The 44,464-nt window shown below is 70.7% G+C and carries 40 protein-coding genes, 1 tRNA gene and 4 pseudogenes; 20 read left to right on the forward strand and 25 right to left on the reverse strand.

Features of this window, described 5'->3' with window-relative positions:
• From CWC38_RS02270 to CWC38_RS02315, 10 genes and pseudogenes are all read right to left on the reverse strand, one after another.
• A pseudogene (locus CWC38_RS02270) lies at positions 1-126 on the reverse strand (IS5/IS1182 family transposase); the annotation flags it as partial.
• A 295-nt stretch (positions 127-421) separates the two neighbouring features.
• Complete coding sequence (locus CWC38_RS02275; protein ID WP_124106134.1) at positions 422-1,297, reverse strand: hypothetical protein; 876 nt, start codon at positions 1,295-1,297, stop codon at positions 422-424.
• Positions 1,294-2,031, reverse strand: coding sequence for a C1 family peptidase (locus tag CWC38_RS02280; protein ID WP_121845217.1), 738 nt, complete (start codon positions 2,029-2,031; stop codon positions 1,294-1,296). The genes CWC38_RS02275 and CWC38_RS02280 overlap by 4 nt, the downstream gene beginning before the upstream one ends.
• A gap of 262 nt (positions 2,032-2,293) precedes the next feature.
• Positions 2,294-2,953 carry a TfuA-like protein gene (locus tag CWC38_RS02285; protein ID WP_165860321.1) on the reverse strand — a complete coding sequence of 220 codons (660 nt, stop codon included), beginning with the start codon at positions 2,951-2,953 and terminating at the stop codon, positions 2,294-2,296.
• Between the two features lie 5 nt (positions 2,954-2,958).
• Positions 2,959-3,291 (reverse strand): annotated as a pseudogene (locus CWC38_RS12655) (YcaO-like family protein); the annotation flags it as partial.
• A pseudogene (locus tag CWC38_RS12725) lies at positions 3,225-3,578 on the reverse strand (DDE-type integrase/transposase/recombinase); the annotation flags it as partial. The pseudogenes CWC38_RS12655 and CWC38_RS12725, both read right to left, overlap by 67 nt.
• 212 nt (positions 3,579-3,790) lie before the next feature.
• Positions 3,791-4,099, reverse strand: coding sequence for a transposase (locus CWC38_RS12225; protein ID WP_206059841.1), 309 nt, complete (start codon positions 4,097-4,099; stop codon positions 3,791-3,793).
• A 762-nt stretch (positions 4,100-4,861) separates the two neighbouring features.
• Positions 4,862-4,945 (reverse strand) — tRNA-Leu (locus tag CWC38_RS02305).
• 173 nt (positions 4,946-5,118) lie between these two features.
• Entirely contained in the window at positions 5,119-6,033 is a 915-nt protein-coding gene (locus tag CWC38_RS02310; protein WP_121845252.1) for a metal-dependent hydrolase, read from the reverse strand.
• A 279-nt stretch (positions 6,034-6,312) separates the two neighbouring features.
• Complete coding sequence (locus CWC38_RS02315; RefSeq protein ID WP_121845221.1) at positions 6,313-6,897, reverse strand: YdcF family protein; 585 nt, start codon at positions 6,895-6,897, stop codon at positions 6,313-6,315.
• 171 nt (positions 6,898-7,068) lie between these two features.
• On the opposite strand from CWC38_RS02315, the gene CWC38_RS02320 reads away from it, so the two are divergent.
• On the forward strand, positions 7,069-7,545 hold the full coding sequence (locus CWC38_RS02320; protein WP_019311075.1) for an acyl-CoA thioesterase: 477 nt from the start codon (positions 7,069-7,071) through the stop codon (positions 7,543-7,545).
• A 21-nt stretch (positions 7,546-7,566) separates the two neighbouring features.
• Here the strand turns inward: CWC38_RS02320 and CWC38_RS02325 are convergent, their stop codons facing one another.
• From CWC38_RS02325 to CWC38_RS02335, 3 genes are all read right to left on the reverse strand, one after another.
• Complete coding sequence (locus CWC38_RS02325) at positions 7,567-8,118, reverse strand: DUF2617 family protein (RefSeq protein ID WP_121845222.1); 552 nt, start codon at positions 8,116-8,118, stop codon at positions 7,567-7,569.
• 136 nt (positions 8,119-8,254) lie between these two features.
• Positions 8,255-9,331, reverse strand: coding sequence for an aldo/keto reductase (locus CWC38_RS02330; RefSeq protein ID WP_240625001.1), 1,077 nt, complete (start codon positions 9,329-9,331; stop codon positions 8,255-8,257).
• Entirely contained in the window at positions 9,328-9,963 is a 636-nt protein-coding gene (locus CWC38_RS02335; RefSeq protein WP_121845224.1) for a tetratricopeptide repeat protein, read from the reverse strand. Before CWC38_RS02335 ends, CWC38_RS02330 begins: the two co-directional genes overlap by 4 nt.
• A 106-nt stretch (positions 9,964-10,069) precedes the next feature.
• Between CWC38_RS02335 and CWC38_RS02340 the strand changes: the two genes are divergently transcribed.
• Together CWC38_RS02340 and CWC38_RS02345 are read left to right on the forward strand one after the other, a co-directional pair.
• Positions 10,070-10,519 (forward strand): YsnF/AvaK domain-containing protein, encoded by a 450-nt coding sequence (locus CWC38_RS02340; RefSeq protein WP_121845225.1) that lies wholly within the window; start codon positions 10,070-10,072, stop codon positions 10,517-10,519.
• A 241-nt stretch (positions 10,520-10,760) separates the two neighbouring features.
• Entirely contained in the window at positions 10,761-11,306 is a 546-nt protein-coding gene (locus CWC38_RS02345; RefSeq protein ID WP_121845226.1) for a histidine phosphatase family protein, read from the forward strand.
• 58 nt (positions 11,307-11,364) lie between these two features.
• Here the strand turns inward: CWC38_RS02345 and CWC38_RS02350 are convergent, their stop codons facing one another.
• The gene (locus CWC38_RS02350; protein ID WP_121845227.1) at positions 11,365-12,219 is read right to left on the reverse strand and encodes a formate/nitrite transporter family protein; all 855 of its coding nucleotides are present in this window, start codon (positions 12,217-12,219) and stop codon (positions 11,365-11,367) included.
• Between the two features lie 344 nt (positions 12,220-12,563).
• On the opposite strand from CWC38_RS02350, the gene CWC38_RS02355 reads away from it, so the two are divergent.
• A complete protein-coding gene (locus CWC38_RS02355) occupies positions 12,564-17,690 on the forward strand; it encodes an NAD-glutamate dehydrogenase (RefSeq protein WP_121845228.1) in 5,127 nt (1,708 codons plus the stop codon).
• Positions 17,691-17,784: 94 nt separating this feature from the next.
• The gene (locus CWC38_RS02360) at positions 17,785-18,285 is read left to right on the forward strand and encodes a DUF456 domain-containing protein (RefSeq protein ID WP_121845229.1); all 501 of its coding nucleotides are present in this window, start codon (positions 17,785-17,787) and stop codon (positions 18,283-18,285) included.
• Between the two features lie 163 nt (positions 18,286-18,448).
• Here CWC38_RS02360 and CWC38_RS02365 read toward each other — a convergent pair whose 3' ends face one another.
• From CWC38_RS02365 to CWC38_RS02380, 4 genes are all read right to left on the reverse strand, one after another.
• Positions 18,449-19,843: a molybdopterin molybdotransferase MoeA gene (locus CWC38_RS02365; protein ID WP_240625002.1), complete on the reverse strand. Its 1,395-nt coding sequence runs from the start codon at positions 19,841-19,843 to the stop codon at positions 18,449-18,451.
• Positions 19,844-19,862: 19 nt separating this feature from the next.
• Positions 19,863-20,483 (reverse strand): molybdenum cofactor guanylyltransferase, encoded by a 621-nt coding sequence (mobA, locus tag CWC38_RS02370; RefSeq protein ID WP_121845231.1) that lies wholly within the window; start codon positions 20,481-20,483, stop codon positions 19,863-19,865.
• A gap of 4 nt (positions 20,484-20,487) precedes the next feature.
• Positions 20,488-20,874: a hypothetical protein gene (locus CWC38_RS02375; RefSeq protein WP_121845232.1), complete on the reverse strand. Its 387-nt coding sequence runs from the start codon at positions 20,872-20,874 to the stop codon at positions 20,488-20,490.
• Between the two features lie 147 nt (positions 20,875-21,021).
• Entirely contained in the window at positions 21,022-21,390 is a 369-nt protein-coding gene (locus CWC38_RS02380) for a GntR family transcriptional regulator (RefSeq protein WP_121845233.1), read from the reverse strand.
• Positions 21,391-21,481: 91 nt separating this feature from the next.
• Here CWC38_RS02380 and CWC38_RS02385 point away from each other — a divergent pair, with 91 nt between their 5' ends.
• The 7 genes from CWC38_RS02385 to CWC38_RS02415 all read left to right on the forward strand — a co-directional run bounded on the left by CWC38_RS02385 (position 21,482) and on the right by CWC38_RS02415 (position 28,579).
• Entirely contained in the window at positions 21,482-22,774 is a 1,293-nt protein-coding gene (locus CWC38_RS02385; protein ID WP_240625003.1) for an acyl-CoA dehydrogenase family protein, read from the forward strand.
• Complete coding sequence (locus tag CWC38_RS02390) at positions 22,768-24,105, forward strand: bifunctional PIG-L family deacetylase/class I SAM-dependent methyltransferase (protein ID WP_121845234.1); 1,338 nt, start codon at positions 22,768-22,770, stop codon at positions 24,103-24,105. Before CWC38_RS02385 ends, CWC38_RS02390 begins: the two co-directional genes overlap by 7 nt.
• Entirely contained in the window at positions 24,102-24,917 is an 816-nt protein-coding gene (locus tag CWC38_RS02395) for a glycosyltransferase family 2 protein (protein WP_121845235.1), read from the forward strand. The genes CWC38_RS02390 and CWC38_RS02395 overlap by 4 nt, the downstream gene beginning before the upstream one ends.
• Positions 24,918-24,980: 63 nt before the next feature.
• Positions 24,981-25,445, forward strand: coding sequence for an SRPBCC family protein (locus tag CWC38_RS02400; protein WP_121845236.1), 465 nt, complete (start codon positions 24,981-24,983; stop codon positions 25,443-25,445).
• Positions 25,446-25,731: 286 nt separating this feature from the next.
• Positions 25,732-26,967 carry an MFS transporter gene (locus tag CWC38_RS02405; protein WP_121845237.1) on the forward strand — a complete coding sequence of 412 codons (1,236 nt, stop codon included), beginning with the start codon at positions 25,732-25,734 and terminating at the stop codon, positions 26,965-26,967.
• A 149-nt stretch (positions 26,968-27,116) separates the two neighbouring features.
• On the forward strand, positions 27,117-27,314 hold the full coding sequence (locus CWC38_RS02410; RefSeq protein ID WP_121845238.1) for a helix-turn-helix transcriptional regulator: 198 nt from the start codon (positions 27,117-27,119) through the stop codon (positions 27,312-27,314).
• A 170-nt stretch (positions 27,315-27,484) separates the two neighbouring features.
• Positions 27,485-28,579: a pyridoxal-phosphate-dependent aminotransferase family protein gene (locus CWC38_RS02415; protein ID WP_121845239.1), complete on the forward strand. Its 1,095-nt coding sequence runs from the start codon at positions 27,485-27,487 to the stop codon at positions 28,577-28,579.
• A gap of 85 nt (positions 28,580-28,664) precedes the next feature.
• Here the strand turns inward: CWC38_RS02415 and CWC38_RS02420 are convergent, their stop codons facing one another.
• Positions 28,665-29,219: a type 1 glutamine amidotransferase domain-containing protein gene (locus tag CWC38_RS02420; protein ID WP_121845240.1), complete on the reverse strand. Its 555-nt coding sequence runs from the start codon at positions 29,217-29,219 to the stop codon at positions 28,665-28,667.
• A gap of 371 nt (positions 29,220-29,590) precedes the next feature.
• On the opposite strand from CWC38_RS02420, the gene CWC38_RS02425 reads away from it, so the two are divergent.
• From CWC38_RS02425 to CWC38_RS02435, 3 genes are read left to right on the forward strand one after another with little or no spacing between them, the layout of a single operon-like run.
• Entirely contained in the window at positions 29,591-30,232 is a 642-nt protein-coding gene (locus CWC38_RS02425; protein ID WP_121845241.1) for an ABC transporter permease, read from the forward strand.
• On the forward strand, positions 30,225-31,106 hold the full coding sequence (locus CWC38_RS02430) for an ATP-binding cassette domain-containing protein (protein ID WP_121845242.1): 882 nt from the start codon (positions 30,225-30,227) through the stop codon (positions 31,104-31,106). The genes CWC38_RS02425 and CWC38_RS02430 overlap by 8 nt, the downstream gene beginning before the upstream one ends.
• The gene (locus CWC38_RS02435; RefSeq protein ID WP_240625004.1) at positions 31,103-31,906 is read left to right on the forward strand and encodes an ABC transporter permease family protein; all 804 of its coding nucleotides are present in this window, start codon (positions 31,103-31,105) and stop codon (positions 31,904-31,906) included. The genes CWC38_RS02430 and CWC38_RS02435 overlap by 4 nt, the downstream gene beginning before the upstream one ends.
• Before the next feature lie 79 nt (positions 31,907-31,985).
• Here the strand turns inward: CWC38_RS02435 and CWC38_RS02440 are convergent, their stop codons facing one another.
• The 3 genes from CWC38_RS02440 to CWC38_RS02450 form a co-directional block, all read right to left on the reverse strand.
• Positions 31,986-32,459 carry a peroxiredoxin gene (locus tag CWC38_RS02440; RefSeq protein WP_121845243.1) on the reverse strand — a complete coding sequence of 158 codons (474 nt, stop codon included), beginning with the start codon at positions 32,457-32,459 and terminating at the stop codon, positions 31,986-31,988.
• A gap of 82 nt (positions 32,460-32,541) precedes the next feature.
• Positions 32,542-33,441 (reverse strand): hypothetical protein, encoded by a 900-nt coding sequence (locus CWC38_RS02445; protein ID WP_121845244.1) that lies wholly within the window; start codon positions 33,439-33,441, stop codon positions 32,542-32,544.
• Positions 33,442-33,490: 49 nt separating this feature from the next.
• Entirely contained in the window at positions 33,491-34,081 is a 591-nt protein-coding gene (locus CWC38_RS02450) for a TetR/AcrR family transcriptional regulator (protein ID WP_121845245.1), read from the reverse strand.
• Positions 34,082-34,094: 13 nt separating this feature from the next.
• On the opposite strand from CWC38_RS02450, the pseudogene CWC38_RS02455 reads away from it, so the two are divergent.
• The 4 genes and pseudogenes from CWC38_RS02455 to CWC38_RS02470 all read left to right on the forward strand — a co-directional run bounded on the left by CWC38_RS02455 (position 34,095) and on the right by CWC38_RS02470 (position 38,571).
• Positions 34,095-36,062 (forward strand): annotated as a pseudogene (locus CWC38_RS02455) (primary-amine oxidase).
• A 259-nt stretch (positions 36,063-36,321) separates the two neighbouring features.
• A complete protein-coding gene (locus CWC38_RS02460; RefSeq protein WP_121845246.1) occupies positions 36,322-37,056 on the forward strand; it encodes a type IV toxin-antitoxin system AbiEi family antitoxin domain-containing protein in 735 nt (244 codons plus the stop codon).
• On the forward strand, positions 37,053-37,967 hold the full coding sequence (locus CWC38_RS02465; protein WP_121845247.1) for a nucleotidyl transferase AbiEii/AbiGii toxin family protein: 915 nt from the start codon (positions 37,053-37,055) through the stop codon (positions 37,965-37,967). Before CWC38_RS02460 ends, CWC38_RS02465 begins: the two co-directional genes overlap by 4 nt.
• A gap of 160 nt (positions 37,968-38,127) precedes the next feature.
• Positions 38,128-38,571 (forward strand): hypothetical protein, encoded by a 444-nt coding sequence (locus tag CWC38_RS02470; RefSeq protein WP_124106135.1) that lies wholly within the window; start codon positions 38,128-38,130, stop codon positions 38,569-38,571.
• Between the two features lie 116 nt (positions 38,572-38,687).
• Here the strand turns inward: CWC38_RS02470 and allB are convergent, their stop codons facing one another.
• The 3 genes from allB to CWC38_RS02485 form a co-directional block, all read right to left on the reverse strand.
• Positions 38,688-40,040, reverse strand: coding sequence for an allantoinase AllB (allB, locus tag CWC38_RS02475; protein ID WP_276309550.1), 1,353 nt, complete (start codon positions 40,038-40,040; stop codon positions 38,688-38,690).
• 556 nt (positions 40,041-40,596) lie between these two features.
• Entirely contained in the window at positions 40,597-41,727 is a 1,131-nt protein-coding gene (locus tag CWC38_RS02480; protein ID WP_121845249.1) for a glycerate kinase, read from the reverse strand.
• Between the two features lie 134 nt (positions 41,728-41,861).
• Positions 41,862-42,647 carry a hydroxypyruvate isomerase family protein gene (locus CWC38_RS02485; RefSeq protein WP_121845250.1) on the reverse strand — a complete coding sequence of 262 codons (786 nt, stop codon included), beginning with the start codon at positions 42,645-42,647 and terminating at the stop codon, positions 41,862-41,864.
• Positions 42,648-43,013: 366 nt separating this feature from the next.
• On the opposite strand from CWC38_RS02485, the gene CWC38_RS02490 reads away from it, so the two are divergent.
• Positions 43,014-44,441, forward strand: a complete 1,428-nt coding sequence (locus tag CWC38_RS02490) for an NCS1 family nucleobase:cation symporter-1 (protein WP_240625006.1) — start codon at positions 43,014-43,016, stop codon at positions 44,439-44,441.
• The last annotated feature ends 23 nt before the right edge of the window (positions 44,442-44,464 follow it).

Consider the following 44,464-nt stretch of genomic DNA (forward strand, 5'->3'; position numbering starts at 1 on the left):
GTACACGATGCCCTCAACCATCGTGCGCGCGTCGGAGAACTTGCGGCCCGGCTTGCCCGTCGGGCGGGGCAGCAACTGCGCGATCAGTGACCACTGGGCATCCGAGAGAACCTGAAAACGTGACACGTCCTGATCGTTTCAGACCCCGCGACTAACCTTTGTCAGACACGCCCTAGACGGGCCTGATGGTCAGCCGGTCGCCGCTCACACCGATGTCGGGGCCCTGTGGCAAACGTCGCGACTGCCCGGGCAGTGACTGCAAACACCACGGTGGCCCGCACGGAACCCGCATGCAGCAACTTTCTCCGAGCAGGCCATTGAGTGGTGCGGATCCTCGTTGCGACGCAGGCAGAGGAATAGCCATCGCGCGCCTGACAACGCCATGGCAATGAATTGGGCACTGCCAACCGCTCGGCTTCGGCTAGGAAGTTATGGGGCGCTCCGTCGCCGACTCCGCCTTGTGGGTTCGCAGGTACTGGACCAAATCGGCGGGGTGATCGCAGCCGACATGGATCGTGGGCGCGATCAGCATCCGGTGTTTGGCGTGCACGACCGAACCCTCGGTCAGCTGCAGGGTGACATCGGTCATGCCTGAAGGGGTCAGGGACACCGCAGGAGCACGATCGGCTTCCTGATGGATGGCGAACGACCGGGTTCTCCAGCTGAGAAATTTCTCGTGGGCGTCTACGACATCCTTGGTCGCTATCGTGATTTCGCCGAGGAGCCCGCAGCGCAGCACGAGTCGTCCCTCATGGACGTAATGAGGGCGGCGTCTGAACGTCTGGTAAAAGCCAATCAGCCATACTGCTCCATACAATCCCAAGAATCCCAGCAGGAGGCGGGCCCAAGCCCACGGCACGAGCCAGTGAACCACGCCGATCTCCACCAGGGAAACGGCAGTCAGAGTGTAGAAAATGGGTCCCTGGCTGGCGCCATACGAGAACGTCGCAGCTCCGGTCGGTGTGTCATCCCGATGTCGCAGCGCCAACCACAGGGCGCGAAGGACGTGGAACTCGTGCCGCATTATCGCCACGACAGGCCCTGGAAGGGCCTCCCGGGCAGCGGCTGCCAGCGCTGCGCCTTTGGTTGCACCCTCACGGCGCTGCTGCCGGTACGTCCCGGCAGCAGCCATCGCGAGCACGATCGTTGCCAGGAGTAGGACGACCTCGATCGTCAGGGCTATGCGAACAGCGGATCCCAGGTCCAGAACGCCCGTCGCAACCAGCACCGCGTGCACCACGACGACGACCGGAGTCACCCATTTCAGCACCCGCATCACAGGCTGAGGGGACTTCATGCCACACCGCCCTCTCCGACTCGTCGCACCGTGACGCCTACGTTTCCATCCTCACGCTGCGGGCCCCGCCGGTCCTGTGTCACACACCGAAGGAAAGCCCCGGTCTCCGACAACTTCAAATATCGAGAATCCACCACGCCATACCCCTGGGCTCCCCACTTAGGGCCCCAGCTGTTCTTGATGATCAATCCTGCCCCGCCGCAGTTCTCCTCGGCTTGCGGCAGCAGGGGCAGATAACCGACGCACAGCACGGCGTGCAGGCCGATACGAACTTCCCCTGGCGCAGGTGCCCGTAGCCAGCCGGACCTGCTGGCGAGCATCGCCGAAGGGTAGAGGCCGATCTGGAAAGCAAAGGGGGAGCCGGTCGACAACCACGCCAAAGCCAGGTCCAGCTTCTCCTGGTTGTCGGCGTCGTGCAGATACTGTGTGGACCAGTCCAACGCTGCTGCGTCGCGTTGCGGTGGCCTTGCCTGACAGGGGCCGTTGTGGGAGACAGGGATTCCTTCCTTGCGGACTACTGCCAGACATGATGCAACTGTCAATACATGTCCGGCCGCCGTGGTTTGCGACGCCAAGCACGAGACGCACACATCCACCCGATCCTTATGGTCGCTGAGGTGCCACAGCAGCCCTGCGGCCACTGCGGCCGCGCAAAGCGGCTCCGCGCCCTGGGTGACAACCGGTCCAAAATCTCGTCCGAGATCAATGGTTCCAACGGGAGGGACCTCGCTCATCAGTTCGTGCCGTTCGCCAGGAGGCCTGACGTCTGCACCATGCTTTCGGTGCGTGTACTTGACATCTTCACGAACCGCGCATAGCGCTGATCCGGTGGCAGTGTTGAGCCTCGGGTCTCGGCCTGCAGCACTCTTCTCTGCTTTTTAGTACGGGAGTGAATCACGCGAACGGCTCGCTCCGCCGGCGCAATCAAGTCCCCTTCATTTGGCATCTGGTGATTTCGGCTCCCGGACTCCGCGAACGGCTCCGTCTGCGCCGCCGTCATGCCACAACCTCACGCTCAGCCGTCAACTCACTAACCCTTCTCGCCAGAAGCAACGCGTCAGTTGCCTTTCGATCAATCGACCCCTCGAGCAGGCGGAATAGCTCCTCCGCCCGTTGGCTTTCCACTCCGTCGAAGACGAGCTGCTCGCACACGGATGCGTGCGTCCGATCAGGGAAATACATCGCCTTGGCCGTCTCAACGATTCGTCCGCCTTCCTCTTCGGTCACCGAGCCCTGCCCGACGAGTTCGTTCACCGAGGCCCTGAAGTTGACCATCGGGGTGCAGAGCGCTCTGAGCGACTTCGGGTCGAAAGTGATGGCCACTTCGTCATCCGCATCGATGGTGCCATCGGCGTACCACTGGTAGATGGTGCCGATGCCAGTCATGCCCAGCGTGTCCAGCTCAGCTGCACGCAGTGCACCCATGCTCGATGAGCCCAGGATGGTGACGCCCCTGTTGAGCGCTGTGAGGATCTCTTTTGGGGAGATCGACATGGCGTGGAGGAATTTGCCGTCTATGATGCCGATGATGTCAGGCGAGGTGTCCTCGCGTAGTAAGACATCGATGTCTCCTCGTTCGACAGGGCCGCGGAACTCGGCCTCAGGCAGCACTTTTGTCAGCGCCTCACGGGAAATGCTGGGTCCGACGAAAATCACGGTCCTCATCGTGCGTTCTCCCTGCTCTCTTGAACGGTGACGATTGCCTTGCCCAGGAGGGAAATGTTTTCTCTCCACACGCGCGCGGCGCGCTGTCCCAAGCGGCCACGATCGATCGCCCAAGACTCGATGCCGGGGACGATAACCCGTACGACCGACACGGGGAGCCAGCCCGGGCTGAGGTCGACGACTACCACGGAGTCGATCCCGTTACTCTGCAGACGTTCGAGCATCCAATGGAGGTCCAGCATGACGTCGGCGACCTGAACTGGGACCCTCTGTCCGAGTGGACGATGCAGCCAGCGGCGTCGCGACGCCGGGATATCGCGTTGTCCAGGGCGTTCACCGCGAGGTGGGCCTTCATCCTGTCGCTGATCGAGTAGCCGACGATCCGGCCGGAGAACACGTCCTTGATGGCGCAGAGGTAGAGCTTGCCCTCTTCTGTCCAGTGCTCGGTGATATCGGTCAGCCAGAGTTCGTTGGTGTCCTCAGCGGAGAAGTCACGCTTCACGAGATCATCGTGGACCGGCGGCCCGGGGCGCTTCCCGTTCTTGCCGCACTTCTTGCCGAACACGGACCACCACTGATTGTCCCGGCAGATCCGCCACGCGGTCCGCTCGCACATGCGCTGGACAGCGGCCTCCGCTTCGCCGACCAGGAACCGATACCCGAACTCGGGATCATCGCGGTGGGCGTCGAACAACGCGTTCGCCCGGTAGGCCTCGACCAGCTCAGACTCGGTGACCTGTTGTTTCCGCCATCGGTAGTAGGGCTGGCGGGAGAGCTTCAGGACCCGCAGGGACACCGCGACGGGGATACCGTCGGCAGCGAGCTCATTCACGAGCGGGTAGAGGATTTTCCCGGCAGGTTCGCCTGCGAGAGATACGCCGCGGCGCGGCGCAAGACCTCGTTCTCCTGCTCCAGCAGCCGGATCCGCTTACGCGCATCACGCAGCTCGGAGGACTCCTCGCGCGACTTGCCGGGACGGTTGCCGTCGTCGATGTCGGCTTGGCGGATCCATTTATGCAGCGTCATCTCGTGAACGCCGAAGTCCTTCGCGATCTGCGCGATCGTGACGGCATCCTCACGGGACCGGGCCACACGCACGACATCGTCGCGGAACTCCTGAGGGTAGGGAGCAGGCATAGTGCACATCCTTCCAGGCCGCCCTACGGGCAAGCCAGATCAGATGTCACCTATCCGTGCAGCAGCCCCCCTTGCGCCTGCGGCAGGACCGTGACGCTGGGGCCGTCCGCATCTGATCGGCTTCAGATCCGGCAGCGGGAGCTATACGGAACGACACGGTGGAAGCTGTCCTACAGTCGGCGCAACGCTGTCGAGTCAGCCAACTCGTTGCTGAAGAATCATTACGCGCGCCTGACACGAGGCAGCACCCAAGTTCGCGGCACCCACCGCACAGCGATACGGCTGGCGCTGATCATCGCAACCGTCAACATGCACCTGCTGCGGCGACGCTACGGCTACGACCTTGCATGCCCGCCGCCGGGCACGGACACCGTGTCCCCACAGCCGATAGATCAGTCGGGGGCGCGACGCAGACGAGTCTTCAAGCGGCCCAAGAGACCATCGGGGGCTGCACCGCCAGAGTCCCCGCCGCCCTTAGGCGACGAGGAATGGGCCGTAGGCATCCCTGGCGCCTGAATGATGAAGAAGTAGCCGTTGCGCCCAAGGTGGCTGGCCCCTGCTCGGAGAGCCCCCGGGCAGGGGCCTATCGCTGCCATCACTGACTACGTGGGCATCGAAACGCGCCCCTGGAAGCGTGGCGGAGTGCTCGGCAGCCGGTCCTAGCCTCAGTGCCGGGGCCTGAAACAAGAAACTCCCACCCGACACGAGGTCGGATGGGAGTTTCGTGAAATCAAGTGTCCCACTTTCGTGAAACACCCACGGTGCGCGAGGGGGGAGTTGAACCCCCACGCCCTCTCGGGCACACGGACCTGAACCGTGCGCGTCTGCCTATTCCGCCACTCGCGCTCGTTGTCCCACTCGGCGTACGCCCGTGAGCAACGTCGAAAAGCCTACCCCACCCTGCCCGGGTTGGCGAATCGTGGCCTCGGAAGGCGGGGTGCGGCGCGGGACAGCGCGTCGCGGCGTGCTCGGAGCCGGGGGCGACGCCGCCCGCGACCCGGGCCGCGGCGTCGTCGCCATCACATGCTGACCGTGAGCCCCGTCCACGCGATCGAGGCGCAGAGAAGCCCCGCCACCGCGTACAGTGTGAGGGGCACGAGCAGCAGGATCTCCCGTCCGGATCCGGCGTTGCCCAGCAGGGGGAGGCGCACGAACGAGCGCCGCCGGTAGAGGGAGGCGGGGAGCGGGAGGGGGAGGCGCAGCGGCCACAGCAGGTGGATGCCCTGGGTGGTCAGCAGGTCGCCGGCCATGTGCACGGCGCACCCGAGTCCCACGGCCACCACGAACCAGTGCGGATGCTCCGGGGGGTGCGCGGCCACGAACGCCCCGAGCAGGATGCCCACCACCCAGTTGGCGTGGGAGAGCCGGTCCGGGACGAAGGCCAGCACCTTGACCGCGCACGCGATCAGCAGCACGGACAGCACCGCGGCCAGCGGCCACACCTGCCCGGGCAACGACGCCGCCGCGTCACCGACCGCCCCCGATCCCACGGACCCTGCGCCCAGCCCGCCGGACACCGCGGCACCGGTGGCCGCACCGCCTGCCGTGTCCGCCGCGGACTCCGTGCCGCTCCACCGCAGGGCGTCGCCCACCGGAACAGAGGCGCGCTGGGAGAGCTCGGCGAGCACCATGATCGCGAGCAGCCCCAGGAGGGAGTGCGTGCCCCGGCGGTGGCCGCCGGCGAGTCGGCTCAGGCCCTTGGCGAGCCAGCGCGAGACCGGGGGCAGGGACCGTGCCACGGTTCCGCCCGGGTGGTCGAGGTCCGGCAGCAGGGCGGCCCCGGCGCAGATCAGCGCGCCGGTGACCACTCCGGGATCGCCCACGGGCATGAGGCCGAGGCCCACGGGGAAGGAGGCGTCCGCGAGATCCACGGTGTAGGTGCCGGTCAGTGCCACCCACGCGGCGGCACCGCATGCGGCGTGGCTGGGGCCCATCACGGGGCGGTCCTGAGCATGGGGACGGTCCTTTCCAGACCTCGGGGAAGAAGAGAATCCCCAGGTTAGGAACGGGTTCCGACCCGCATAAGCGCCGTCGGGACCGCACCCTGGGCCTGTCTGTGTGAGGGGCGACGCCGCTCGGGGACGGGGCCCGCCCGGTCTCCCCGCGGGGCGGGCCGGTGCCCCCGTGGGCGGGGCACGCGTTGCGCGGCCTGCACAGTCTCCGGTGGCGACGACCCGGGGCGGGACCGCGAGGTCGAAGGGGTGCGCTTCGGTTCAGTCCTCGGACTTGGGGGTCCAGGGCAGCTGCTGGTCGCACCCCGGGGTGACCCAGGCCTTCACGTACCCGGCGCTCTGGTGGAGGTACTGGTTGAAGAGACTCTTGCCCGTGAGCTGGAAGTCCACCGCGGACATCCGCAGCTCCCCGGAGTAGCAGCGCTCCAGGATCAGCCGGGAACGGGAGACGTGCTGGGTGAACGTCACGGCGGTGACGGTGTCCCAGCCGTGCTGCGCCGAGAGCTCCTGCAGCTTGATGGCCTCTCCCTGCGTGGTGGAGGGATTGGGCTTGAAGCACAGCACCTCCACACCGTCGCGGGGTTCGCAGAACGACTTGGCGGTGTAGTACTCCACCATCTCGGGCGGGTCGAAGGGCTGGGCGTCCGGTGTGGAGACCACCAGGGTGTCCGCGATGTGCTGGTTGTAGACGAGGTCCTCCGCGTAGGCCATGCGGGCGGGGTCCGGAGGGCCCAGCACGAACACGGCGTCGGAGGTGCGGGGCGGGTCCACGTCCGGGCTGTCGAGGACGGCGTGGCACACGGCGAGCCACAGGGTCACGAGGAGCGTCAGGGCGATCAGCGCCACGAGGGGCCACTTCCGCCTGAGCGCAGGGGGGTGCCCGGAGGGAGTCGGGGCCACGGGGTTCCTCTCACTGGGGCTGTTCGGCGGGCGCGCCGCGGATATCATCTCACCCAGCACGGCAGGGACCCACGGCTGCGTGCGTCCGCCGGTAAACGCCCAGCAAGGAGTCAGCACATGCGATCGGATGAACACCTCGAACGCGCCGTGACCTGCCCGGTTCCCCTGCGGTGGGGAGACATGGATCCGTACGGCCACGTGAACAACGTGGAGGTCATCCGTGTTCTGGAGGAAGCTCGGATCGCGGCCTTCGGCGTTCCCGTGGGCACGGGGGAGCAGGTGGTCCCGCCCAGGATTCCGCTGTTCTCCGTGCTGCCGGAAGGAACCCAGGCACTGATCGCAGAGCACCGCGTGAAGTACCTGCGGCCCCTGGAGTACCGCAACGAACCGGTGGACGTGCGCGTGTGGGTGGTCTCGGCGAGGGCCGCCACCCTGGTGCTGGGGTTCGAGATCCTGGACTCCGCGGACGGCTCCCCGTGCGTGCGCGCGCAGACCCAGCTGGCGTTCTACCTGCCGGAGACCCGCACGGTGCTGCGCCTCACGCGTGAGCAGCGGGACGTGCTCGCGCCGCACACCGCGCCGTCGCCGTTCTGAGACCGGACGGGCGCGCAGGGCTCAGGCCGCGACGCCCGGGGCCGTGGCGAACTGCAGCTCGGCGCGCGTGCGCAGGACCGCGCCGTGCTCGGGCAGCACGCGCCAGGTCCACCACAGCAGGGCGTGGGACTCCCGGTCCACGTGGCACGTGGCGGCCGTGATGGCGGCCGGCTCCTCCGGGTCCTGGACGCAGACCGCCAGGGGCGCGCTCTCCAGCGTGGTCCGGATCCGCGCGAGCTCCTTGCGCAGTCCGCGGGCGGAGTGCTCGGTGACGGTGCAGCCCACCTCCACGCGGGAAGCGAAGGGGGAGGGGTGCGAGATGTCGCGCAGGATGGGCAACTCGGCGGCGCCGTCCTCGAAGACCCCCACCGTCTCCACCCAGCTCTGCCCCGCGTGGGTGATAACGAACTGGTGGTGCCCGGATCCTACGCGCAGCTCCACGTCCGTGAGCCCGTCCACCCGGAGGCGGCGGCCCGCGGGGGCGTCGAGCACCGGGAGGTCCGTGCGGTAGCCGAACTGGTCCGGGCGGCACACGACGTGCCCGGGCACTCGGGTGAGCCAGTCATGCTCCATGCTTGCCATCTTCCTGTCGGCCGCGCGGCAGCCCGCCGCGTCTTCTTAACGATCGAAAATATCCCCGGCTCGGGGGACAGGCAAGCACCGAATGGTCACTGTTCGGTGACGGGAGGCGCGCATCAGGACTGCGGGGCTACGGCAGTGCGCGTCCGCGTGCCGCGGTCCACAGGGCGTACCAGTCCTCGTGCGTCATGAGCTGCGCCGCCCGGGGAGCCTGCGCACAGGCCGCGATCCGCCGGGGATTCAGCGTACCCACCACGGGGCGGATGCCGTGGGGCAGTCGCAGCAGCCAGCCGACCACCACGGCCTCCGCCGGGACCTCCATGCGCTCCGCGAGTCGGGCGACCAGCGCGCTCGTGCGCTCCTCGGGCGTGTCGGGGAGGCCCCCGGCCCCGGCGGACGACGCCGCACGGTCCGGTTCCCCCGCGGCGTCGACGGCCGTGCGGTCCCGTCCGCCCTCGTCACCCTGGTCCGAGGGACCGTGGGCCGCTGCGGGCGCCCGGGGAGGGGTGGCGCCGGAGTAGACGCCGCCGGCCAGCGCACCCCACGCCTGGATCTCGATGCCCTCCGCGGCGCACAGCTGCGGCAGGCCGCGGGGGAAGGACACGGCGGCCCCGTCCGGGTGGTTGGCCAGCACCTGGGCCTCCACGAGGTCCCGGTGGGCCAGGCTCAGCTGCATCTGCACGGCCGTGACGGGAGCGCGCAGATGGCGGCGCAGCTCCACCACGTGCTCCGTGGTCATGTTGGACAGCCCCACGGAGCCGATGAGCCCCTCCTGGTGCAGTTCGTCCAGGGCGGCGGCGGTCTCCTCCGCAGGGGTCAGGGGATCCGGGCGGTGCAGGAAGAGCCGCTCCACGCGGTCCACGCCGAGCCGTTGCAGGGAACCCTCGAGTGAGGAGCGGACGGCGTCCCGGTCCAGCCGGTAGTGGGCGGGTGCTCCCGCGGGGGCGGTGTTCCCGGGGAGCCGGATGCCGCACTTGGTCTGGACCTGCACGGCCTGGCGCAGCACGGCGTCCTCGCCGATGATCCGCCCGAACACGGTCTCGGAGTCCCCGCCGACGTAGATGTCCGCGTGGTCGAAGAGCGAGTACCCGGAACGGTGGGCGGCGTACACGGCCTCGCGGGCGGCGTCGTGCTGGGTGGCCGGGATGCGCTCCTGGCCCCAGGCGCCGCCCAGGTTCATGCATCCGAAGACCAAGGAGTGGCTCACGTGCGTCCGCCGTGCTGCTCGGCGGCGCGCCGCAGCCGGGCCGCCTCCGCGAAGGCCGCGGCGGACTCGTCCAGCTGCCCCGCAGACTCGTGGAGAGCGCCCAGCTCGGTGAAGCAGTCGGAACGGTCCCGGAACGAGTCCGGGTCCTGCTCGTAGAAGTCCACGGCGCGGTTGTACGCGGTCACGGCCTGGGCGTGGCGGCGGGTCTCCCGGTAGACGCGCGCGAGGTTGACGTAGCAGTCCGCCTGGTCCCGCGGCTCGTGCGGGGCGTCCAGGTACTGCCCGAGGGCGTCGAGGAGATGCGTCTCCGCGCCGTGCAGGTCACCGGTCTCCACGAGGAGCGACCCCAGGATCAGGTGCGCACGGGCTTTGTGCTTGCCGCTGCCCTCCAGCCGGGAGAAGTGCTCCAAGGCGCTCTGGTACTCCGCCACCGCCTTGCTGGTGCGGTCCATGACCAGGTGGATGTGCCCCAGGTTGTAGTGGCACGCGGCGAGTTCCCTGTGCGCGGGGCCGGACTCCTGGAAGAGCTCGATGGCCTGCCGGTAGGAGGTCTCCGCCAGGGTGTGGTCACCTCGGTCCTCCGCGTCCAGGGCGCGTGTGAAGAAGCCGTTTCCGTCATCCGAGTAGCTCATCGGCCCGTCCTCCCGGGATCGCAGCGAAGTCCCCCCATGCTACTCGGGGAGCGGGGGTGGCAACCCTGCTGATAATCTCGGACCCACACTCTCCCAGGAGGTCAGGATGCCAGCACAGCACACCGCGCCGGGGCAGGACCCGCGCGATCCCCGCCACGCAGCAGCAGCCCACCACGAGGACCACGCCTCCGTGATCCGTCACGAGGAGCGGCTGGTCATCGAGCGGGAACAGGCCGAGACGGGCCGCGCCCGGCTGCGCAAGTACGTGGTCACCGAGCCCGTGCGCCAGGAGGTCACCCTGGGCTCCGAGGAGCCGGACCTGGTGCGCACGCCCATCACGGCCGAGGAGCGCCAGGCGTTCCTGGACGGCCGCGAGCTGCCGCTCGGGGAGGACGAGGTCATCCTCTACCGCTCCGAGCCCGTGGTGCAGACCGTGCGTGTGCCCTACCAGCGTGTGCGTCTCGTGGCCCGTCGGGTGGAGCGCACCGAGGTCGTCGAGGACACCCTGCGCAAGGAGCGCGTGGACATCGAGACCCAGGAAGAGCCCCGCGTCTGAGTTCTTGTGTCCCGGCCCTCCCGGTAGCACGACGCCGCGCCCCGCCGATCGGGGGCGCGGCGTCGTGCTCTGCCGGGCCCCCGAATGGCGGGGTGCCGCGCTCCGCGAGGGGGCGGCTCACGGGGCGTTGAGCTCTCAGGGGCCACCCTGCGGAACCGGCACGGTGTCCTCCGCCGGACGTGCCGTGGGGCGCGGGCGGCGTCGTCCGTCCGTGGCCGTGGCCCGGGGGTAGGTTGGGCGGGTGAGTGAAACGACCCTGACCCTGATCCGCCACGGCCAGACCGACTGGAACCTGCAGCGCCGGCTGCAGGGACGTTCGGACATCCCCCTCAACGACACCGGCCGGGAGCAGGCACGAGCGGTGGGCCGCGAGCTGGCGGCCTCGGGCGGGCACTGGGACGTGCTGGTCTCCTCACCGCTGCAGCGCGCCAGGGAGACCGCGCAGGTCATCGGGCGGGAGATCGGGCTGGAGCTCTCCCGCACCTACGAGGACCTCGTGGAGCGCGCCTTCGGTGACGTGGAGGGCCGCGACTGCACGGGAATGGGCGACGACGAGCGCCACGCCATGATGGAGAAGCACGGCGAGGCCACCGAGGACGTGGTGCAGCGGGGGCTCTCGGTGCTGCGCACGATTCTCGCGGACTTCCCCGGCAAGGACGTGATGGTGGTGGCCCACGGCACCCTCATCCGGCTCACCCTGGACCGTGTGCTGGACACCGAGCTGCCCAGCCTGGAGAACGGTCAGGTGCTCACGGTCACCGCGGAGCAGGTGCTGTTCGCGGACTGAACGGGTCTCGCCAGACGTTTCCCGCGCCCGTCTGCGGCGCCCGTCCGCCGGGCCCCGCTCAGGACGCGGTGCCCGGGGAGCTGCCGGCCGAGGTGGGAGACGGGCCCGCGGCGTCGTCCTGGTGAGAGCGAGCTGGGCGGTGGGCGTGCAGCAGTGCCAGCCCCGTGAACACGAACCCGCCCACGAAGTTGCCCACGAGCACGGGGATCTGGTTCCACAGCCACCAGTCGCCGAACGAGACGTCCGCGCCCAGGAGCATGCCCATGGGGATCATGAAGAAGTTGACCACCGCGTGCTCGAAGCCCAGGCCGTAGAACGCCATGATGGGCAGCCAGATGGCCGCAATCTTCCCGATCGTGTCCTTGGAGATCATGCCCATGAACACTCCCAGGCACACGAGCCAGTTGCACAGCACGGCCTTGACCAGGACCGTGGCCATGCCGGCGCCTCCCATGGCGGCGTACGCGGTGGTCTTGGCCTGGGCGGTGTCCACGAACTTCTGCCCGAGCGCACCGGCGTCGTGCGAGCCGAAGCCCGTGAGCGCGCCCGCGTAGAGCAGGGCGAACGCGGCGGCGCCCATGATGTGGCCGACGACCACCATGAGGCTGTAACGACCCACGGCGGACCACGGCACGAGCCCGCGCACCGCCGCCATGGGGGTCAGGGCGAAACCGCCCGTGACGAGCTCCATCCCCATGAGGATCACGATCGTGATCCCGGCGGGGAACAGCACGGCCCCCACCACGGGGGATCCCGAGCTCACGGTCGCGGACACGGCGAACGAGGTGGTGGCCGCCAGGACGGCGCCGCCCAGCACGCCGCGCAGCACCAGGGCACCGGACGAGGCGGTCGCCTTCGCCTGTCCGGCGGCGACGGCGTCCGTCACCACGTCTGCGGGTTTCACGGTGGTCATGGCTGCCCTGCTCTCTGTCTTGGGGGGGGGCGGGCCGGGTGCCCGTCGGTGGCGCCACGGGCGCCCGCACCGGCTCGTGCAGGGGGACGCGAGCGGGAAAACCGTGACCGCACGAGTGTAGGACCGTGCAACCCTGCGGTGAACACGCGCCGTGTCTGGTCCCCGTGCGTTTCGGGTCCTATGGTGGTGGAACATGCGGCAGTGTGGCCGTGGGTGGTGCAGAGGTCGTGGACTCCGGGAGAGCGTTCCGGTGGACCCTGCCCGGAGGTGCCCCACAGGGCGTCACGTGCCACGCCGTGGAGTTACGATCCCCGACTCAACGACAGCTAAGGCGTGATGCAGTAGTGACCTCTCCTCAAGCCACCACCCAGGCCATCCCCACGGTGTGGCAGCGACCGCGATGGAGCGGAGCGCAGGCATGGATCAACGAGTACTACCGCTCCGCGCCGGACGCGGACCTTGTGGGCACCCAGGAACCGGTGCTCACCGAGCGGGCCGAGACCCACCGGGAGGTGGGCCGCACCCGCGGCGCCGGCGAGCTGTGCATCGACGTCCGCGAGGACCACGGGGTCACCGTGCTCTACATGGTCACCACCGACATGCCGTTCCTGGTGTCCACTCTGACCACGGAGATCGCCGCCAACTGGGGTGGCGCCAAGCTGGTGCTGCACCCGCTGCTGCTGGCCGTGCGCGACGCCGGCTCCCACGAGCTCACGTCCCTGGACGAGGTCCCCAACATCTCCGCGGTGTCCTCCGGTGACACCACGGCCATCCCCATCACGGACGAGCTGGCCGGGGCGGCAGCCGGGGGCCGTGACTCGTCCACCGCGGTGGAGTCGTGGATCCGCATGGAGCTGCACCGCTCCCTGGACCAGGCGGAACGCGGTGAGCTGGCCCGCCACATCGAGTCGCTGGTGGCGGACGTGAGCCGGGTGGCCGAGGACCAGGAGGCCATGCACGAGCAGGCCCGGGTGATCGCGGACTCCCTCGCGCCCCTCGAGAACCTCTCGTTCCAGGACGGCTCCCGGTTGCCGGACGTCCGCGCCTCCCAGGACTTCCTGCAGTGGCTGCGGGACGGCAACTTCGTGTTCATGGGCATCAAGCGCTACGACCTCGAGGCGGACGGCGAGGACGCCGTGCTGCACTCCCGCCCGGACACGGGCCTGGGGCTGCTGCGGGAGCAGGGCACGCAGGGCCACGCCCAGAAGCTCACCGGCCTGGGCAGCGAGCACGCCCGGGACCACCAGGTGGTGTTCGTGACCAAGGCGAACCGCCGCTCCTCGATCCACCGCCGCGAGTACCTGGACTACATCGGTGTGCGCACGTTCGCCGAGAACGGGGGCGTGGACGGGGAGTACCTGATCCTGGGTCTGTTCTCCCGTCACGCCTACTCCGTGCCCGCGCAGCAGACCCCGCTCGTGCGGGAGAAGGTCCAGCGCGTGGCCGAGCGCTTCGGCTTCCTCCCGGACTCCCACTCCGCGCGGGATCTCATGGGAATCATCGAGGACTACCCGCGGGACGAGCTGTTCCACATGTCGGCGGAGAAGCTCTACGAGACGGCCGGTGGCGTGCTGGGGCTCAACGAGCGCCGCCAGACCCGCCTGTTCCTGCGCCAGGACACCTTCGGGCGGTTCATGTCCGCGGTGGTGTTCCTGCCCAGGGACCGCTACAACACCTCGGTGCGTCAGCGCATCGAGACCCAGCTGTTCGAGGTCTTCGACGCCGAGGCCATCGACTTCGAGGTGCGCCTGACCTCCTCCTCCCTGGCCCGCCTGTTCTTCCGCATCCGGCTGCCCTACACGGGCGAGGTGCGGGACTTCGACCACGAGGACCTCGAGTCCCGCCTGCGCGCCGCGGTGCGCTCCTGGCCCGAGTCCCTGGGCCGCGCGATCGGCCAGGAGTTCGAGGACGAGAAGGCCGGCGCGCTGGGCCCCGTGTGGGCGGACGCGTTCCCGGGCTCGTACCGCGAGGACTACGAGATCGAGGAGGCCATCCAGGACCTCAAGCGCTGCGAGGAGCTGTGGGGCCGCGACCCGGACCTGCCCGCCGAGGTCCGTGTGGCGCAGACCGAGGACGGCCAGGTCCGGCTGAACATCTACCTCACGCAGTCCCTGTCCCTCACCGAGCTGCTGCCCCTGCTGCACAACATGGGCCTGCGCGTGCTGGACCAGCGCCCCTACACGGTCACCCCTGCGGACGGCCGCGAGTTCCAGCTCTACGACTTCGGCGTGGAGCTGCCCGAGGGCGTGGACCCCGAGGGCCCCGAGGACGCCAAGACGGAGGACCTCATCGAGGACACCCTGTGCGCGGTGCTCTCCAACCGCTCCGAGTCCGACAGCATGGACCGCCTGGTGCTCACCGAGCGCATGGGCTGGCGCACCGTGGCCGTGATGCGCGCCTACGTGCGCTACCTGCTGCAGCTGAACTACCCCAACTCGTTCGAGTTCATCGCGGACACCCTGGTGGACCACCCGCAGGCCACGCACGAGCTCGCCGAGCTGTTCTCCGCGAGCTTCGACCCCTCCCGCTTCACGGACGACGACGCCGCCCGCGGCCAGGCGCGCGAGGCCGCCCTCCAGCGGCTGGCCGAGGTGCTGGAGAGCGTTCCCAGCCTGGACGCGGACCGCCTGTTCCGGGCGCTCGCGGACGTGGTCACGGCCACCCTGCGCACCAACGTGTTCCAGAACCGCCCCACCATGGCGTTCAAGCTGGACCCCGCGGCCATCCCCGCGGCACCGCAGCCGCGCCCGGCCTTCGAGATCTGGGTGTGGTCCCCGCGCGTGGAGGGCACGCACCTGCGCTTCGGCCAGGTGGCCCGCGGCGGTCTGCGCTGGTCCGACCGCCGCGAGGACTTCCGCACCGAGGTGCTGGGCCTGGTCAAGGCCCAGATGGTCAAGAACGCCGTGATCGTGCCCACGGGCGCGAAGGGCGGGTTCTTCCCCAAGCAGCTGCCGGACCCCGCGACGGACCGCGAGGGCTGGCTGACCGAGGGGCGCGAGGCCTACAAGCTGTTCATCGCGTCCCTGCTGGACGTCACCGACAACATCGTGCGCGAGGCGGAGACCGGTGCCGGCCAGGAGGTCACCGCGCAGAACGGGACGGACGAGACCGGGCAGGGTGCGGCGTCGTCGTCCCGCGGGGATGCCACCCCGGGTGCCGAGGGCGGTGCGAGCGGTTCCGCCGAGACCTCCGGCGAGGCCGGGGACACCGTGGTGCACCCCGAGAACGTGGTGCGCCGCGACGGCGACGACTCCTACCTGGTGGTCGCGGCTGACAAGGGCACGGCGGCGTTCTCCGACACCGCGAACGCGATCTCCCTGGACCGCGGCTTCTGGCTCGGGGACGCGTTCGCGTCCGGCGGCTCCGTGGGCTACGACCACAAGGCCATGGGCATCACCGCCCGCGGTGCGTGGGAGTCCGTGAAGCGCCACTTCTTCGAGCTCGGCGTGGACACCCAGTCCGAGGCGTTCACCGTGGTGGGCGTGGGGGACATGTCCGGGGACGTGTTCGGCAACGGCATGCTGCTGTCCGAGCACATCCACCTGATTGCCGCGTTCGACCACCGGGACATCTTCCTGGACCCCACCCCGGACGCCGCGGCCTCCTACAAGGAGCGCGAGCGGCTGTTCAGCGCCGGGCGCACCTCGTGGCAGGACTTCGACCGCAGCGTGATCTCCGAGGGCGGCGGCGTGTACTCCCGCCAGGAGAAGTCCATCCCGCTCACCCCGCAGGTGCGTGAGGCGCTGGGCATCGAGGACGGTGTGGAGGCCCTCAGTCCCCAGGAGCTCGTGCGCCGCGTGCTGCTGGCCCCGGCGGACCTGCTCTACAACGGCGGCATCGGCACCTACGTGAAGGCGGCCTCGGAGACCCACCAGCAGGTGGGGGACAAAGCCAACGACGCGATCCGTGTGAACGGCGAGGACCTCCGGGTGAAGGTGATCGGCGAGGGCGGCAACCTGGGAGCCACCCAGCTGGGCCGCATCGAGGCCGCTCTGAACGGGGTCCTGGTCAACACGGACGCGATCGACAACTCCGGCGGTGTGGAGTCCTCCGACCGCGAGGTCAACATCAAGATCCTCGTGGACGGCATGGTCCAGGCCGGGCTGCTGGGCCAGGACGAGCGCGCCGAGTTCATCGAGTCCATGACGGACGAGGTGGCCGATCTCGTGCTGCGCACCAACGTGGCGCAGAACGTGCTGCTCACCACCGAGCGCGCCCGCGGGGTGTCCTTCACCGAGATGTTCATCCGGCTCATGCACTGGCTCGAGGACACCGCGGACCTCAACCGCGAGCTGGAGTTCCTGCCCTCGGACACGCAGCTGCGGGAGCGGGCCACCCAGGACCAGCCCCTGACCGGACCGGAGCTGTCGGTGCTCACCGCGTACGCGAAGATCCAGCTCACGGCGGCGCTCGTGGACAGCGACCTCGCGGACGACCCGTGGTTCCACCGCACCCTGTCCCAGTACTTCCCGGCGCAGATCCGGGAGCGCTTCGGGGACCAGCTGGACACCCACCCGCTGCGCAAGGAGATCATCTCCACCGTGGTGGCCAACCAGATCATCAACTACGGCGGCATCGCGTTCGCGTACCGCGTGGTGGACGACTCCGGTTCGGAGCTCGCGGACGTGGCCCGCGCGTTCACGGCGGCCATGGAGATCTTCGAGCTGGAGAGCTACGCCGCCCGCCACGCCCAGCTGGGCGCGGACGTGCCCCTGGAGCTCTGGAACCGGATGTCCCTGCGCATGCGACGGCTGCTGGACCGCGTGGTCCGGTGGTTCCTGCACCGCCAGGAGACGGACTCGGACATCCAGGAGCTCGTGGACACGTACCGGCCCATCGTGGCGCTGCGCTTCGGCTCCGAGCAGCTCATGGCGCAGGACTCCCAGGAGCGCACCCAGGCGGAGGCGGAACTCGCCGAGCGCCAGGGCGTGCCCCGGGACCTCGCCGTGGAGTGGGCCGAGCTGTTGGACGCGTTCGCGCTGCTGGACGTCGCCCGCCTGGCCCAGTCCCAGGGCATCACGGCCCTGGAGCCGGAGGAGGCCGGGGCGCGGGGCGGTGCCGCGGCGTCGTCGTCCGCGCACAGCCTCGCGGAGGACACGGACGAGAACGGCACCAGCGTGCGCATGATCGCGCGCGTCTACTTCGCCCTGTACGACCGCTACGGGCTGGAGAACCTGCTCAACCGCATCAGTGCCCTGCCCCAGACCACCCGGTGGGAGAACATGGCGCGGATCGCGATGCGCGAGGACCTGTACTCCACGCTCGTGGCGCTCGCCGCCCAGGCCCTGCAGCACCCGGGCGCCAACGCCCAGGAGAAGGTCCAGGCGTGGGAGCAGGAGAACGCGGACCGGCTGGAGCGGCTGCGCGAGGTCCTGGACGAGATCGAGTCCATGTCCGGCGACGACACCGGTGGCGAGCTCGCCGCCCTGTCCGTGGCCCTGCGGACCCTGCGCGGGGCGCTCATGGACTGACGGTCCCGTCGGCGGCTGCTGCACTGCTCTCGGCGCTCTTCGGCGCCGCACTCCGCCGACGCCGTTGCCGCGCCTCACGCCGTACGATGGGCCCGTGACCGCAGAGACCATCGCCACCGTCGTGACCGCGCTCCTCTTCATCGTGGGCTGCGTGGGGATCGTGGTCCCCGTGCTGCCCGGATCGATCGTCGCGCTGATCGGCCTCGTCATCTGGGCCGTGGTGGTGCAGGCACCCGAGGGGTGGGTGGTCCTCGCCCTGGGCGGCACCCTGCTGATCGCCGGCCTGTCGTCCAGCCTGGTGCTCACCGGGAGCAGGCTCAAGCGCCGGGAGATCCCCAACCGCACCCTGCTCTTCGGGGTGGTCGGTGCGGTGATCGGGATGTTCGTGATCCCCGTGGTGGGGCTCTTCCTCGGCTTCCTGGTGGGACTGCTGCTCTCCGAGACGGTGCGCAACCGCAACCTCAGCACGGCGCTGGCCAGCTCCTGGGTGGCCGCGAAGGCCATGGGGCTGGGGATCCTGGTGGAGCTCTCGTGCGCGCTGCTGGCGTCCCTCACGTTCATCGTGGGGGCGATCATCTTCTTCGTGACGGCGTAATCCATTCCCCCGCCGCACACGCTGTGAAGTGGAGCAAACGCATCCTGAACCGTCTCAGAGTGCATTTGCTCCACTTCACAGCACCGCATGACAGAGCACCGGGCTGCGCCGCACGGCAGCTCGCCTCAGCACGGGGCGGGTGCGGAGAGTGGCGGAGCCGGGGTCACGCCCTCCAGGGCAGCGGGATGACCTCCATGTCCTGCCCCGGCTGCATCCCGTCCTCGGGGACCACCAGCAGCACATCGGCGTGGGCCAGCCCGGAGAGCATGGCCGGGCCCACCGTGGGCTCGGGGAGCACCCGGCCGTCCTGCAGGTAGGCGGGGATCACACGGGTGCGGCCCAGCGGCTCCAGCGCGCGCCCGGCGGTGATCCGGCGGGTGGCGGGCAGCCCCTCCCCGGTGGCCCCGGCGATCAGCGCGTGGCCCACGGTGAGCAGCCCGGTCATGGCGCTCAGGGGTGAGCCGGGCAGGGCGAGCACCACGGGCCCGTCCTCCGGGAGCTTCGCCAGGATCACGCCGTGCGCGGGTTCCTGGGCCACCCCGTTCAGAACGAGGTGGGCGCCCAGCTCGGCCAGTGCCTGGCGCACGTGGTCGTCCTCGCCGTGCCCGGTGCCCCCGGTGGTGACCACCATCTCCGCGCGGGCGTCCAGCAACGAGGTGGCGCCCATGGGGGACTCGGTCAGCGCGGAGACCATGCCCTCGCAGCCGTCGGCCACTCGACGGACCTGGTCCACGTTCGCCCCGAGCTCCTTGAGCACGGCGGGCAGCTGCAGGCTCAATGAGTCGCGCACCTCACCGGGGCCGGGGATGCCGTCCTCCACCACGTTGGCGTAGCCCAGCAGCACGGTGACGCGCGGGCGGCGTCGTACGGGCAGCATGTCGTGACCGGCGCTCGCCGCGAGTCCCAGGTGCACGGGGTTGAGCTTGCGTCCGGCGCGCAGCAGCAGATCCCCCTGCTGGATCTCCTCACCCACGGCGCGGACGTCCTGGTTCTTGACCAGCGGAGCGGCGGGGGTGGCGTCCTCCAGGGTGTCCCCCTCCACGGCCCTGCGGCCGTGCTCGGTGCTGGCCGGCGCTTCCACGGACGGGTCCGCGGGGACCACGTGCCCCCGGTGGGCCTCCAGCAGCGCGGTGGTGCCGAAGGGGACGGCGTCCCCGGAGTTCACGTGGGTGGCCTCGCCCGCGGCGAGCTCCACCACGGGGAGCATCCGTTTCTCCGGCGGCAGGGTCAGCAGCAGGCGCTCGTCCGTCTCCGCGGGCTGCGGCGTGCGGATCCGCCAGGGGCCCTCGCCGGCCACGGCCCAACCGTCCGCGGCGGCGGAGGCGTAGTGGGGCACGGGCATCTCGGCGGTCACGGACTCCGCGAGGGTCTCGTCCTGGCACTGCGCGAGCGGCAGCAGGATGTTGGGCAGCGGCTGGGGGATCCCGTAGGCAATGCGCCGGGCCTCGTCCCACGGGGCCCACTGCACGGCGGGTTCGCGGGCCTCGTCGTGGGTGCCCGGCTGTCCCTGGTCCTCGTGGTCGGCGGGATCGTGCAGGTGTGGAAGTCCGGGCATCATGTCTCCTCAGCGTGCTGATTCAGTCCAGTTCGAGCCTATGGACATCTTCCCACGTGTCCACGTCCGCGGTGCTTCCCCCGGGCACCGTGACCTCGTCCCAGCGCAGGTGGCGCCACACCGAGCGCAGCGCCGCATCCCGCGTGGGCACCGTGGCGAGCACCCGCTCCAGGGCGGCGGTGCGCACCACCACGGCCAGGTTCTCGCGCCGCCCCTCCCGGGACAGCGCCATCACGCCGTCCACGTCCGACGCCGCCCGCGCAGCCCCCGCGAGCAGCACCGGCAGCGCGTGGTCCACCCGCGGCATGTCGCACGCGAGCACGGCGGTCCACGGTGCGCGCCCGCGCAGGTCCCGGAGGGCGACGGCGCCCGCGGCCACGGCGGCTGCGGGCCCGGAGAACGGCGGGTCCTCCCGTGCGGTCAGCACCTCCGGGGGCAGCGCGGGGTCCTCGGGCCCCACGACCACCACGGCACCCAGCGGCAGCACGGCCTCCACGGTGCGGGAGAGCAGCGTGCCGCCCGCCACGGGCAGCTGGGCCTTGGGGGTTCCGCCGAGCCGGGAGGAGCGGCCCCCGGCCACCACCACGGTGTCCACGGACGGGCCGCTCAGGGGAGCGGGGCGAGCGGAGCGCGAGGTGGGCACGGGCTCAGTGGCCGGCGTCGTCGTCGAGCTCCGGATCAGCAGGGCGCTCCTTCTTGGGCAGCCCGGCGATCCGCAGGCCGCACTCCACCACGAGCAGGACGAACGCGAGGTAGTACAGGATCATCGTGGGGTAGAAGTACGGCAGCTGCTGGCTCATGCCCACCAGGGACAGCACCACCAGGACCACGGACAGGATCAGCACGAGCATGTGCGCCATGCCGAAGACCCCCGGGCGGCCCCTGCGGGAGAGGTACATGGCCGTGAGCGCGAACAGGATGGGGAACAGCAGCTGCCCCGCGAGCGTGATGCCGTCCTGCACGTAGGGGAAGACCCCCATGGCCTGGACGACGGCGGTGATCACGAGCAGCACGGGGGCGACGAACGACTTCATGGGGCACCAGTCTAGGTGTGGTGGCTCGGCGATCGGTGCGCGCCGGACCCACTCCGGGCGGCGCGCAACGGCACCGGACCCGAGCACCCGCCGCGGGGTCACGACGACGCGGTGCAGGGCCCCGGCACGCGCGTCGCCGGAGCCGTGTCACGCTCCCACGCGCTTGGCCACCGCCCGCTCCACCAGCGCCACGCACTCCTCGGGGGTGCAGTGCAGCTCGCCGAGCACCACGTCCAGGAACCGGGACGCGGCCTGGGCCGCGGCGGCCTCGCGGTCGTCCCGGCCCTGGGCGATGAACGTGCCCTTGCGCCCGCGCGTCTCGATGACACCGCGGGTCTCCATCTCGCGGTACGCCTTGGCCACGGTTCCGGCCGCCAGGCCCAGGTCCGCGGCGAGCGTGCGCACCGGCGGGATCCGGTCGCCCACCACGAGCTCCCCGGCGGAGACGTCCCGCAGGACGCACTCCACGAGCTGCTCGTACACCGGGGTGGTGGAGTGCGGGTCGACCGTGAACATGCCCGTGCCTTTCGTCGTGAACCCTCATCGTAGGTCCCGCCGAGAACCACCTTCGGGTGCAGCGCTGCGGGGTGGCACGCCACGTAGGCTGATGGTCGTGTCCGCGCATGCAGAGCTTCCCCTCCCGCCGACCCCCGTGGCCGATCCGCAGGCCGTGCGGCATTTCGTCGACCACGCCCTGGACCGGGCCCGCGCTCTCGGCGCTGAGCTGCCCTGCCCCGGGGAGGGCCGCACCGCGGCGCTGTGGCGTGAGCTGAGCGCCCTGGGCCGCACCGACCTCGCGTACGCCCGGATCATCGAGCCGCACCTGGACGCCCTCGCGATCCTGCGCCAGGCCGGGCGCGAGGACCTCCTCACCCCGCGGGACACGTGGGCCGTGTGGGCTGCGGAGGGTCCCGGTGAGCCGCTGCTGGCCACGCCGACGCCGCCCGGCCGGGACCGTGCGCCGGGACAGGATCACACCACCCACCAGCGAAGCGCGGTGGGCCAGAGCTGTGCCCCGGGACAGAACGGTGACAGCGCGGCGTCGTCGTCCACCTGGACGCTGTCCGGCACCAAGCCGTGGTGCTCGCTCGCGGACTCCGTGACCCGCGCGGTCGTCACGGCGCACGTGACGGACGAGGACGGCGAGCGCACCGGGCACCGCCGCGCGTTCGTGGTCTCCACCGACCACCCCGGGTTCCGGCCCGCGCCCGTGGCGCAGTGGACCTCGCACGGGCTCGCGGAGGTCGTCACCGTGCCCGTGACCTTCGAGGACGTCCCGGCGGAGCCGCTCGGCGCCGACGAGTGGTACCTGACCCGGCCCGGTTTCGCGTGGGGCGGCATGGGAGTGGCTGCCGTGTGGCTGGGCGGCGCGCAGGCCGTCGCGGACCTGCTGTGGCGCCAGCTGCGCCACCCCCGCCGCCCCGTGGACGACGCCGCGCACATGGCTCTGGGGCAGCTGGACCTCACGCTCGGGGCGGCCCGGGCGGTGCTGGAACGCGCCGCGGCGGCCGTGGACGGTGGCGACGCCGACGGGCAGGCCGGTGCCGCCTGGGCCCTGCGGGTGCGCCGCACCGTGGCCGACGCCGCCGAGACCGTGATCCGCGTGGTCTCCCGCGCCACGGGGCCGGGCCCGCTCACGGGGGACCCGGAGCACATCCGCCGCGTGGAGTCCCTGCAGGTCTACATCCGTCAGGACCACGCCGAGCGGGACACCGCCGCGCTGGGACGGGCCCTGCTGGCGCTCGCGGAGGATGCGGAGCAGGAGGGACAGGCCGCCCCCGCCCGGAGCCGGCCACAGACCACCGGCACCGGGACCGCGGGTGCGGGTCACCCCGATCCCGGGAGGACCGAGGGCGTTCCCCCGACCGGGCCTGCGCACCCCGAGGACACCCCGTGGTGACCTTCGACCACCGGGACCCCGGAACCCCCGAGGCGGACTGGGCACGCTGCGGTGCCCTGCACCGCGCACCGGAGCTGGAGCTCGCGGGCGTGGACCGCGCCGTCGTGTTCGCGGCCCATCCGGACGACGAGACGCTCGGCGCGGGCGGCACGGTGCACCGGCTCGTCCGGCAGGGCACCGAGGTGCGGGTGGTCGTGGCGACCCTGGGGGAGAACTCCCACCCGGACTCCACCACGTTCACGCCGCAGCAGCTGGCGGCCCTGCGCCGCGAAGAGATGGCCGCTGCGGTGCATGCGCTGACCGGGGAGGGCACGAGCCCGGTCTTTCTCTCCCTCGCGGACGGTGCGCTCACCGAGGAGCAGCTGCGGGAGCCCGTGGCGGAGCACCTGGCGTGGGTGGAGCAGGGGGAGAAGCCCCTGGCGGTCTGCACGTGGGAGCGGGACGGGCACACCGACCACGAGGTGCTCGCCCGCACGGTGGCTCGCGCCGCCGGGGCCCGGGGCGTGCGCTGCGTGCAGTACCCCGTCTGGTACTGGCACTGGGGCTCGCCCTCCCGCCTGCCCCGCGGCCTGGTGCGCGTTCCGCTCGGGGACGCGGACCGGCGGGCCAAGAAGGACGCCCTGGCCCACCACGTCACGCAGGTGCGCCCCCTCTCGCAGCGCCCGGGGGACGAGGTGCTGCTGGGGGAGCACGTGCTGGCCCACTTCGCCCGGGACTCCGAGCACTTCGTGGTCTCCGCCCCGGACCAGGCGGCCGTGTTCGACCGCGTGCACTCCGACTCCGAGGACCCCTGGGCCGTGGACACCTCCTGGTACGAGCAGCGCAAGCGGGAGGTGCTCCTCGGCTGCCTGCCGCGCCCGCACTACGAGCGCGTGCTGGACCTCGGCTGCTCCACGGGGGCACTGACCGCGGCACTGGCGCGGCGAGCGGGGAGCGTGACCGCGGTGGACGCGAGCGACGTCGCCCTGCGTGCCGCCCGCGCCCGCCTGGACGACGACGCCGCCGCGAACGTCGAACTCGTGCGCGCCGTGCTGCCCGCGGGCTGGCGGGATGAGTGGGCTCCCCGGGACCTGATCGTGGTGAGCGAGATGGGGTACTTCTGCTCGCCCGAGCAGTGGGACGAGCTGCTGGAGCGCTGCGCTACTGCCCTGGACCCGGAGGGCCACCTGGTGCTGTGCCACTGGCGCCACCCCATCCAGGACTGGCCGCTGGACGGGGCGGACGTGCACCGCGAGGCGCGCCGCCGCCCGGACCTGCGGCGCGTGGTGAGCCACCGGGAACGGGACTTCGAGCTGGAGATCTTCGAACCCGTGCCGCGGGAGCAGGGATGATCCGGCGGGGCGCGGTGGTGGTCCCGGCCTGCAACGAGGAGGAGCGGGTGGGGCGGGGCATGGCGTCCGTGGCCGCGGCGGTCGCCCACCTGCGTGCCGGCTCGCCGGTGGAACCGCCGAGCGTGGACGTGGTGCTCGCCGCGGACTCGTGCACCGACCGGACGGTGGAACGGGCGTGGGCGGCCTGGGCGGCGTCGTGCCCGCGGGAGGATTCCGCACGCCTGGAGGTGCTGAGCGGGCAGTGGCGCAGCGCGGGCGGTGCGCGGGCCGCGGCGGCGCGGCCCGCGCTCGCGGTGGGCCCGCGCCCCGGGTGGATCGCCTCCACGGACGCGGACACCGCCGTCCCGCCCCACTGGCTCAGCCACCAGCTGGAGCGTGCGGCGCACGGGGTGGACGCCGTGCTCGGAACCGTGGAGCCGGATCCCGCGGAGTGCCCCGAGGCGGTCTACCGGCTGTGGCAGAGCGAGCACACCCTCGCGGAGGGGCATCCGCACATCCACGCCGCGAACATGGGCGTGCGCGCGCAGAGCTACGAGCGGGCGGGCGGGTTCCCACCGCTGGAGTGCGGCGAGGACGAGGCACTCGTGGCGGGTCTGCACCGCACGGGCGCGCGGGTGGAGGCCACGGACCGGATCCGCGCCATCACCTCCGCGCGGCTGGAGGGGCGGGCGGAGCTCGGGTTCGCCCACCACCTGCTGAGCCTCGCGCACCTGGCCGGGCAGCCGATCCCGACCCCGGATGCCGGGGTCTCGGCGGGGGCTGCGGAGCGCGGGCGTGATCCCCGGCACTTCGCCCCTCGCGGAAACGCTTGAACCCCCACCCCCGGTCCTGACTACCGTGGACACGAACGCACCAACGACACGGGAGGTACTTTCGTGAAAGCCACGCACATCGACGCCAGCCGCCTCATCGACGCCCCGGCCAAGGACATCTTCGAGGTCCTGACCCTGCCCGCCAAGCACGCGCAGATCGACGGCTCCGGGACCGTGGTCTCCGGCACCGACCAGCGCATCCAGAAGGTCGGGGACGTGTTCGTGATGAACATGAACGCCGAGAAGATGGGCGGCGACTACACCATGGACAACCACGTCACCGGCTTCGAGCACGACAAGCTCCTCGCCTGGAAGCCCTGCCCGCAGGGCACCTCCGTGGAGGACAACGGCTGGGAGTGGATGTACGAGCTGCAGCCCGAGGGCTCGGACCGCACCACCGTGACGCTCACCTACTCGTGGGAGCACGCCAACCCGGCCATCCTCAAGAAGCTGAGCTTCCCGGTCTTCGACACGGACGTCCTCAAGGACTCCCTCGAGAAGCTCGCCGCGGCCGTCTCGGGTTCCTGACCCGCCCGCGGGGCTCGCGTCCCGCATGCAGGCACGTTCGCCCGCGTCCTCCTCCGGGAGGGCGCGGGCGTCGTCGTGTGCGGGTGGGTGCGTTGCCGGGCGACCCGAGCCCGGGTGCACCGGTGGACGACGCCGCCGGACCCACCACCGTGGGGCCGGTCGCGGCCGGCGCGTGGGAGCGGTCTCGGACCGGCGTAGCCTGGCCGGGGCCGCGCACACGGTGCGGCCGGGCCGGGCGGCGCACGATCCCGGGCCGCAGCAGGAACCGCAGCAGGAGGGCCCGGGCATGGCATCGTCACGCAGCGCGTGGGAGGGCTACGACAGGGGCAGCTCCGGCTACCGGCGCATCCTCGTGGCGCTGCTGTGCGCGGGGGTGGCCACCTTCGCGCAGCTGTACTCGGTGCAGGGCGTGCTGCCCATCATGGCCGAGGACCTGGGAGTCGACGCGGCCCAGTCCGCACTCGCGGTCTCCGCGGCCACCCTGGGCCTCGCCGCGGGGGTGATCCCGTGGTCCCTCGTCTCGGACCGCTGGGGACGACGCCGCGCGATGGTCGCCGCGGTCTCCGCCGCCACGTGCCTTGGCATCGTCATGGGGTTCATGCCCACGTTCGAGTCCCTCGTGGCTTTGCGTTTCGTGGAGGGCGTGGCGCTCGGGGGAATCCCCGCGGTGGCCATGGCGTACCTCTCCGAAGAGGTCAATCCGCGCTACGGCGCCGTGGCCGCCGGGACCTACATCTCCGGAACGAGCCTGGGCGGGCTGTCGGGACGCATTGTCGCCGCCCCCGTGGCGGACTTCTTCGGCTGGCGGGTGGGCACGTCCGTCGTCGCGGTGCTGGCCGCCGTGGCGGCCATCGTGTTCATCCTGCTGGCCCCACGGCAGCGCGGCTTCACGCCGCAGCCCGTGCGCATCACCGGGGAGCACGGGCTGCTCGACCACCTGGGGCACAACCTCCGGGACCGGCGGCTGCTCACCCTGTACCTGCAGGGATTCCTGCTCATGGGCGGTTTCGTGGCGGTCTACAACTACATCGGCTTCCACCTGGGGGAGGAACCGTTCCACGTGCCGCAGAGCGTGATCTCGGTGCTGTTCCTGGCCTACCTCTCCGGCACGTGGTCCTCCGCGAAGGCCGGGGGCCTGGCGATCCGGCGCGGCAGGAGGCCCGTGCTGATCGGCTCCGCACTGATCATGCTCGCCGGACTGCTGCTCACGGCCGTTCCGTGGCTGCCCGCAATCGTTGTGGGGCTGCTGGTCTTCACCGCGGGGTTTTTCGCCGCACACTCCGTGGCCAACGGGTGGGTTCCCGCTCTCGCAACGGAGGGCCGCGCCCAGGCGTCGTCGCTGTACACGCTGCTCTACTACGGCGGATCGTCCGTGCTCGGCTACGCGGTGGGGGTGCCCTTCACCGTCGCCGGGTGGAACGGGGCGGTGCTGTGCATTGCGGGACTCATCGTCGCTGCCGTCGTTCTCGCGGTGACCTTCCTCCCCGGGGAGCGTGTCCGCGGGGGCGCAGGTGGTGAATAGGCAGGAACGTGCCGTTTGCCGGGGTGATCCCCTCCCTGCAGCTGGTTTCGACCCTTTTCGGCAGGATCTTGCCGTTTCCCGGATGCGCGGGAGAGAATCACGGATGCGGGCGCGAAGACCGGCAAGATCATGCCTGAGAGGGGAGCGAGATGGATGACGGCATCGCACTGGGCCGTGCCCTGCGTTCGGCCCGGACGTGCCTGGGCCTCACCCAGCGAGATCTGGCAGAACTCGCGGGCGTCTCGGAGCGAACCGTGAGGGCCCTCGAAACGGCCACGGGCAATCCCTCGGTGGGAGCACTCATGAGCGTGGCAAATGCGGTCGGTCTGCACCTGGAGCTCAGGTGAGCCCCGTCAGGCAGGGGATGGGGAACTGCCGCTGAACGGGACCCGCGAATCGCCCCTGATGTGATCTGCATCTACCCTGGGACAGGACCCTGCACGCCACCGCGCGCCCACGTTCCCCGACGCCACCCGCACGAGGTCCGGGACGGGCGGCGCAGTCTAGGAGAGACCCCATGAGCGACATCCTCACCGTCCGCCACCTGTTCGGCCCCGGCCCCACCAACCCGTACCCGGAGGCCACCGAGGCGCTGGCCCGCCCGCTGCTGGGCCACCTGGACCCCCAGTTCCTGGCCGTCATGGACAGCGCGTGCGACGGTCTGCGGAAGGTGTGGGGCACCGAGAACCGCCGCACGCTGCCGCTCTCGGCCACGGGCTCCGCGGGCATGGAGGCCGCGTTCGTGAACTTCGTGAACCCGGGGGATCCCGTGGTGATCGCGGTCAACGGCCTGTTCGGGGAGCGCATGTGCGACGTCGCCGCGCGCTGCGGTGCCGAGGTCACCCGCGTGGACTTCCCGTTCGGTGAGCCCGTGGATGCCCAGAAGGTGGCCGCCGCCCACCCCGCACCGAAGATCATTGCCGCGGTGCACGCGGAGACCTCCACGGGCGTCCGCTCGGACATCGCCGCCCTGGGTGCGGTGAAGGGTGACGCCCTGCTGCTCGTGGACGCCGTGACCTCCATTGGCGGCATTGAGCTCAAGGCGGACGAGTGGGGGATCGACATCGGCTACGCCGGCACCCAGAAGTGCCTGGGCGTGGCCCCCGGTCTGGCGCCGTTCACCGTCTCGGACCGCGCGTGGGAGCGCCGCGTGGAGAAGCCCCGCTCGTGGTACCTGGACCTCGGCATGCTCGGCGGATACGTGGGGGAGGCCTCCGGGGCCACCCGCACCTACCACCACACCGCGCCCGTGGCGATGGTCGCCTCCCTGGAGGCCGGTCTGCGCCGCGTGCTGGCGGAGGGGCTCGACGCCGTCCGCGCCCGCCACGAGGCCGCGGGCCGGGCGCTGCAGGACGGTCTGGAGGAGATGGGCCTCGAGCTGTTCGCCCGCGAGGGCCACCGGTTGCCGGAGCTCACCACGGTGAAGGTCCCCGAGGGTGTGGACTCCGCGGCCGTGCGCAAGGAGCTGCTGGAGACCTACAACATCGAGATCGGCCCCGGCGTGAAGGAGTACGCGAGCACCGTGTGGCGCATCGGCCTCATGGGCCCGAACGCGTGCCCCGAGTCGGTGACCCTCATCCTCGGCGCGCTGAAGAACGTGCTGGGCCGCTGACCCTCGCAACCACCTGACCCACGCGAACGGCGGGCCCCCCCCGGGAAGGGGGGGCCCGCCGTCGTCGTGCGGTGCGCGTGGCGGATCAGGCCGTGAGCTGGTCCTCGATGGCGCCCACGAACGCGTCCAGGTCACCGGGATTGCGAGACGTGATGAGCGTCCAGCCGTTGGCGGGGCACACCTTCACCTGCTCGTCCACCCAGTTGCCGCCGGCGTTGACGACGTCCGTCCGCACCGACTGGTAGGAGGTCAGGGTCTTGCCGTCCACCAGGCCGGTCTCCACGAGCAGCCACGGGCCGTGGCAGATGGAGGCCACCGGGCGCCCGGAGGAGGCGAAGGCCTTGGCGATCTTCTGGGCGTCCTCGTCCAGGCGAAGGGAGTCGGCGTTCAGGGTGCCGCCGGGCAGCAGCAGGAGGTCGTAGTCGGAATCGTCCACCGAGGAGATGGTGGCGTCCACGGGGAACGTCTCGCCCAGGTCCCAGTCGCCCACGAGGGACTTCACCTCGCCGGACTCGGGGGCGGCCACGGTGACCTCGGCACCGGCCGCACGCAGTTTCTGCGCGGGCACCTTCAACTCGTCCTGCTCCACGCCCTGGTTGTTCACGAGCAGGAGGATCTTCTTGCCGGACAGCTCAGCCATTGCTAAGGCTCCTTTCGATCGGGTGATGCTCCCAACTCTGGCACCGGTGCGCCGCGCGCGGCAAGATCGCGACGGCCGGTTCCGCTCACAGCGACACGCCCACGACGACGCACGGTACGGTCCCGCGGCAGTCGCGCCGGGCCTCAGTGGTCCGTGCGGCTGGCGGCAGTTTCGGCGGGGGGGGCACCTTGCGCGAGCAAGGGGCATTACTGAGTGTAGGGGAGCGGAGAAATATAGATGAAAAGGCAATCACAAGCCCCTAAAAAGGGGACAATCGGAGGGTTGCCAGTGCGGTGACGACTCGAAGGTGATCGCGTGGTCGTGCCTCGGGCACAAGCGCAATTCACACGAGTCGAGAGGAGGCGACACCCATGGGGGAGTTCCTGGCCCAGCACCGCGAGCAGATCCTCGTCGCGTGCGGGCAGCACCTCGCCCTGGTGCTGCCCTGTCTTGCGGCGGCAGCCCTGCTGGGTGTGGGGATTGCCGCGCTGGTGCACCATCATCCCGTTGCGCACGCCACGAGCGACACCCTGGCCGCCCTGGCCATGACCGTTCCGTCCTTCGCCGTGCTGGGCGCGCTGCTCGTCCTCACCGGAGGGGGAAGGGCATCAGGGGTGGCCGCCGTGACCTTCTTCGCCGTGCTTCCGATTCTGCGGCACGGGCTGCTGGGTCTTCGTGGCATTCCAACCGTTCTGACGGACTCCGCCAAGGGGCTTGGGATGGGACGAGTGCGGGTGCTGACCACTGTGCAGCTCCCCCTGGCGTGGCCGGTCATCCTGGCGGGGATTAGGGTGTCTGCACGCCTGTGCACGGGCATCGCCGCGCTCGTCGCGTACACGGTCGGTTCCGGACTGGGAGGTCTGGTCTTTGCCGGTCTCGCTCGGGGGCAGGGCGACGACGCCGTCGGCCTCGTCCTGACCGGCGTCGTGGGAGCGCTTCTCCTAGTGGCCGTCCTCGACCTGGCCCTCGTGCTCCTCGGGCGTCTCACCATCCCCCGAGGTCTCCGTGGCTGAACCGCACGCCACCGCCTCGTCACCCGCTGCAGGGCCGCTCTCCGGCGACGCTTCCGGAGCTCCCGCGCTCGGGCGTGAGCACGGCCCCTCGATCCTGCTGAACCGTGTCACGAAGCTGCACTCGGGTCAGCGCAGCGCCGCCGTAGCAGGTCTCACTCTCGATGTTCCTGCCGGTGGGGTGGTGGCCCTCGTGGGGCCGCCCGGATGCGGGAAGACCACCGCACTGCGGATGGTGAACCGCCTGGTCCACCCGTCCAGCGGGAGGGTGCTGGTGGACGGCAGGGATGTTGCAGACATGGACGAGAGGGCACTGCGCCGGGGGATCGGGTACACGGTCCGAACGGGCGGGCTGTTCCCCCACATGACCGTGGCGGCGAACACCGGTCTGGTTCCCGGGATGCTCGGGTGGAAGAGGCGGCACACTGCGGCACGGGTGTCGGAGATGCTCGAACTCGTCGGGCTGGACCCGGCAGCCGACGGCCACAGGTACCCCGCGGAGCTCTCCGTCGGCCAGCACGAGCGGGTCGGGATGGCCCGTGCACTGGCCGCGAACCCCCGCGTCCTGCTCCTGGACGACCCGTTCGGGGCGGTGGACCCCGCCACCCGCCACGGGCTGCAGCGGGACCTGCTGCGCATCCAGGCGCACCTGCGAATGACGGTCATCTGCGCAACCCGTGACCTGACGGAGGCGCTGGTGCTTGGGGACCGGGTGGCCGTTCTCGACCGGGGGGCGCGGCTCGTCCGGCACGGCTCTCCGGAACAGGTGCGCGCGGCTTCCGGGGGCGAGCGCACCGCGGACTCACCCGACTCGATCGGCGGCGCCACAGGGAGTGCACCGGGCGGTCAGGGTGGCACGAGGGGAGGTCGGCGGTGACCCGCGGGCAGATCCCGCCCGTGGTGGCGGGAGTTGGCACCGCGCTCACCACGGCGGCGGGTCACGAGACCGTGCGTGCGCTGTGGCTCCAGTTTGCCGCTGTGCTCGTGGCGATCGCGGCGCTGTGGTCCTACCTGGCGTTCGGGCCGCTGAGCAGGGCGGAGCGGGCGGTGCTTGCACCGGTGTCTCTGGGAAGACTCATGCTGGAGCACCTGGGTCTCACGGTGACGGCCGCGGCAATCGTCCTGGTGGTCACCCTGCCCCTGGGGCTCGCCCTGACCCGGGGCCCGCTGCGGCGGCTCGCCCGGCCGGTGCTGGCTGCCACGGGCATCGGGGAGGGGGCACCGGCCATTGGGCTGATGGCGTTGCTGGCGTGCCTGCTGGGCTTCGGGGTCCGCACCGCCGTGGCGGGGCTCGCGGCCTGCGCGGTGTTCCCGGTGCTGAGGGCCTTCATGACGGGTCTGCAGGGGGTGCGTGCCCGGGATGCGGCGGATGCTCCGGAGACGGAGGCTGACCCCGGGGCCCCGCGCCGGGGGGTGGCGCTGCTCGCGTTGGCCGTGCTCCTCCCCGGAGTCCGCACGGCGTTCGTGCTCGTGGTGGGCGCGGCGGCCTTGGCCGCCTTCACCGGCGGCGGGGGGCTGGGCGTGCTCATCACCACGGGGGTGGAGCACCACCAGAGGCCGGTGGCCCTGGTGGGTGCCGGGCTCGTGACCCTCCTCGCCGTCGTCGTGGACTGGGTGGGCCGCTTCGTGGAAGTCCTCGTGCGTCGACGCGAGCCGCCTCCCGTCGCCTCTGCCTGAGGTGCGGGCCCCACCGTCCGGGATGCCGGAACCGGGGCAAGTCCGCGCCCCTGGATGAACCGCCCGCGGTGCGGACCGCTCAGGACGTCGCCTCCAGCTCCGCGAGCAGCCGCGCCACGTGACCCGTGGCGTCCACGCGGTACTGCGCGCTCGTGAGGGTGCCGTCCGTGCCGACCACGAACGTGGAGCGCAGCGGCCCCACGGACGTCTCCCCGTTGACGGTGCGCTCGCCCCAGGCGCCCCACCGCCTCGCGGCCGCGTGATCCGGATCCGAGAGCAGCGTGTAGGGCAGCTGGTACTCGGTGACGAAGCGCGCCAGTTCGGCGGGATCGTCCCCGGAGACGCCGTACACGTCGTAGCCGCGGGACTGCAGGGCGGCCAGGTTGTCCCGGAAGTCGCAGGCCTCGGTGGTGCACCCGGGAGTGAACGCACGGGGGTAGAAGTAGACCACGGCCGCACGCTCGCGGCGTTTCGCCAGGTCCACGGTGCTGCCGTCGTGCGCGGTGAGCACAAGGGCCGGTGCCGGGTCCCCGGCGGTGAGTTCGCGTGCCATGTCGTCTGCTCCTCGTGAGGTGTGAGTCGTGCGGGGTGGACCGCGGAAAGGGCTGCGCGGCCGCTCCCACACTATGCCCGCGTCACCCCGTCTGCTCCTGGATGATCGCGATCTTCTGCCACACCTTGCGCGCCATGTCCGAGGTGAGGGTCTCGATGCCCTCCACCGCATCCAGCACGTCCCCGTCCGTGGTGTCCTCCGCGAACAGCGCGGCCGTCTTGCCCACGAGGGAGAGCATCTCCGTGCAGTAGTCCAGGTACTGCGTCATCTCCGCCCTGGTCATGTCCAGCTCCCCGTCCCGCTCGCTCGGGGCACCCGTTCCGGAGGGTTCTGACGACGCCGCCGCGCCCGACGCCGCCGCCGCGCTCGCCGAGGACGCCGCCGACGCCGTGCCCCGCGCGCGGGAGGCCCCGTGCGGCGTCGTGCCCGCAGTGGAGGTGGCGGAACCCGGGAGGCGCTCGGGAACCTTGACCAGCTGGTGCATGTCGATCACGTGAGCGAGCGAGCGCAGCCGGTGCAGCACGCGCAGCACGCGCGCCCGCTCCATGCGCTGGGGCACCGCCAGGAGGAAGAAGATGGCGATGCCCGCGAAGACGAGGTCGTTGACCACCGTCTCCAGCAGGGGCAGCCACTCCACCGGACCGAGCGCCTCGGGGTCCGCCCAGATGCTCGCCGCGGCCAGGGCGATCGCCGTGCCGAAGACCAGCAGCACCACGAGCACGCCCAGCCGGGAGAGGGCGTGGGCCGTGCGGATCCGGCGTCTGCTGATGCCGCCGCCCTCGATCACCTCGTCCACCAGGGCGAGCAGCTCACCGCCCACTTCCCACAGGCTGCGCTGCGGGAAGCGGGCGTGGATCCGCCGCTGCAGGGTGGCCGCCGAGTGGCGTACGGCCGCGCCGTCGAGGTGCTGGTAGTGGCTGCCGAGCGGGGGTCCGTCGTCGTGGTCGTCGGGGCGCGCGGGCAGCGGGCGAGGGGAACGCATCCCAGCAGGGTACGCGAGCGCCGCCTTGTGCCCCGCGCGGCGGCGGGCGTCAGGCCCGGAGAGGCTCCAGCTGGGCCTGCAGCTGGCGTTCCAGGTGCGCGGGCGACGCCGCCGGGAGGCCCAGCGCGGCCGTCACCTGGGTGCCCAGCAGGAAGGTGAGGAAGCCGTCGGTCCATGTGGCGGGGTCTGCGGGGGTGGTGAGCTCACCGTCCGCGCGGGCCTCGTCCAACCAGGACACCAGGGAGTCCCGCCACTGGGCCATGAAACGCCGGTTGTGCGCGGCGCGGGTGGCGTCGTGGGCGGCCTCCTGCCAGAAGGCGAGGACCACGCGGGCCTCGTCCAGGCGCTCGCCGTCCAGCGGCATGACCTCGCGGCTGAACACCTCCACGGCGGCCAGCCCCCGCAGCCCCGTGACGGCACCGGCCACGCGGCGGTTCGTCTGCTCGAACACGTGGGTCCAGCTGGCCTCCACCAGGTCCGCCTTGGTGGCGAAGTACGGCTTGAGCGCGCCGTTGGCGTAGCCGGCCTCGGCCGCCACCTGCCGCATGGTCATGGCCGCGGCGCCGTCCCGGGCGAGGACGCGCCACACGGCGTGCACGAGTTCTTCCCGGCGGGACGCGTGGTCCACCAGCTTGGGCATGGGGGTGCTCCTGATGTCCCACGGTGAGAGCACCACCGACCCCCTGACCTCTGACGCCCCGAGTCCCTACGCACTGCAGACCCCTGAGGAGATCCGGGTGGTCCGCGAGGTGCTGGAAGAGGCCGGATTCTTCCCCGAGACGGCACGCATGGCGTACCTGGGTCTCGTGGAACCCGCGCGCGGCACCCCGGCGGACGCCCCCGCGGACCGCAGGTTCCGCGTGTTCCTCCTGGACGTGGCCGGGGGCCCGGCGCGCGACGTCGTCGTCTCCGCCACGCACCGCACGGTGGAGAAGGCCGTGGAGCTCGACACTTCCGAGACCGGCGAGCTGCCGGTGCTGGAGGAGGAGTTCGAGATGGTCGAGCAGATCCTCTCCACCGACGAGCGCTGGCTCGCCGCCCTGGAGCGCCGCGGGCTGCCCGTGGAGAAGGTGCGCGTGGCGCCGCTGTCCGCCGGTGTCTTCGAGTACCCGGAGGAGAAGGGGCGGCGCATGCTGCGTGGCCTGGCCTTCCTGCGGAAGGAGGAGAACAAGCCGGCCTGGGCGCACCCCATCGACGGTCTCGTGGCCTACGTGGACGTCACCAACCACGCGGTGGACCAGGTGCTGGACATCGAGCTCGTGCCCGTCCCGGAGGAGGACGGCGACTACACGGACCCCGAGCTCACCGGGCCCACGCGCACCACGCAGAAGCCCATCGAGATCACGCAGCCGGAGGGCCCGTCCTTCACCGTGACCGGCGGCAACCACGTGGAGTGGGAGAAGTGGAGCCTGGACGTGGGCTTCGACATACGCGAGGGGCTCGTGCTGCACAACATCTCGTTCGAGGACAAGGGCGAGAAGCGCCGGATCCTGGACCGCGCCGCGATCGCCGAGATGATGGTGCCCTACGGCGATCCGTCCCCGGTACGGTCCTGGCAGAACTACTTCGACACCGGCGAGTACCTGGTGGGGCAGTGGGCCAACTCCCTGGAGCTCGGCTGCGACTGCCTGGGCGACATCACCTACCTGTCCCCGGTGGTGGTCACCGGCCGCGGCGAGCCCCGCGAGATCACCAACGGCGTCTGCATGCACGAGGAGGACTGGTCCATCCTCTCCAAGCACACGGACCTGTGGAGCGGGGTGGCCTACACGCGCCGCAACCGCCGCCTGGTGATCTCCTTCTTCACCACCGTGGGCAACTACGACTACGGGTTCTACTGGTACCTCTACCTGGACGGCACCATCGAGTTCGAGGCCAAGGCCACGGGCGTGGTCTTCACCTCCGCGCTGCCCAACGGCTCCACGGACTTCGCGTCCGAGATCGCCCCCGGGCTGGGCGCGCCGTTCCACCAGCACCTGTTCTCCGCACGCCTGGACTTCGCGCTCGACGGCGGGCCCTGCCGCGTGGAGGAGGAGGACGCCGTGGGCGTGCCCCTCTCCTCGGACGTGAGCCCCCGCGGCAACGCGTTCACGCGCAAGCGCACCGTGCTGGCCACGGAGAAGGAGGCCATGCGGGACGCCGACGCCGCCGTGGGCCGCACCTGGGTCGTCTCCAGTGCCGAGCACACGAACCGACTTGGACACCCGGTGGCCTACAAGCTGCACCCGGAAGGCGGGCCCACCATGCTCGCCTCCGAGGACCCCTCGATCCACCGCCGCGCCACGTTCGCCACCAAGGCCCTGTGGGTCACGCCCTACGAGGAGGCCGAGCGGTACCCCACCGGCGACTTCCCCAACTAGCACGCGGGCCACGGCGGTCTGCCCGAGTGGACCGTCCAGGACCGTTCCGTGGACGGCACGGACATCGTCGTGTGGCACACCTTCGGGCTGACCCACTTCCCCCGCGTGGAGGACTGGCCGATCATGCCCGTGGACACCGTGGGCTTCACGCTGCGCCCCGAGGGCATCTTCGACCGCTCCCCGGTCCTGGACGTCCCCGCCCCGAAGAAGGGCCACTGCTGCGAGAGCGAGAACGAGGCCGCCCCGTGCTGCGAGTCCTGAAGCTGCCGGTCTCCGGGTAGGCCCGGCAACGCGTGAACGAGGCATCCGCTCCCTTTGGGGGAGCGGGCGCCTCCTCATTAGGTCGTCAGCCGCCCCTCTGCACTGGGTTGTCAGGGGCAACGGCGCATGAGGGGCGTCACCTGGCGTTCGGAGCGAGCCCCACGAGGATGATGAGGAGCAGCGAGATGGCGAATAAGGATCATACGATGTCGGATAATGGTACTGCAGAAGTATCCTTCATGCCGATACAATTGCAGCCATGAGAGTGCTCGACGTTGTCTCGCGCGTGTCTGAACTGGCGGCGCGCCAGTGGGGGCTGCTCACCACGTCGCAGGCAAGAGAGGAAGGAATCACTCGACTGCACCTGGCCCGCCTCGCGGAGGCAGGCGTCATCGAGCGCCTCGACAGGGGTGTCTACGGTGTCCCGGCCGCGGTGGATGAGCGAACCCCGCTGCGCGTCGCCTGGCTGACCCTCGATCCCGCACGATTCGCCGAGGAGCGGCTGGTGGATCCCATAGCCTCGGGCGTGTTCTCCCACACCTCGGCGGGGACTCTTCATGGCCTGGGCGATCTCCTGGATGACGAACCGGAACTGACGGTGCCCGGCCGGAAACAGAGCCGACGGGGACTCCGGCTGCATCGGGCGGTCCTGAGCGCCGACGACGTGACGATCGTGGGCGGTCTGCCGGTGACCACGCCCGCTCGCACCGCCGCAGATCTCCTGCGCGATGGTCACGACCCCTCGCACGTTGCCGAGATCATCGAAGAGATGCGACGAAAGGACCTCGCCTCTCGGGACGAGCTGGTGGCGGCGCTGGATCCGCTGGCCCGGAGGAACGGCCAACCGGACGGGGCGGCGCTGCTCGAAACCCTGCTCGCAAGGACTGGTTCGAGTCTTGAGGGCATACCAGCTCATCGTGTGGTGGAGGCAAGCACCCAGGCCACGAAATTCACTCTTTGCCCGGTCGGCGATGCGGAGGGTGATGCAGAGTGAACGCGGAATTTCCGTATCGGGATGGCAACGCCCTCTGGGCTGCGGTCAGATCACGGGCCAAAACCGAGGCCAGCGCATCGGGGATCGCTGTCGAAGCGATCATCAGGCAATTCGTCGTCGATCGCTTTCTTGCACGCGTCTTTGCTTCTCCCCGTTCCGGATGGGTGCTGAAGGGTGGCAATGCGGTCCTCAGTCGTGTGCACGATGCGCGCACGACCAAGGATGTCGATCTGCTGGTCGATCTGACGAACCTGGAGGACGCCGTCGCAAGGTTGCGTGCGGCGGTCGCCGCCGACCTTGGTGATCACTTCAGATTCGTTGTCACCGAGGCCCGTGCCTCGTCCGGCGGCGCCTTGCAGCCCGGTGTCGAAGGCTGCAAGGTAGCGGTCGATGCCTACTGTGGAGTGACGCGTCGACATCGCTTCAGTGTGGACCTGGTGACGGGTTCTCTGATGACCGCTGAGCCAGAAGTTCTGGTCCGTCCGGGGCTGGTGCCCGCAGTTTCCCCGACGCACGTGAGTCTCTATCCCGTGGCCGATCACATTGCCGACAAGGTGTGCGCCACACAGACCATGTACGGCACGAACGGGGACCAGCCCTCGACCCGTGTGCGGGACCTGGTGGACCTTGTGGTGTTTGCACGGACCCAGCACATCGACGGGACTGATCTCGATCGGGCCATCATGGCGGAATGGACTCACCGCAGCCTGCCCGGTCAACCCTTCTTCGCTCCACCGCGCACCTGGGGCCGGCTGTACCCAGCGGCGGCGCGCCGAGTTCCAGCCTGTGGTGACGTCCTCACGTTCCAAGCGGCCCTGGAGCTCACTGCCTCCTTCCTTGACCCCGTGCTTGAACACACCGTCGAAGGCATGTGCTGGTCTCCGGAGAATCGTGCCTGGGGGATTGCCTGAGCTGTCGAGGCAGGAGATTTTCAAGCCTGCTCTTGTCGACCTGAGGGGGTAGACGCACACTGACATGAAATGCGTCACAGTAGTTGGTGAATGTGCTGGAAGCGTCCTTGCTATGCGGTGCGCTCGTCACGCTGCAGGCTGAGGGAGAGCCGAGGTGCTCGTGAAGAAGATCGCCGCCCTGTCCGTGGTCGTGCTGCTTTCCGCCGGATCTGCCGCGTGTAGCCACGGGGATGAGAGCCAGCCTGATTTCGCATCCCTGGATGATGCTTATGGTGCCGTCGACTCTGCCGTGCACTGTGACGAGAATCCCCCTGCTCCCACGGAGAAGGTGCTGGACCCGCCCGGACCCACCGGGGAATCCAGGATGTGTACGAATGCGGTGGAAGTGTTCTGGTTCGAGTCATCGTCCAGCCAGGAAAAAATGTTCGACATGCTGTCCAGCATCGGAAAGCCGGGGAGTCCCGTGGAGTTTGCGACGGGACGGAACTGGTTCGTCGTCGACTACTCCGCAGCGCCGAACGGGGCGACTCCGGATCGTGACGTGGACATGGAGAACCTCGCGAAGAAACTGGACGCGCACTACATTTCGGCGGGCGGGGAATAGCCTCACGGGTGTGCGAAGTGGAGTCGGGCGAGGAACCGGCTCGCCCCTGGCCATCAGGGAAGTCGGCTCAGGGGACGCCGCGCCACCGCCACCAAGGCGGGGCTGCGGCGTCGTCGTCAGGCCTGGCCGCGGCTCAGGAGGCGCCCGGTGGGCGTCTCGTAGTCCACCTCGTGGCCGCCCACGAAGGTCTTGCGGACCTTCCCGGAGAGCACCTTGCCCTGGTACGGGGTGATGGGGTTCTTGTGGTTGAGGCGCTGGGCGTCCACCACGTAGCTCTCGTCCTGGGCGAAGACGGCCATGTCCGCGTCGTAGCCCAGGGACAGCCTGCCCTTGTGGCGCAGCCCCACCCGCTCGGCGGGGCGCGTGGACATCCACTGCAGCACGCGCTCCAGGCCCACCCCGCGGCGTCGTGCCTCCGTCCAGATCAGGGACAGGCCCAGCTGCAGGGAGGAGACGCCACCCCACGCGACCCCGAAGTCCCCGTTGCCCAGGTCCTTGAGGTCGAGGGTGGAGGGGGAGTGGTCCGAGACGATGTAGTCGATGGTGCCGTCGATCAGCCCCTCCCACAGCTTCTCCCGGTTGGAGACCTCGCGCACCGGCGGGCAGCACTTGAACGCGGTGGCGCCGTCCGGGATCTCCTCGGAGAGCAGCGTGAGGTAGTGCGGGCAGGTCTCCACGGTGATGTCCAGACCGTCGTTCTTCGCGGAGCGGATCATGGGGATCGCGTCCGAGGAGGACAGGTGTAGGATGTGCGAGCGTCCGCCGGTCCAGCGCGTGCGCTCGATGACCTCCGCGATCGCGATGTTCTCCGCACCGCGCGGGCGGGACTTCAGGAAGTTCTCGTACACGGCACCGTTGGGCTGCGGAGCGCGGTCGATGGTGCGGGAGTCCTCCGCGTGCACGATCAGCAGCGAGTCGAACGTCTTGACCTCCGCGAGCGCCTCCTCCATCTCGTCCGCCTCCAGGTGGGGGAACTCGTCCACGCCCGAGTGCAGCAGGAAGCACTTGAAGCCGAACACGCCGTCGTCGTGCAGGGGCCGCAGGTCCGCCTTGTTGCCGGGGATCGCGCCGCCCCAGAAGCCGATGTCCACGAACGCGTTCTGCTGCGCGAACAGCCGTTTGTACTCGAGGGCGGCCACGTTCACCGTGGCGGGCACGGAGTTCAGGGGCATGTCCACGATGGTGGTCACGCCGCCCGCCGCCGCCGCACGGGTGGCCGTGGCGAAGCCCTCCCACTCGGTGCGCCCGGGCTCGTTGACGTGCACGTGGGTGTCCACGAGGCCGGGGATCAGGGTCTCCTCGTCGGCGAGCTCCACGACCCGTGCGCCCTGCAACCCGGCGCCGAGTGGTTCGATCGCGGCGATCCTCCCGTCCCGCACGCCCACCTCGCGCGGCGCGAACCGGTCCCCGCACATCACGTTCTGCCCGCGCACCACGAGGTCGAACTCGCCGTCCTGGCGCCCGGTGATCCGCGCCTCCGTGGGCTCGTCGGCGTCCGCGAGCCGGTGCTCGGCCTTGTACTCGCGGATCAGCTCACGCACCCGTTCCGCACCGTTGACCTGCTGGGCCAGCTCGATCTGTGCGGCCCGTGCCGCCGCGACCTCGTCCCGCCGGTCGTCGGTCACGGCCCGCTGGGAGTTCTGCTGCGCGACTTTCCGCGGTGACCCGTCCAGCTCCGGGTTCGACGCCGCCTGGGCCACCTTCGCGCGCACCCGCTCGGTCGCGCGCTCCTCGTTGCGCTCCGGGTCCGTGGTGTCCGCCTCGGTCCCCGTCCCGGCTCCCGCGCCCTGTGGGCTCGCTTGTTTCTGGCCGGGGTGCGGCGCGTCGGCCACGGAGCCGGAGACCGCGGCGGGCTCGGCGGACGCGTCGCGGGCGGCGTCGTCGGCCGTGGACTGGGCGGAGGCCTTCTGGCGGGAATCGCGCTGCGGGGAGGCGTTCATGGGGTGGGTCCTTTCGGTGGCCGCGTGCGCGGGGCGCGCGGACTGCTCGTGGCCGGTGCGCGGCACGGGCCGGGGGTGGATCTGCTCAGTCCCAAACTAGGCGGTGACCCACCTCACGGAGGAGCCGAGGGGCCTCCCGCATGGACGTGTCGGCGTCCGGGGCGAGTGCGCGCAGCTCGTGGACCGCACTGAACCCGGTGGTGCGCAGGGTCTCGGGGTCCAGGGTGGTGCGCCCGCACACCGCCACCACGGGGACACCGTGGCGCTGCCCTACGCGCAGCACGCCCAGGGGCGTCTTGCCCCCGAGGCTCTGCTCGTCCAGGCTGCCCTCACCCGTCACGAGCAGGTCCGCCCCGGCCACGGCGGAGTCCAAGTCCACGAGGTCCAGGACCACGTCGATTCCCGGGCGGAGGGTGGCGCCCAGAACGGCCAGTGCCGCGTACCCCACGCCACCCGCGGCACCGGCGCCCGGTGCGGTGGCGGTGCGGAGGGCGGCGTCGCCGAGGGTCTCGGCTAGGCGGTCGCGGAAGGTGGCCAGGGCGGCGTCGAGCACATCCACGTCCTCCGGAGAGGCACCCTTCTGCGGGCCGAAGACGGCGGCCGCACCGCGCGGACCGGTGAGGGGGTTGTCCACGTCCGCCGCGAGCACGAACTCGGTGCGCGCCAGGGCCGGGTGCAGGCCGGCGACGTCCACCGTGGCGAGATCCGCGAGTGCCGCCCCGCCGTCCGGGAGGTCCCGTCCGCGGGCATCGAGCAGCCGCACGCCGAGGGCTGCCAGCATCCCCGCGCCGCCGTCCGTGCTCGCGCTGCCTCCCACGCCCAGGAGCACCCGGGTGCACCCCGCGTCGAGCGCGGCGGCCACGAGCTCTCCCGTGCCGCGGCTCGTGGCAGTGCGCGCGGCCAGGACGGGGCGGCCGTCCGTGTGGGGCAGTGCGGCAAGCCCGGAGGCCAGTGCCATCTCCACCACGGCCTCCTCCCCGCGCCGCGCCCAGGCCGCGGTGACGGGTGCGCCCACGGGGCCGGTGACGCGCAGCTCGTGCCGCTCGAAACCGGCACCGAGTGCGGCGTCCAGCGTACCCTCGCCGCCGTCCGCCACGGGGAGGACGTCCACGTGTGCGTCCGGGCGGGCGTCCCGGATGCCCGCGGCGAGCTGGGACGCGGCCTCGTGGGCCGTCACGGAGCCCTTGAACTTGTCGGGTGCCACCACGATGCGCATGAGGGGTCTCCTCGGGTCTGGGGGGTTGATGAAGTGAGGGATGAGTGGTGTGCGGTCCGGTGCCTGGGCCTGCTGCCCGGCTCGCGGTGCGGGCGGTGGGTAGGTCTGCACCGGGACGCCCACGGCGACGCCGCTCAGCCGCGACCGCCGCGGGCCAGCCACGCGAACGGGTCCTCGCCCAGCGGCGCGTACTCCAGGGCCACGTCCCCGGCGTACCCGAGATCGCGTGCCCGGGAGACCCAGTGGAGCAGCGGGAGCTCGCCGGTGCCTGGTTCGTGGCGTCCCGGGGCGTCCGCGATCTGGATGTGCCCGAAGTCCGCGGCGTGGGCCTCGACGACCGCTGCGACGTCCTCGCCGTTCACGGCCAGGTGGTAGAAGTCCGCGAGCAGCTTCATGTTGTCCCGGTCCACCGCCTCGATCACGGCCAGGGCGTCCGCCGCGGTCTGCAACGGGTGGTCGGGCGCACCGGAAAGGGGCTCCAGCAGCACGACGCCGCCCAGCGGCGCCACGGCGTCCGCGGCCCACCGCAGGTTCTCGACCGCCAGGGCGTCCTGCTCCTCGTGGGGGACGCCCGGCAGGCGGTTGCCGTGGAGCGCGTTGAACGCCCGGCACCCCGTGGCACGGGCGATCTCCGCCACCGCAGCCACGTTGGCGCGGAACTCCTCGGAACGCCCGGGGTGGGAGAGCACCCCGCGTTCACCGGCGGCCATGTCCCCCGCGAAGAAGTTCAGACCGGTGAGCTGCACTCCGGCGTCCGCCAGGGCCGCCACGAAGGTGTCCACCTCGGTCCGCTCTGGGACGGGACCGGCAAAGGGCCACCAGAACTCGGCTCGGGAGAAACCAGCGGCCGCGACGGCGGTCACCTGCTCGCGGGGGGAGAGGTCCGGCCACATGATCGAGGCGTTGACGGTCCAGGTCATGGTGCTCCTTCCGCGTGGTTCCGGTCCCGTGTCCGTGCCCGGTCCGGGTGTGTCACGACCCCGTGCGGAGGGACCCGGCGGGGCGGCGCACGCGAGTGCCACGGTGTGTCACTGTGATGCACGTCAACCGTACCTGTGAGATTCTTGCGCAGCACCCTGCGACGGTGTCTCACCCGGGGGTGGCGGAACCCGTGCCGCGCGCATCGGCAGCACGCGGGCGGGCGGGAGGCAGCGGCACCGCCCACCGCGACCGAGCAGACCGTGACCGAGCAAGGAGTGGACATGAATCCCAGGAACCTTCCCCGCACCTCGGAGGAGGCGGCTGGGCGCCCCGTGCTCGGGCGTGTGCCCGAGCCGCGCGTTCCCATGGAGCCGGCCCCGGACACGAGCGACAAGCTCTACAACGTGGACCTCGCACCCACCAGCCGCCACGGCCGCACGTGGAGTGCGTACAGCATCTTCACGCTGTGGGCCAACGACGTTCACTCGCTCGGCAACTACGGTTTCGCCATCGGGCTCTTCGCCCTGGGTCTCGGCGCCTGGCAGGTGCTCACCGCCCTGGGTGTGGGGGCGTTGCTGCTCTTCGTGCTGCTGTGCCTCTCCGGGTTCATGGGCTTCAAGACCGGCGTGCCGTACCCCGTGATGAGCCGGATCTCCTTCGGCGTGCACGGGGCGCAGCTGCCCGCCGCGATCCGCGGCATCGTGGCGATTGCGTGGTTCGGGATCCAGACGTACCTGGCGTCCGTGGTGCTGCGGGTCATGCTCATCGCCCTCGTCCCGTCCCTCGCGCCGCTGGACGAGAACAGCGTGCTGGGGCTGTCCACCCTGGGCTGGATCAGCTTCGTGGCCCTGTGGATCGTCCAGGTGGTCATTGTCTGCTACGGCATGGAGATGATCCGCAGGTACGAGGCCTTCGCCGGGCCCGTCATCCTCGTGACCATGGTGGCGCTCGCCGCGTGGATGCTCGCCCGGGTGGACTTCTCCATCGCGTGGAGCACCGACGATCCGCTGACCGGCAGTCAGATGTGGCTGCACATCCTGGGCGGCGGGGCGCTGTGGGTCTCCATCTACGGGACCTTCGTGCTGAACTTCTGCGACTTCACCCGCTCGGCCATGAGCCGCGGGGCGATCGTGCGCGGCAACTTCTGGGGCATCCCCGTCAACATGCTGCTGTTCGGGCTGATCGTGGTGTCCCTGGCGGGTGCCCAGTTCAAGCTGGACGGCACCGTGATCACCTCCCCGGCGGACATCGTGCAGCCCATCCCGTCCACGCCGCTGCTGGTGCTGGCGTCCCTGGCCCTGCTGATCCTCACCGTGGCCGTGAACCTCATGGCGAACTTCGTGGCCCCCACCTACGCGCTGACCAACATGTTCCCGCGGCGGCTGAACTTCCAGAAGGCCGCGGTCATCTCCGCCGTGATCGGCCTGGTGATCCTGCCGTGGAACCTCTACAACTCGCCCGTGGTGATCGTGTACTTCCTGGGTGGGCTCGGTGCGCTGCTCGGGCCCCTGTTCGGGATCACCAGGGTGAACGTCCCGCAGCTCTACGTGGACACCCACGACGGCGAGTACTTCTACCGCGGTGGTGTGAACCCCCGAGCCATCGCGGCTTTCGTTCCCGCCGCTCTCGCGTCCCTGGCCGTGGCGCTGCTGCCCGCGTTCCACGGCGCGAGCGAGTTCTCGTGGTTCATCGGCGCGGGTCTGGGGGCCCTGTGCTACCTGGTCACCGCCAAGCGCGAGCCCGAGTACACGGACCAGCACGGCGAGGCCATCTCCGTGGCCACCACCCACTGACCCGTCCCGTTCCCACTCCGCCC

This window comes from Kocuria tytonicola (assembly GCF_003687455.1).
Lineage (GTDB): Bacteria > Actinomycetota > Actinomycetes > Actinomycetales > Micrococcaceae > Kocuria > Kocuria tytonicola.

Bases quoted from the DNA above. Each gene is read 5' to 3' on its own strand.
- CWC38_RS02275 (WP_124106134.1), bottom strand. From the start codon at position 1,297: ATGAAGTCCCCTCAGCCTGTGATGCGGGTGCTGAAATGGGTGACTCCG.
- CWC38_RS02280 (WP_121845217.1), bottom strand. From the start codon at position 2,031: ATGAGCGAGGTCCCTCCCGTTGGAACCATTGATCTCGGACGAGATTTT.
- CWC38_RS12225 (WP_206059841.1), bottom strand. From the start codon at position 4,099: ATGCCTGCTCCCTACCCTCAGGAGTTCCGCGACGATGTCGTGCGTGTG.
- CWC38_RS02310 (WP_121845252.1), bottom strand. From the start codon at position 6,033: ATGGGCCCCAGCCACGCCGCATGCGGTGCCGCCGCGTGGGTGGCACTG.
- CWC38_RS02320 (WP_019311075.1), top strand. From the start codon at position 7,069: ATGCGATCGGATGAACACCTCGAACGCGCCGTGACCTGCCCGGTTCCC.
- CWC38_RS02325 (WP_121845222.1), bottom strand. From the start codon at position 8,118: ATGGAGCATGACTGGCTCACCCGAGTGCCCGGGCACGTCGTGTGCCGC.
- CWC38_RS02335 (WP_121845224.1), bottom strand. From the start codon at position 9,963: ATGAGCTACTCGGATGACGGAAACGGCTTCTTCACACGCGCCCTGGAC.
- CWC38_RS02340 (WP_121845225.1), top strand. From the start codon at position 10,070: ATGCCAGCACAGCACACCGCGCCGGGGCAGGACCCGCGCGATCCCCGC.
- CWC38_RS02350 (WP_121845227.1), bottom strand. From the start codon at position 12,219: ATGACCACCGTGAAACCCGCAGACGTGGTGACGGACGCCGTCGCCGCC.
- CWC38_RS02365 (WP_240625002.1), bottom strand. From the start codon at position 19,843: ATGATGCCCGGACTTCCACACCTGCACGATCCCGCCGACCACGAGGAC.
- CWC38_RS02375 (WP_121845232.1), bottom strand. From the start codon at position 20,874: ATGAAGTCGTTCGTCGCCCCCGTGCTGCTCGTGATCACCGCCGTCGTC.
- CWC38_RS02380 (WP_121845233.1), bottom strand. From the start codon at position 21,390: ATGTTCACGGTCGACCCGCACTCCACCACCCCGGTGTACGAGCAGCTC.
- CWC38_RS02385 (WP_240625003.1), top strand. From the start codon at position 21,482: ATGGTCGTGTCCGCGCATGCAGAGCTTCCCCTCCCGCCGACCCCCGTG.
- CWC38_RS02395 (WP_121845235.1), top strand. From the start codon at position 24,102: ATGATCCGGCGGGGCGCGGTGGTGGTCCCGGCCTGCAACGAGGAGGAG.
- CWC38_RS02405 (WP_121845237.1), top strand. From the start codon at position 25,732: ATGGCATCGTCACGCAGCGCGTGGGAGGGCTACGACAGGGGCAGCTCC.
- CWC38_RS02410 (WP_121845238.1), top strand. From the start codon at position 27,117: ATGGATGACGGCATCGCACTGGGCCGTGCCCTGCGTTCGGCCCGGACG.
- CWC38_RS02415 (WP_121845239.1), top strand. From the start codon at position 27,485: ATGAGCGACATCCTCACCGTCCGCCACCTGTTCGGCCCCGGCCCCACC.
- CWC38_RS02420 (WP_121845240.1), bottom strand. From the start codon at position 29,219: ATGGCTGAGCTGTCCGGCAAGAAGATCCTCCTGCTCGTGAACAACCAG.
- CWC38_RS02425 (WP_121845241.1), top strand. From the start codon at position 29,591: ATGGGGGAGTTCCTGGCCCAGCACCGCGAGCAGATCCTCGTCGCGTGC.
- CWC38_RS02440 (WP_121845243.1), bottom strand. From the start codon at position 32,459: ATGGCACGCGAACTCACCGCCGGGGACCCGGCACCGGCCCTTGTGCTC.
- CWC38_RS02445 (WP_121845244.1), bottom strand. From the start codon at position 33,441: ATGCGTTCCCCTCGCCCGCTGCCCGCGCGCCCCGACGACCACGACGAC.
- CWC38_RS02450 (WP_121845245.1), bottom strand. From the start codon at position 34,081: ATGCCCAAGCTGGTGGACCACGCGTCCCGCCGGGAAGAACTCGTGCAC.
- CWC38_RS02460 (WP_121845246.1), top strand. From the start codon at position 36,322: ATGAGAGTGCTCGACGTTGTCTCGCGCGTGTCTGAACTGGCGGCGCGC.
- CWC38_RS02480 (WP_121845249.1), bottom strand. From the start codon at position 41,727: ATGCGCATCGTGGTGGCACCCGACAAGTTCAAGGGCTCCGTGACGGCC.
- CWC38_RS02485 (WP_121845250.1), bottom strand. From the start codon at position 42,647: ATGACCTGGACCGTCAACGCCTCGATCATGTGGCCGGACCTCTCCCCC.
- CWC38_RS02490 (WP_240625006.1), top strand. From the start codon at position 43,014: ATGGAGCCGGCCCCGGACACGAGCGACAAGCTCTACAACGTGGACCTC.